The following is a 48569-nucleotide window of genomic DNA, read 5'->3' on the forward strand; positions in this document are numbered from 1 at the left end:
GTCCTCGAAGGACCGCGCCGGGGCTCCTCGGCGTCGAACGGGTCGCAGCGCCTCGCGGGCTGCCGGGCTCGGCTCAGCGCGGCTCGGCAGGGGTCGCAGGGATCAGGGGTTGATGCCGCGCTGCTCGAACCAGCTCTCCGGGTCGACCGGGGCGCCGCCGCCGGGCCGGACCTCCAGGTGCAGGTGCGGGCCGGTGACGTTGCCGGTGGCGCCGACCTTGCCGATCTGCTGGCCGGGGACGACCTTGCCCGAGCCCTTGATGATCGAGGAGAGGTGGCAGTACCAGATCTCGGTGCCGTCGGGCAGGGTCTCGACGATCCGGTAGCCGTAGGACCCGGCCCAGCCGGCCGAGGTGATGGTGCCCTGGCCGACCGCGTAGACGGCGGTGCCCGTGTCGGCGGCGAAGTCCAGGCCGGTGTGCAGGTGGGCCCAGTAGCGGGCGCTCTGGCCGTAGTGGGCGGAGAGGCTGTAGTCGCGCACCGGCAGGTTGATGGCGGCGAGCTTGGCCTTCTCGGCCTCCTCGGCGGCGCGCTTGGCCTGCGCCTGCTGGGCGACCTGGGCGGCGCGCTTGGCCTCGGCCTCCTGGGCGGCCTGCACCCGGGCGGTCTCGTCGGCGGCGGTGCGCTGGCTGTCGGCCTGCTGCTGGATCCTGGCGGCGAGGGCGAGCCCGGGGTCGGCCGAGAGGGCGACCGGGGTCTCGTCCGGCACCTCGACGGCGGGCGCGGCGGCCGGCGTCGCGGAGGCGAAGCCGGTGGCGCCCAGGGTGGCCGCGACGGCGGTGACGCCGAGCAGCGGAGCGGTGCCGCGGGTCTGACGGGGCATCCGGTGCCGGTTGATCTCGGCGGTCTGCGGAGCGGTCTCGTCCGCCGGGCCGCCGAACAGGCCCGGGTGGGCCGCAGGGCGGGGGTGGTCGAGCAGCTGGGTACCGGCGGAGAAGCCGGACGGGTGTGCCGGGGTGTGCGTCGACGCCACGGAGGCGCGCTCCTTTCCTTCCTTCGCGCCTACCGGGTTAGCTGACGGGTTCGGAGCAGGAAGGTCTCCTACGGCTGGGCCTGGGCCCGGCCGATTCACCCCAAGGAACATGGTTCCCCGGCTCCCTGGCCTGCCCGAAGGCCGGCCGGCGGGATTAGGCGACGGCGCACGGTGCCGTCTGGTTACGGCGTTAGGGACCGCGCTGCGTTATCAAACGTTAATCCGAGAGGCCCCCGATTCCAAGCCATCTGTTGAGGAGGACGGGATACGGGCCGGACACGCGCGGTCCGATGGGCGTTTTGGGACGATTGACGACAACTGACACTACCGAACGTGATAGGACGTCAACGAACGGCCCCCCATCTGAGTACCTCTACTCATGTGCGACCGGAGTCCGCGCGGCCATCCTGGCGCCATGAGCACACCGATGCAGTCACGCACCACGGCCGCGTACTACGTCCAGGCCGTCCTGTCCTTCTTCCTGTCCGCCGTCGCCCTCGCGATCGGCATCGCCTACCTCCCGGTCGGGGCCTGGACCCGGGCCTTCCTCGGCCTCGGCCTGCTCTACACCATCACCTCCGCGTTCACGCTGGCCAAGGTGGTCCGGGACCGGCAGGAGTCCACCGAGCTGGTCACCCGGGTCGACCAGGCCCGGCTGGACAAGCTGCTGGCCGAGCACGACCCGTTCAAGGTGGAGGGGGTCTGAGGCGGAGGGCGCCCCGGCGCCTCCGCCGGGAGCGGCCACCGGGCCGGCCGCCGGACCGGCCGTCACGCCCGCCCCCCTCGGAAGCGGGTCGTAGCTTGACGGCTAAGGCTATTAGCCTTAGCTTTATGGCTATCGGCGCAGTCGCCGACGACCCGAACCCGCGCGGCAAGCCCGCCCGCGGCGGACCGAGGAGGCCCACCATGACCGGCACCGCCCCCGTCACCCGCTACCTCGACCTCCCCGGCGGCCGACTCGCCTTCGACGACTCCGGCCACGGCGACGGCGTCCCCGTCGTCCTGCTCCCCGGCATGCTCGACAGCCGGGCCGCCTACCGGCACCTGCGCCCGCTGCTGGCCGCCGCCGGCCGCCGGGTGATCACCATGGACCTGCGGGGCTTCGGCGAGTCCTCGATCACCTGGGACGACTACTCGCCCGCCGCGATCGCCCGCGACGTCCTCGCCCTGCTCGACCACCTCGGCATCGAGCGCGCCGCCCTGGCGGGCAGCTCGTACACCGGCGCCACCGTGGTCCGGGCCGCCGGGGACGCGCCGGAGCGGGTCGCCGGGATCGTCCTGCTGGACGCCTTCGTCGAGAACCCGCCGCCGAACGCCCTGCAGCGCGCGGTGGTCGGCGCGATGGGCGCCCTCCTCGTCCACTCGCCGGCCTTCTGGGGCCTGTACCAGCGGAGGTTCGCCTACCCGACCGCCAAGCCGGCCGACCACGACGCCTACGTCGACGGGCTGGTCGCCGCGATGCGCACCCCCGGCCGGAAGACCGCCACCCGCGGCTACGTCCGCGGGGACTCCGCGCCCACCGGCTGGACCTCAGCCGTGCGGTGCCCGGCCCTGGTCGTAATGGGCTCCAAGGACCCCGACTTCTCGAAGCCGGAACTGGTCGCCGACCGGCAGGCCGCCGCGCTCGACGCGCGGAAGGTGATGATCGAGGGCGCCGGGCACTACCCGATGGCCGACCACCCGCAGGCCACCGCCGACGCCCTGCTGCCCTTCCTCGCCGCCCTGGCCTGAGCCGCCCACGGGGCCCGGCTCCCCCCGGGCCCGAAACCGCGCAGTCCGGCCCTGAGCGGCTCCGCGCGGCCCTGAGCGGCCGTACGCGCCCCTCGCAGCCCCAGCCACCACCGAAGCACCCTGGAGAACCGCCGTGCCCCGAGTCGGTCTGACCCCCGAGCAGGTCGTCGACCACGCCCTCGCCCTCGTCGACGAGCAGGGCCCCGAAGCCCTCACCCTGGCCGCCGTCGCCGGGCGCGCCGGCGTCGCCACCCCCTCGCTGTACAAGCACGTCAGCGGCGGCCTCGCCGAGCTGCGCCGGCTGGTCGCGGTCCGGGTGACCGGAGAACTGGCCGACCGGCTGGCCGAGGCCGCCGTCGGACGCGGCGGGGACGACGCCGTCGCCGCCGTCCTGCGCGCCTACCACGCGTACGCCACCGAGCACCCGCACCGGTACGGCGCCCTGCCGCAGGCGCCGCAGCCGGACGAGGACCTCGCTGCGGCGGCGGCCCGGCTGGTCGGAGTGATCGTCGCGGTGCTGCGCGCGTACGGGCTGGAGGGCTCCGAGGCGATCCACGCGGCCCGGACCTTCCGCTCGCTGGCCCACGGCTTCGCGGCGCTCTCGATCGGCGGCGGCTTCCGGCTCGCCGAGGACCTGGAGGACACCCAGGACCGGATGATCACCGTGCTGACGGCCGGACTGCACGGCTGGCCCCGGCCCTGAGGGCCCCCGGGCCCGGGGGCGTCCCGGCGCCCGGGCCCCGGCCCACGAGCCCCGCGCCCGGCGCCGTGCGGGAGGGACGACCTGCGGCGGCGAGAAGGGGCGGGGGCCGCGGTCCGCGGACGGAGAACGACGAAGGGCCCGGAGCGGGGGACGCTCCGGGCCCTTCGGTGCTGTGGGGCTAACAGGACTTGAACCTGTGGCCTCTTCCTTATCAGGGAAGCGCTCTAACCGTCTGAGCTATAGCCCCGTGCTGCACGGAGAAGGGTACCGGACCGGAAGGGGGTGCCACGCCACCGGCCGCCCCGCGGGCGGTTCCGAACGGACAAACGGGATCAATCGACCATCAGGGGTTAGATTGGCCCGGCCGGCGGACGGCCGTCCGGAAGGGCCGTCCACCGGCGACGCAGGGCGGGCACCACCGACGGCCGGACCCCGACTCCGGTACGCCGTCCGGGCTACCGCTCGCCAGCACTGGAAATAAGGTATTAAGAATTGACTGGCTCATAAGGAACCGGAAAGGCCGGAAATCCCGTGGACCCGCGCAGCAGCCCCACCGCGCGCAGTGCCATGCGCTGTGTGCGCTTATTGCTCGGCTGCACCAGCGCCGCCGAACTGCTCGGAACCGTCCTCGCCGAGGGGCCGGCCTGGATCACCGGCGAGGGTTCCGCGCTCTACCTGCTGGACTCCACCGGAATGCTCCGGCTCACCGCCTCCCACGGCCTCCCCGACTGGGCCCACGAGCGCTACGGCGTCGTCGATCCGGCCGGTGACCTCCCCGCCGCGACGGCGCTCCGGCTGCGCCGGCCGTACCTCCTCAGCCCCGAGCGCACCAGCGTCGACTACCCCAATCGGAACGCCGGGATGGGCACCGGAATGGTCGCCGTCATCGCCCTGCCGATGGTCGTCGACGAACAACCGGTGGGCGTGCTCGCCCTCGCCCTCGCCCACCGGGGCACCGTCCCCCGACGCGACCTGGACGTGCTGGAGACCCTCGGCGACGCCTGCGCCCACCGGCTCGCCCACCTGCTCGACCACGCACACCCCGAACGCCGGGCCCGGACCGACCGGGGCGCACCCGCCGCGCCGGGCGGGTCGGCCGCGCCGGGCGGGTCGGCCGCGCCGGGCGGGTCGGCCGGACGGCGCGGGCCGGGCGGTGTGCGCCCCGGGCCGGATCCCGACGGCACCGGTCCGGCCTCCGCACCGGGCCACCCGATGCTCTCGCTCGCCCTCCGGGCCGCCGGACACGGCGCCTTCGAGCGCGACCTGGTCACCGGCGAGACCTACTGGGACGCCCACGCCCACCGGCTGGTCGGCCGACCCGCACCGGACGGGAGCGGGCCGGCCCCCGCGCCGGACCTCGACCTGCTCGTCCACCCCGAGGACCTGCCCGACGTCCAGGCCGCGCTCGCCGAGGCGCTCGCCACCGGCGGTCCGTACCGGATCCGCTACCGGGTGCCGCGCCGGGGCGGCAGCGGAGTGATCCGGATCGAGGAGACCGGGGAGGTGATGCTGGACGTGCACCGCCGGCCGGTCCGGATCGCCGGACTGCTCGCCGACCGCGACCACGGCCGCGCGCCCGAGGAGCGCCCGGCCGCCCCGGAGAGCGGCACCCCGGCCGTCGGAGCCCGCTCCGCCCTGCTGCTGGCCCTGACCCGGGCCCTCTCCCGGGCGGTCACCGTCCGGGACGTGACCACGACGGTCACCGATGTCGCCCGGCCAGCCTTCGGCGCCGCCGGCATCGTGCTCGACCTGGTCGACGAGGGCCGGCTGCTGCCCGTCTCGCACACCGTCTACGGCGGTGCGCGGCGTACCGAGCTGACCCGGCTGGCCGACCTCTCGGAGGGGGTGATGCAGCGCGCCCTGGCCCGCTCCGCACCCCTGTTCAGCGAGCCCGGCCGGACCGCGCGGGGCCCGGGCGGGCCCGGGCGGGGGGCGTCGGCGGAGGCGGGGAACGGGGACGGGCAGGGCGGGGACGGCCAGGTCACGGACGGGCAGGACCCGGACGGGCAGGGCGGGGACGGCAGCACCGGGGACGGGCCGCTCGCCCCGGCGGCCTGGGCGGTGCTGCCGCTGATCGCCTCCGGCCGGCAGGTCGGCTCCTGCCTGATCACCTTCGCCACCGAACGCGCCTTCGGCCGCGAGGACCGCACCCTCTACTCGGCGTTCGCCGGCATCCTCGCCCAGTCGCTGGAACGCGCCCGGCTCTACGACACCCACCACCACCGGGCCACCGAGCTGCAACGCGCGATGCTGCCGCGTTCGCTGCCCCGGCTGCCCGGGATCGCCAGCGCCGCCCGCTACCTGCCGAGCACCGAGGGCATGCAGATCGGCGGCGACTGGTACGACCTGCTGCGGCTGCCGGAGGGCCGGATCGGCCTGGTGATCGGTGACGTCCAGGGCCACAACGCCGAGGCGACGGCCGTGATGGGGCAGCTGCGCAGCGGTCTCCGCGCGTACGCCACGGACGGGCACGACCCGGCCGCCACGCTGTCCCGGACCAGCCGGCTGCTCACCGAGCTGGACACCGACCTGTTCGCCACCTGCCTCTACCTCACGCTCGATCCGGCGGACGGCACCCTGCGGGCGGCCCGCGCCGGGCACCCGGCCCCGGTCCGGATCGCCGAGAACGCCCGGGCGGTGGAGCTGGAACTGCCCGGCGGGCCGCCCCTGGGCGTCGACCCGGACGCGCCCTACCCGCTGGTGGTGGAGCACCTGGCGCCCGGCGAGACGCTGCTCGCCTACACCGACGGCCTGGTGGAGGACCGGGAGGAGGACTACGACGAGTCGGTGCACCGGATGCTCGGCGGGCTGGAGCTGTGGGCGCGCAACACCGGTCCGGTCCGGGTCGGGCCGGGGCCGGCGCTGGAGCGGCTGGCCGATCTGCTCACGTTGAACGTGACCGAACGCCGCTCCCGTCCGGACGACGTCGCCCTCCTGTTGCTGCACCGCTTGTCATCAGGGCAATAAGGCCCTTGCACGGGCGCGGACGAAGTGTTCGGCGACCGTCCGGTCGGGCCCGAAGAACGGTCGATCGGCGTGCTATTGACGGGATATCGACGAGTTCTGGTCACTTGGCGAGATCCGTTCACACCTTCGTAGGATCATCACCCTAGAATTCGCGGCGTGACGATGACTCAGTGGTGCGCAACGGCAACCGGCGTACTCGCCGCCCTCGCCCTCGTGGCCGCCGCCCGCTACCGCGCGGTCTCCGCCACCCAGCGCCGTCGGGTCACCCAGCAGCAGCGCGAGATCGACCGCCTCAAGGAACAGCTCACCGGCGAACTGAGCCGCCGCGGCGCCGAACTGGCCGCCGTCCAGCAGGAACAGGAGCTCAACGCCTCCACCCAGCGGGCGTTCCTCAGCGTGGCCCGCCGGATCCTCGTGATGGCGCACGACCAGCAGGCCCTGCTGGACGAGATGGAGCGCACCCACGACGATCCGGCCCTGCTGGAGGGCCTGCTCAAGGCGGACCACGCCGCCGCCCAACAGGCACGACTGGCCCAGACCCTGGCCGTGCTCTGCGGCGCCCGGGCCGGTCGGCACTGGCCCGAGCCGGTCACGCTGGAGGACGTGGTGCGCGGTGCGCAGTCGCGGATCCTGCCCTTCCAGCGGGTGGTGGTCCGCAGCCGGATCGAGACCGCCGTGGTCGGGGCCGCCGCCGAGGCGCTGATCCACGCCGTCGCCGAGCTGCTGGACAACGCCACCCGCTACTCCCCGCCCAGCACCCAGGTGTTCGTCACCCTGATGCCCGTGCACAACGGCGCCGTGATCGAGATCGACGACGGCGGCGTCGGCATGCCCGAGCAGGCCGTCTCCAAGGCGGCCGCCGCGCTGGGCGGCGGGCCCGCGATCGAGGTCTCCCGCCTCGGCGAGGTCCCGCAGCTCGGGCTGGCGGCGGTCGGCCGGCTCTCCGAGCAGTACGGGTTCCGGGTCACCCTCAGCTCCGCGCCCTCGCCGTACGGCGGAGTGCGGGTCGTCGTGCTGCTGCCGAACGCGCTGCTCACCGAACCGCTGCCGTCGACCGTGCCCGGCCTCGGCACGGACGACGCCGTGTTCGGCCACGGTCCGCGCCGGTCCGCCGCTCCCCGGTCGGGCTCCCCCGCGCCCGGCCGGTCCCCGGCACACGGCCCCCAGGGCACGCACGGGCCGCAGGGTCCGTACGGATCGCCCGACGCGCACGGCGCGCACGGGTCCCCGGGCGTTCACGGATCACCCGGCGCGTACGGGCAGCCGGACGGGTACGGGCAGCAGGGCGCGTTCGGAGCACCGGGCGCCTACGGGCAGCAGGGCCCGACCGGGCCGCAGTCCGCGCAGGACCCGTACGGGTACCCGGCACCCTCCGAGTACCCGCCGCTGTACCCCCCGGCGACCGGCTACCCGCCGGTGACCGGCACGCCGGGAGCACCCGGCATCCCCTCGGCCGACACCCCGTCGGCCGACCGGCCCGCCGAGGCCGGCGCCACGCCGCCGCCGCTGCCCCGCCGGAGCCACCGGCGCGACCGGGCCAACCGGCACGCCGCGTCCGCCGCTCCGACCCCGCCGGCCGCTCCGCCGTACCGCTCGGCCCAGCAGGCGCAGACGTTCATGGCGATGTTCCAGGCCGGCACGGCCAGCGGCCGCTCGGCCGTCCAGGCCCAGGCCCACTCCCCGGGCCACCCCCAGGGCCACCCCCAGGGCGACGATCGGGCCCACTCCCCGGGCCACGGCCAGAACCCCGGCCGGTCGCACGCCCCGCACGACCCTTCCCTTCCCGCTTCCCCCCAGCTTCCCCAGCGCTCCGGAGAGTTCCATGACCACCACCCCTGACCTCGGCTGGCTCCTCGCCGACATCGTCTCCGTCCCCGAGGTCCAGCACGCCGTCGTGGTGTCCAACGACGGCCTGGAGATCGGACGCAGCGAGGGCATCGTGCGCGAGGACGCCGAACGACTCGCCGCCGCCTGCTCCGGCCTCCAGTCACTGGCCCGCGGCGTCGCCCAGGGGTTCGGCGGCCACGGCAGCGCGACCCGCCAGATCATCATCGAGTACGGCGGCGGCTACCTCTTCATCGTCGCCGCCGGCGCCGGTGCCCACCTGGCCGTGGTGACCGCCGAGGCGGTGGACGCCGGGCTGGTCGCCTACCAGATGCAGGTCCTGGTCGAGCGGATCGGCTCCCACCTCACGAGTCCGCCGCGCGCCGACCTCGCGGCGGAGGGGCTGCGGTGAACGGGCCGGTCCGGCCCTACGTCATCACCGGCGGCCGCAGCCGTCCCACCAGGACCGCGCTGGCCGTCGAGAGCCTGGTCACCGCCTTACCCGACCGGCCCGCACTGCCCGAGGACGCGCTGCTCAACCGCGAGCACCAACGGATCCTGGACCTCTGCCGCAGCCTGCTCTCGATCGCCGAGGTGGCCGCCTACCTGGGCCTGCCGCTCGGTGTCGTCAAGGTCCTGGTCGGCGACCTCTGGGACCTCGGCGCCGTCCAGGTGCTCCCGCCCGTCCCGCAGGCCGAACGCCTGCCCACAACCCTCCTGGAAGAGGTACTCGTTGGCCTCCGCCAACTCCGCTGACGCCCTCGCCGGCGCTCCCGCCGGCGCGTCCGCCGACCGCCCCGCCGAACCCCGGTACCTGCCGCCGTCCGTCCAGGGCGCCGTCAAGATCCTCGTCACCGGCCCGTTCGGGGTGGGCAAGACCACCCTGGTCGGCTCGCTCAGCGAGATCACCCCGCTGCGCACCGAGGAGACCATGACCGCCGCCAGCAGCGGGGTCGACGACCTCACCGGGCGCAGCGAGAAGACCACCACCACGGTCGCGCTGGACTTCGGCCGGATCACGCTCAACGCCCGGCTCGCCCTCTACCTCTTCGGCACGCCGGGCCAGCAGCGGTTCTGGCCGCTCTGGGACGACCTGTCGCGCGGCGCGCTCGGCGCCATCGCCATGGTGGACCTGCGCCGGCCGGACGAGAGCTTCGAGGTGCTCGGCCGGCTGGAGGAACAACGGATCCCGTTCGCGGTGGCCGTCAACACCTTCCCGGACACCCCGAGCTACCCGGAGGAGGAGCTGCGGTCGGCACTGGACCTGCTGCCCGAGGCGCCGATCCTGTACTGCGACGCACGGGACCGGCGGGCCTCGTACGACCTGCTGATCGACTTCGTCGACCACCTGCACTCCACGGCCGTACTGGAGCTCCAGCGATGACGACACCCGAGCCCGGTACCGCGCTTCCGCCGCCCGGCTGCCCCGCGCACGCGGGCGGCCCACCGTCCGGCGGGCTCCCCGGCGGGCTGCCGGTCGGAGTGCCGCTCACCCCGCTGTACGGCACGGCCGTCGCCGACGACCCGCACGGTCTGTACGCCCGGCTGCGCGCCCAGTACGGCCCGGTCGCGCCGATCGAGCTGGAGCCCGGCGTCGAGGCCTGGCTGGTCGTCGGCTACCCCGAGCTGCTCGAACTCACCCGCAACGAGGCGCTGTTCTCCAAGGACTCGCGCCGCTGGCGGGTCCCCGCCGAGGGCCGGCTGGCCCCCGACTCCCGGCTCCAGCCGATGACCGCCTGGCGCCCTACCCTGCTCAACCTGGACGGCGCCGAGCACCAGCGGCTGCGCGCCGCCGTCGCCGACACGCTCGCCCAGATCGACCACCGGCAGCTGCGCGAGACCACCGAGACCGCCGCCGACGCGCTGATCGACAGCTGGGGCCCGGACGGCACCGCCGACCTGGTCGCCCAGTACGCGCGCCGGCTGCCGCTGCTCGTCTTCACCCAACTGCTCGGGCTGGCCGCCGAGACCGGCCAGCACCTGATCCAGCTGATCAGCCACATCGCCGACAGCGGCGCCGAGTCGGTGCGCGCCAACGCCGAGTTCCAGGCGATCCTGGTCGACCTGGTCCGCCTCCGCCGGACCACGCCCAGTGCCGACCTCACCTCCTGGCTGCTGGCCCACCCGGCCGGGCTGACCGACGAGGAGGCGGTGCACCACCTGGTCGTGATGATGGTCGCCGGCAACGAGACCACCATCTGCTGGACCGGCAACACGCTGCGGCTGCTGCTGACCGACCGCCGGTTCCGGGCCACCCTCACCGGTGGGCGGCTGACCGTCGCCGACGCGCTGGAGGAGGTGCTCTGGCGCGACCCGCCGACGCAGAACTTCCCCGGCCGGTGGGCCACCGGCGACACCGTCCTCGGCGGCCAGTACATCAGCCGCGGCGACATGCTCGTCCTGGGGCTGGCCGCCGCCAACGCCGACCCGGCCGCCCAGGGCACCGGCACGCCCGGGCACGGCGCGCTGGGCGGCAACCGGGCCCACCTGGCCTGGGGCGCCGGCAAGCACGTCTGCCCGGCCCAGCAGCCGGCCCGGATCATCGTCGAGACCGCCGTCGAGACCCTGCTCCACCGCCTTCCGGACCTCCAACTGGCCGTACCGCCGAGCGAGCTGGCCTGGCGTCCGTCGCCCTGGTCGCGCGCCCTGGTCAGCCTGCCGGTGCTCTACAGCGCCTTCACCCCGCCCCGACCGCAAGCCCCCGAGAGGCCCGCCGCATGGACACCGCCGCAGCCGCCGAGCACGACCGACCCGGCCACGGAGCCGTCCCCCTCCGAGGGGGGTCCGACGCCGGGGCAGGCGCGCCCGTCCGGCCCGACCCCGTCCGGCTCGACCCCTTCGGACGGGACCAGCACGGGGAGAACCTCCGGCTCCGGGAAGCCGGCCCGGCGGTCCTGGTGGAGCTCCCTGGCGGGGTGGTGGTCTGGGCAGTGACCCATCACGACACCCTCCAGGAGCTGCTCGCCGACCCGCGCGTCGGCAAGAACCCGCAGCTGTGGACGGTGTTCCGGGAGGGCCGGCTGCCCGAGGGGTGGCCGCTGATCAACTTCGTCACCGTCCCCGGCATGATCACCACGGACGGCGACGACCACCGGCGGCTGCGCGGCCTGGTCACCCAGGCGTTCACCCCGCGCCGGGTCGCCGCGCTGCAACCCGCCATCGAGGCCCGGACCGTCGCCCTGCTCGACCGGATAGCCGGTCTGGAGGGCGAGTTCGACCTGCGCGAGCACTTCGCCTACCCGCTGCCCATGCAGGTGATCGGCGAGCTGCTCGGCCTGCCGCCCAAGCAGCAGGACGAGCTGCACGAGCTCTCCGACACCCTGGTCTCCAGCTCGGCCACCCCCGAGGCCGCGGTCGCCGCCCAGCGGGCGCTGTTCGCCCTGCTCGCCTCCGTGGTCGCCGCCAAGCGGGCCGAACCGGGCGACGACCTCACCACCGACCTGATCGCCGCGCGCGAGGACACCGACCGGCTCAGCGAACAGGAGCTGGTCGGCACCCTGCTGCTGATGCTGGTGGCCGGCCACGAGACGACGCTCAACCTGATCACCAACGCCGTCCGGGCGCTGCTCGCCCACCCCGACCAGCTGGAGCTGGTGCTGAACGGCACCGCGTCCTGGTCCGCGGTGGTGGAGGAGACGCTGCGCTACGACTCGCCGGTCGGCCAGTTCCCGCTCCGGTACGCGGTCGAGGACATCCCGGTCGGGGACGCCGTGATCCGGCGCGGGGACGCTCTGCTCGCCTCGTACGCCGCCGCCGGACGGGACTCCGGGCACTACGAGGAGGCCGACCGCTTCGACCTCACCCGCAAGCCGAACCGGCACCTGTCGTTCGGCCACGGCCCGCACTTCTGCCTCGGCTCCGGGCTCGCCCGGATGGAGGCGGAGACGGCGCTGCGGTCCCTGTTCGCGCGGTACCCCGGGCTGGCGCTCGCGCAGGGCCCGGCGCCGGAGCCGATCGGGTCCTTCGTCAGCAACAGCGTGCGGACGCTGCGGGTGACCGTCTGACCCTGCGGAAGTGACCGCGGGGCGGCCGGGTCGTTGGGGGTTCCATGAAGAAACTCGCCACCCTGGCCGCCCTCACCATGGCCGGTCTCGCCGCCGCCGTCCCGGCCGCCTCCGCCGCCACCTCCACCGCGGCCTCCCCGGACGCCCTCGGCGGACTCTCCAACGGGCTCACCCTCTCCCCCGCCGACCTCCTCCTCCACGAGGCGAAGGACCTGCCGCTGGTCGGCCACGCCGCCGGCGAGGTCGAGGCCATCGGCACCAACCAGATGACCCACCCCGGCCTCAGCGGCCAGATCGGCCACGGTCTGTGAGACCGGCCGGCGGACGGCCCGCGGGCCGTCCGCCGAACCGGCCGGCCGGTGCGACGGACCGGTTCCGCACGGTCGCACCGGCCGGTCCTGGGCCGGCTCACTCGGCGGGGGCGCTCAGCTCCTGCAACTCCTGGTAGCCCAGCCCGCCGTCGAGCGCGGTGTACGTGCCCTGCGCGTACACCTCCTCGGCGGCGCGGCGCACCGCCGCGTACGCCGCCCGGGCCAGACCCGGGCCCAGGCTGACCCGGGCCACCCCCAGCCGCGCCAGCTCCGGCACGGACGGCGAGCCCGGCCCGGCCAGCACGTTGAGCGGCGCCGGGACGGCCTTCACCAGCGCGGCGATCACCTCCGGGTCGGCCACGCCGGGCACGAACACCCCGTCGGCGCCCGCCTCGACGTACGCGCGCAGCCGGGCGACCGCCTCGTCGAACCGCCCCTCCGGTTCTCCGAGGCCGAGCAGGAAGACGTCGGTCCGGCCGTTGACGAAGAGGTCCACGCCGGCCGCGACCGCCGCCTCGCGGGCCGCCGCGATCCGCTCGGCCGCCTCGGCCACGGGCCGCCGGCCGTCCTCCAGGTTCACCCCCACCGCCCCGGTGGCGAGGAGCCCCGCGACCGTCCCGCCCACCCCGGCGGCCGTCTCCGCGAACCCGCTCTCCAGGTCGGCGGTGACCGGCAGGCCGACCGCGCGGACGATCAGCGCCGTCTGGGCCAGCACCTCGTCCCGGTCGGCGGCGTCGCCGTCCGCGCTGCCGAGCGTCCAGCTGACGCTCGCACTGGCCGTCGCCACGGCGCGCGCCCCGGCGGCGGCGACCAGTCGGGCGCTCGCCGCGTCCCAGACGTTGGCGAGCACCAACGGGTCACCGGGGCGGTGGAGTTCGCGGAGGATCCGGGCCTTGGCCTGCTGCTGTGCCGTCATGGTCGGGAACCCTACTTCGCGGCCGGGCTGAGCCGGGAGGTGACACCGATCCGGTTCCAGGAGTTGATGGTGATGATCAGTGCGATCAGCTGCGCCAGCTCGGCCGGCTCGAACTGCGCGGCGGCCTCCTGGTACACGGCGTCCGGCACGTGGCCCTGGGTGAGCAGCGTGACCGACTCGGTCAGCGCGAGCGCGGCCCGCTCCCGGGCGGTGAACCACGGCGTCTCGCGCCAGGCGGGGAGGGAGAGCAGGCGGTGGTCCCGCTCGCCGTTCTTCAGGGCGTCGGTGGAGTGCATGTCGATGCAGAACGCACACCCGTTGATCATCGAGGCGTGCACCTTGACCAACTCGGCGAGGACCGGGTCCACGCCCTGCCGGGCGGCGCGCTCCACCGCGAACATCGCCCTGTAGAAGTCGGGCGCCAGGTCGGGAAGGGAGATCCGCTGCTCGGGGGCGGGGACGGGGGTGTCGGCCGAGGTCTCGTTCGTCGTCATGCCTGCCAGCCTAGGGGCCGGGTGGCCTGCCCTACTGGTGCGTTCGGGCCCGGGAATCGTGGGCCACTTCGGGGGTGCGCCGGGCCCCGGCCGGCCCGCCGCGGCCGTGGTGCGCGGAGTCTGGCACGACCGGGCTTCCGGCGGAAGTCCCCGGACGCCCGGTCGGTGGCCGTGGCCGTGCGCCCGGGGCGCCCCTCCGGTGCCTCGTCGGTGCGCCTCCGGCGTCTCGTCGGTGCGCCTCCGCTCGCCTCCGGTGTGGCTCCGGTCGCCTCTCCGGGCGCGAACGGGCGTGCGAGGATCGCAGGGTGGGGCGGTACCGGTGGGATCCCGGCGCCGCCCGGTGCGGACGAGGTCAGGGGGACAGGACGTGTGTACGGCGTTCGTGAGCATCGAGCCGTCGTCGGCGGTACCGGTGCTGGTGCTGGCGGTGCGGGACGAGTACGCCGGCCGGCGGTGGGCGCCGCCCGGCCGCCACTGGCCCGCACAGCCCTCCGCGGTCGGCGGTCTCGACCTCGTCGCGGGCGGCACCTGGCTGGCGGTCGGCTCCGCCGGGGCGGGCGGGGAGGCCGGGGCGGTCGGTGAAGCCGTCGCGGCCTGCCTGCTGAACGGCTTCGGCACCCTGGCCCCCGCGCAGGCCCGGCAGTCGCGCGGCGAACTGCCGCTGCTCGCCGTCCGGGGCGGCCGGATCGACCGGCTGGACCTCGACCGGTACGACCCCTTCCACCTGGTGGTGGCACGGGCCAGCGGCGTGCGCGTCCTGAGCTGGGGCGGCAGCGGCAGCCGGCTCGCGGAGCTGGACCTGCCCACCGGCCTGAGCGTCGTGCTCAACGACGGCCCCGAGGGGATGGCGGAGAACCGGACCGCCTCCGAGCGGATCCGCTCGCTGATGGGTGCCCGGGCCGCCCGCTTCCGCGCACGCTTCGAGACGGCCGCCCGCCCGGAGCCGCTCCCCGACGCCGTGTCGACCGGCGAGGCGTGGGGCGCGTGGCTGCCGATCGTCGCCGGGGACGGACTGCCGCTGGACGACCCGGCTGCGCTGGTCCAGCGCCGCGAGTTCGGCGACGGCCGGATCTGGGGCTCGTCGTCGATATCCCTGCTGGCCTTCGGCCCGGCGGGCGTCCGCTACGACTTCGGCCCGGCACCGGTGGAGGGCGACGGCGACTGGCGCCGGGTGGAGGCGGCCTGACGGTCTGCCTCCACCCCGCCGGGAAAGCCGGCGACCGGCGCCGAGCGGCGTTCACGTGCTGTACCGGGCGCTCACCCCTCGGCGCGGGCCTGGAGCCAGCGCTTCGCGACGGTCTCGCTGACGTAGTACCAGTACTCCGTCGCGCGGTCCTCGTCCTCGCTCGCGATCTCCGTCCACCACATCGGCCAGAACTCCCGCTCATAGTGGGCCTTCAGGACCCGGCTGAAGCCCGACAGCGACCCGCGGAGCCGGGTGCGGTCGAGGCCGAGCGCGGCGACCAGCGCCCCGTAGCTCACCTTCACGCCCGGCTGCTCCGCGAGGATGTCGAGGATCGCGACGACCACCTGAACGGAGTCGCGACGGTCGCTGATCAGGGCGCGGAGGTCTTCCACGGCCCACTCGTCGCGGCGCCGCTGGTGCTCGCCCTGAGGGTCCCTCGACGTGGGCCCCGTCCCGCCGGCCGGGGCTGCGGCCGGGGCCGCGGTCGCCCCGCTGCGCTCGGCGATGAAGGCGTAGACGGCCGGCACGAGATGGGCCGGCACCGGCACCGACACGTACGCCGGGTTCTCCTGGGTCATGACGTTCCTCCCCTTGCTACTGCCGCTCCGTGCGGCGACATGTCTGATCATGGCATGCCGTCAGCACCGGTGTCCAGCCACTAACGCCCCTTAATAAGCATGAGCACCCTTCAAGGGGCTTGGAGAGGTATCAGGGGACGCGGAACTCCTGGGACTTGTTGCCCGGGGTGCAGACCGTCATGGTGAGCTGCGCACCGGCGCCGTTGTCGGTCAGGCAGTTCTGGCCCATGTAGTCCTTCAGGTAGAAGGCGCCGGAGGTGGTCGCGGGGGTGACCGTCCAGTTGGTCATGAAGCTGAAGCCGTTGGAGAGGACCACCTTGCCGTCCATGTCCTGCACGAGCGGCGGGGCGCTCAGCTTGCACGGGTTGAACTGGTGCCAGCTGCTCGGCACGGTGTGCACCCAGCCGTAGGCGCTCGCGCCTCCCATCACCACGGCCTGGCCGCCCGCCAGGCCGTCCTGGGAGAGACCGACGCGCAGGCCGTCCCCGACATTGGTGAGGTAGCCCCAGTTGGTGCCGCCGCATCCGGCGGGGACGGCGGCCGGAGGCTGGGCCGACGGGGAGGCGGCGGGGGCCGACGGCCGCGGAAGAGCCGGGGGCGCGGCGGTGGCGCCCGAGGGCACGGGCGGAGCGGTGACGGCCGACGGCAGGGGCGGTGCGGCGGGCCCCGTGCCGCCCGGCGCGGTGGCGGCGGGCGGCTGCTGCGGCGCGGTGGTCCGGGCGGGCCCGGTGGCGGACTTCGACGGGCCGGTGGCGGGCGGCAGCGCCGTCTCCGTCCCCGACGGGGTGCCGGACGGCGCCGCGGTGGGCTGCACGGTGGCGGGCAGCGGCGCGGCCGGGACGGTCGCGGTGACGGTCACCGCCACCGGCGGGGCGGAGCCCGGCGTCTGCGCCTCCGAGGTGAACGGCGCCTTGTCGATGAGCAACACGGTGGCCGTCCCCACCGAGATCACCAGCGGGAGCACGATCGGCACCAGGAAGCCGCGCCGCCGGCTGCGGGGAACGGGTTCGGTGGCCGCGCGGGACACGACCTCGCCGACCACGGCGGGGGGCACGGCGGGGGGCGCGGCGGGGGGCGCGGCGGGTACGGCCGGGGGCGTGACCGGCGACGCGACCGCCCCCGGAGCCACCGCCGCGCGGGCGGCCTCCGCCATGGCCGCCGCGTCGGCGAAACGGTCCCCCGGTTGCTTGGCCAGCGCCGTCGTGACGATCGCCCGCACCGCCGCCGGTATCGACTCCGGCAGCGCCGGCACCGGCTCGCGCAGGTGCTTGAGCGCCACCTCCAGCACGCTCTCGCCCGTGAACGGCGGCCTGCCGGTGAGCAGTTCGTAGCAGACCACGCCGACCGCGTAGAGGTCCGCAGCGGGTGTGATCTCCTTGCCCTCGGCCTGCTCGGGAGCCATGTAGAGGGCGGTGCCGATCACCGCGTGCGAGGCCGTGAGCCTGGTCCCGGCGGTGGCGCGGGCGATGCCGAAGTCGGTGACCGTCACCCGGTCGTCGTCCCGGACCATCAGGTTGGACGGCTTCACGTCGCGGTGCACGATGTCCCGCCGGTGCGCGGCGTGCAGGGCGTCCAGCGCGGCGGCCAGCAGACCGAGCGCGCGGTCCGGCGGGAGCACCCCGTCCTCGGCGAGCACCTTGTCCAGCGGACGGCCGTCGATCAGCTCCATGACGATGTAGGCGGCGCGCTCGCCGTCCTCGTCGGGGCCTTCCTCGCCGTAGTCGTGCACGTCCACGACGCCGGGGTGGCTCAGGGCGGCGAGCAGCTGGGCCTCACGGCGGAAGCGCCGGGCGAAGGTGCCGTCCTCCAGCAGCGCCGCGTGGAGGATCTTCACCGCGACCTGCCGCCCCAGCACCGCGTCGTCGGCCTGCCAGACGGACCCCATCCCGCCGCCGCCTATCCGCGCGGTCAGCGTGTAGCGCCCCCCGAGCACGGTCCCCCGACCACTCATCCCCAGCCCCTCCGTCGGACGCGACCGAACGCGTCGGCAGGCGAACAGTCTGCCACGCCCCCTCGCACCCACTGTCGAGCCTCCCGCCCCGTCGCCACAAGGGGGTTGAGCAGCGACGGAGCCCGCCGCGACCCGACTCGTCCGGCCCGCAGCCACGGATCCCCCCGGCGGCGGAGCGGCGGGCTCAACCTCGCGTCCAGGTCCGCCCGTTGCGGCATCCCGCCGTGCCGCCTGCCGCCGGGCGGACCCAGGGGCGGCGACACGGCCCCAGGGGGCGCGGAAATCCGTTTCGGGCACGGCGCCGGCGCCTCTACGGTGGCGCGGTGATGACTCAGGTGATCGTTCTCAACGGTGGTTCCAGCTCGGGGAAGTCCGGGATCATCAGGTGTCTCCAGGCAGTCCTGCCGGACCCGTGGCTGGCCCTCGGGACGGACACGCTGGTCGAGGCGATGCCGATGTCGATGCAGACGGCGGACGGCGGGGTCGAGTTCGCTGCGGACGGGGCCGTGATCGTCGGGCCGGGGTTCCGGACGCTGGAAGCGGCCTGGATCGAGGGGATCGCCGCCATGGCCCGCGCGGGTGCCCGGGTCGTCGTCGACGAGGTCTTCCTCGGCGGAGCTGACTCGCAGCAGCGGTGGCGGACGGCCCTGAGCGGGTTGCGGGTGCTGTGGGTCGGCGTCCGGTGTGACGGCGCGGTCGCCGCGGGGCGGGAGGTCGCACGGGGCGATCGGACCATCGGCATGGCCGTGTCCCAGGCGGAGGTGGTCCACCAGGGCGTGACCTACGACCTGGAGGTGGACACCACCCGGGCCGAGTCGATGGAGTGCGCACGGACCATCGCCGCACGCGTGGAGTGACCGAAGGCCCTGCTGTCCGACGCGGTGACGCAGCGGGCGAACGAGCCGGGCCGGAAGGCGCCCTGCACAGGAAGTCGGAGGGGCCGAAGTCCCGTGCGGGGAGGGTCAGCGTCGGCGGGTGGCCCAGTGGCGCTCGATCGCACGGCCGAGGGTGGAGTTGACGAGGAGGGTGCCTGCGCAGAGGACGAGGAGGAAGAACAGGTTGGCCGCGCCGGGACCGTGGCGGCGGACGGGGTGGCTGGCGAGTACGGCGAGCACCGTGCCGGCCGCCACGGAGGCGGCCGAGGCGGCGATCAGCAGCATGCGGGGCGGGCGGCTCATCCGGGAAGCGGCCTCGCGGCCGACGGTGCCGGGTCGGTGGGCGCGGGGAGGCCGACGTGCTCGGGCCGGGCGGTCCACTCGACGCCCCCGCCGACCGGGCGGAGGTAGAGACGGCCGCCGATGGTGTCCATGTAGACGCCGGTACGGCGGGTGCGGCGGTCGAGGACGAGTTGGCCGGGCACGGGGGAGGGTTCGGTGTTCATGGGGTGCGGGTCGCTTCCGGGATCACTGGGCGGCGAGGCGGACGGTCACCAACCGGCCCGTGGAGACGACGACTTCGGCGGCGAGCGGGGTGCCGCCGACCGCACCGAGGGTGACGGGCCGGCCGGCCGAGGGCCGCCAGGGGTGCCGCTCGCCCTGCTCGCGGCGGGCCCGGACACCGTCGCGGATCACGTCGACGAGCTTGAGCACGACGGACGTCGGCGCGGCCCCGAGGTCGATGAGGACCACGCCGGTGACGGAGGCGCAGTTCCAGTCGATGCCGGTGGAGGGCAGGGCCGTCCCGGCGGCGGCGAGGGTCGCCGTGAGGTCACCGAGGGCTTCGGCCGCCTCCGAGCGGTCCTCGGCGGTGATCCTTCTGAGCATGGAGGCCATGGGATTCGAGCCTTTCGGTGAATTCTGCGATTTCCTCTCCAGGAAAACAGGGCGACGACTACGCTGGGAAGCAGGAATGCGGCTACCTGTGGTTTGTTGGCGAAGGGGGCTCGATGGCAAAGGAGAAGATCCTGCCACCGGGGAAGTCTCCGAGGGAGTTCTACGGATCCGAGCTGAAGAGGCTGCGTGAATCCGCCACCCCGAGGATGTCCCAGGAGAAGTTGGGGGCCATGACCTTTGTCTCCGGTGCTTATATCGGACTATTGGAGACGGCCGTCAGAGTTCCGCAGATCGACCTGTCACTCCGGATCGACGAGGCACTCTCAACAGGCGGCGTGTTGGAGCGACTGCACGACCTGCTCGAATTCTCGCGTTTCGCCGATTACTTCAAGGAAGCGGCCGAGTTCGAGAGCCAGGCCGTCACGATCGGCGAGTTCGCGGCACTGGTGGTACCGGGCCTGCTGCAGACGCCCGAGTACGCGAGGGCGATCTTTCTGAGCGCTCAACCCTTGCTGACAGAGGACGAGCTGAACAACCGGATCGCCGCCCGGATGGAACGAACCAACCTCGTGGCCGACCCCGACGGCCCCAAGCTGTGGTACATCCTGGACGAGGCGGTGATCCGCCGAACGATCGGCAGCCAAAAGATCATGGCTGCGCAGCTCCACCACGTCGCAGAACTGATCAAACGGCGCCGGGTCATCGTGCAGATCGCTCCCTTCGACCGGGCCCATGCGCTACTTGAGGGAATTCTGTCGCTGATGACCTTTCTCGACGCGCCGCCGCTCGCTTATATCGAAGGTCCACACGCAGGTCAACTGATCGACGATTACCAGTTGTTCGCCCGCTGCCAGGAGTCCTACGATCTGGCACGGGCCGCCGCGTTGTCGCCGGAGGCGTCCCTGGCCCTGCTCCTGTCGGCGGCGGAGGAACACGAAAATGCGCGAGACTGATCAGCAGTTGGCCCGCTGGCGGAAGAGTAGTCACAGCGGCGGCAACAACGGCACCTGTGTTGAGGTGGACGACGCTGCTCCGGGGCGGGTCCGGGACTCCAAGGACCCCGACGGGCCCGACCTCACCTTCAGCCCGGCCGCCTGGCAGGCCTTCGTCACCGCCGCCCGGGGCGGGGAGTTCGGCGACGTCTGACCGGTCGGGCCGGCCGTCCGGGGTGCCTCCGGGCGGCGGGCGCGCTCGGTGCGGTGGTGGCGGCGTTCCGGAGCGGCCGGCCGCCCGGCGGGAGGGCTCCCGCCGGGCGGCACCCGTCAGGCCGACAGGCCGAGCCGAGCCAGGCGCTCCGGGTCGGTGAAGATGTCCATCGCGACGACCTTGCCGCCGCGGACGGTGAACGCCGCGAGCGAGACAGGGCGTCCGTCGGCGAACACGGCGACGGCGGGCTCGCCGTTGACCAGCACCAGCCGGGTCTCCCCCGCGAACCGGGCCGCGAACACGCTCGCCCCGGACGCCACCTCGGTCGCGCCGCGCCGGACCAGGCCGGGCCGCAGGACACCGCCGTCGTTGCGGGCGACCACCTCGGGGTCGAGGATCGCGAGCAGCGCGTCGAAGTCCCCGCCGCGAGCCGCGGCCAGGAAGGCCGCCACGACCTCGCGCCGCAGGGCCAGGTCGGCGTCCGGCGCGGGCGCGGCGCCCTGGACGCGGCGGCGGGCACGGCTGGCGAGCTGGCGGGTGGAGGCGGCGGTGCGGCCGAGGACGGGCGCGATCTCGTCGAAGGGCACCGAGAACAGGTCGTGCAGCACGAACGCGAGCCGCTCCGCAGGGGAGAGCGTCTCCAGCACGATCATCAGCGCGATGCCGACCGAGTCGGCCATCAGGATCTCGTGCTCCGGGTCGACGGCCTGCGCCCCGCCGATGACCGGGTCGGGCAGCCGGACCTCCCGGCCGTCCCGGTCCTGCATCGGGTCCTCGCGCCGGGCGGCCCGCGAGCGCAGCAGGTCCAGGCAGACCCGGCCGACCACCGTGGTCAGCCAGCCGCCCAGGTTGGTGACCGCGCTCGTGTCGGCCCGCTCCAGCTTGAACCAGGCCTCCTGCACCGCGTCCTCGGCCTCGCTGAGCGAGCCGAGCATCCGGTAGGCCACGGCCCGCAGATGGGGTCGGTGCTCCTCGAACCGCGCGGCCGGAAAATCTTCCCCGTTCACCTGTCACATCCTCGCGTCGGGATCCGTCAGTGCTTCGACGGACGTTAACCGGTCCGCGCGACACCCGCGCCGGGCCCCCTGAGCTGGAGGACCATCAGATGACCACCCACACCGCCCGGATGAAGAACCCCGCCATGGTCCTGCCGGACGCCATGAAGGGCATCCAGAACATCTACAAGGCGATGTACCAGGGCGGCGTGCCCCACCGGACCATGGAGCTGGTCCACCTGCGGGCCAGCCAGATCAACGGGTGCAGCGCCTGCGTCGTCGCGGGCGTCACCGGGGCCAAGAAGGCCGGCGAGACGGACGAGCGGCTGCACGCCGTCGCCGCCTGGCGGGAGGCGCCGTACTTCACCGACGAGGAGCGCGCGGCCCTGGCGCTGACCGAGGCCGCGACCCGGATCGCCGACCGCTCCGGGCAGGCCGTGCCGGACGACGTCTGGGACGCGGCGGCGGACCACTTCGGCGAGGAGCAGCTCTCCGCGATCATCCTGATGATCGGGCTGACCAACTTCTTCAACCGGATCAACGCGACGATCCAGGAGCCGGCCGGTGCGACCTGGAACTGAGCGGGCGGCGGCCCGGCTCAGGACTGGCGCCCGCGCCCCGCGTTCGGCGGGCGGCGCCGGCCGGGGCCCGAGGAGCCACCGGCCGGACCGCCCGACGGGCCGCCGGAGGAACCGCCGACCGGGCGCTGCCGGGGCGGACGGCCGGGGCCGAGGGCGGACTGACGGCGCTGGATCTCACGCCAGATCCGCGGCGGGCAGGGCCCCTGCGGGTGGTCGGAGAGGAAGCTCCCGTAGGGCACCCGGCGCGGCACCATCCCGACCTCGACCCAGGACGGCTTGCCGGTGCGGTCCCAGCCCTCGTTCTCCATCCGGATGTAGTCGTCGCGGTGGTCCTTGTCCTTGCTGGTGATCTGCAGGACCTCCGCGTACCCCTGCTGGGCCTGGAGGATCACGCAGTAGTGCCGGGCCGCCTCCGCCCGGTCGCGGAACGGCACCATCGCCACCCACACCTCCCCGGCGGCCGGGCGGGCGACGGTCCTGGTCCGGGAGTCGGTGCGGCGCGGCGGGGTCCAGGACCGCTCCGGCGGGCCGCCGGCCCAGGACCGGACGCGGAGCCGCCAGGCCCAGGCGATCGCGCCGACCACGACGCACTGGAGGGCCGAGGCGTTGGCCCCGGCCTGGTCCCGCACCCCGAAGACCTGCGGGGCGAGGTACGCGCCGACCAGGTGGGCGACCAGCGCGGCGAGTCCGGTGAGGGCGGCCGCCCGGACCGGGACCACCCAGGGTTCGACCCGGCGGCGGCGACCGGCCTGCCAGTCCAGCAGCAGGGCGACCGCGTAGGAGATGCCGGCCAGGATCGCCACCTGGGCCGGGGTGGCGTGCAGCGGCGGCGTCTGGCCCTTCATGACGGCGGGTATCAGGACGGGCAGGGCGAGCAGGTAGCCCAGCACCGTGAAGAAGATCAGCATGAAGAAGGCGTTCAGGCAGCCCCCGCCACCGGACCGCCGCCCGCCGCCTCTCGGGCCGTCGCCCGAACTGCCGTACCGCCGCGCCATGTTCGCCACCCCCACCGTGGTCGTCCCGGTCGGGCGCAATGTATCGGAGATCCCGGGGTGACGGGAGTGCCGCGATAATCCGGACATGACCGCCCGCCGACCGCCCTCCCGGACCGCCCGCCGCCCCTCTCCCCGGGCCGCTTCCTGGACCGCCTTCGGCGGCGATCTGCACCTCGACCTCACCGGGCGGCGGGCCGCCGGGACCGGGCTGCGGGCGGCCCTGGAGGACGCGCTGCGCGAGGCCGTGCAGGACGGACGGCTGGCGCCCGGTACCCGGCTGCCGTCCTCCCGGGCGCTCGGCGAGGACCTCGGGATCGCCCGGAACACCGTCGTGGAGGCGTACGGGCAGCTCACCGCCGAGGGGTGGCTCAGTTCGCGGCAGGGGTCCGGCACCACGGTGGCCGAACGCGCCACGCCGCGCCCCGCCGAGCGCCCCGCGACCCTGCCGCCGGGGATCCGGCCCACCGGGCGGCACGACCTGCTGCCCGGCCGGCCGGACCTCTCGCTGTTCCCGCGCACCGCCTGGCTGGCCGCCGCCCGGCGGGCGCTGGCCACCGCACCGCACGACGTGTTCGACTACGGCTCCCCGCTGGGCCGGATCGAGCTGCGGCGGGCGCTCACCGACTACCTGGCCCGGGTCCGCGGGGTGCGCACCGACCCGGAACGCCTGCTGATCTGCGCCGGGTTCAGCCAGGGCCTCGGTCTGCTCGCCGCAGCCCTGCGCGAGCGGCTCCGTCGTGGCGAGGACGGCGGTTCCCGCGCCGCCCGCGGCGCCCGCGCCGTGGCCGTCGAGGCGTACGGACTGCCGCCGCAGCGGGACGTCCTGCGGGCGGCCGGGCTCGCCCTCGTACCGCTGCCGATGGACGGGTACGGCGCGCGCACCGACCTGCTGACCGGGCCGGGCGCCCCGGCGGCCGGCGCCGTGCTGCTCGCCCCCGCGCACCAGTTCCCGACCGGCGTGGCCCTGGCCGCCGACCGCCGGTCGGCGGCGGTCCGCTGGGCGCGCGAGCACGACGGCTACGTGATCGAGGACGACTACGACGGCGAGTTCCGGTACGACCGGCAGCCGCTCGGCGCCATGCAGGCGCTCGACCCGGACCGCGTGGTCTACGGGGGGACGGCCGCCAAGAGCCTGGCCCCGGGCCTGCGGCTGGCCTGGCTGGCGCTGCCCGACGCGCTGGTCGAACCGGTCGCCCGGTTCAAGCGGCTGGCGGACACCATGTCCCCGGTGATCGACCAGCTGACCCTCGCCGAGCTGATCACCTCCGGCCGGTACGACCGGCACGTCCGCCGCTCCCGGCTGCACTACCGGCGCCGCCGGGACCGTCTGGTCGCGGCGCTCGCCGAGCGGGCCCCGCACGTCCGGGTCACCGGGATCGCCGCCGGGCTGCACGCCGTCCTGCAACTGCCGCCCGGCGCGGGCCCGGAGGCGGAACTGGTCGCCCGTGCGCGGGCGGCGGGCCTGGTCGTCTCCGGTCTCGGCCCGCACCTCCTCGACCCGTCGCTCGCCCCGGACGCCCCGCCCGCCCTGGTGGTCGGCTACGGCACCCCGCCCGAGCACGCCTTCCCGGCCGCCCTGGACGCTCTCTGCGCGCTGCTGGCCGAAGCGGGCGGCTAACGGCACCGAGGCGGCGGTGCCGCAGCGCGAGCGGGGGGCGGCAGCACGGACAGGGGCGACAGCACGGGGCCCCGGATCAGGAATACCCGCGCCGCCCAAGGGAGTTCACTCCGGAAGCCGTCCACGCCCCGAGGGGGAACCGCCATGCGCATCGCCGTCATCGGAGCCGGCAAGGTCGGCCGCGGCCTGGCCCTGGCCCTGGCCTTCCACACCGCCGGGCTCGACGTCGCCCTCGGCACCCGGGACCCGGCCGCCGCCCCGGACGGGCCGGTGGAGGCGGTGGGGATCGGCGACGCGCTGGCGGGCGCCGACACCGTCGTCCTGGCCGTCACCGGCACGGCCGTGGACGGGCTGCTCGCCGAGCACGGCGCGGCCCTGGACGGCCTGCTGGTCGTCGACGCCACCAACCGGGCCGGGCGGCCGGACGGCGTCCTGCACAACGCCGGGGCCGTGGCCCGGCACGCGCCGGGGGCCCGGTACGCCCGGGCGTTCAACAGCGCCGGGGTGGAGCTGTTCGGCCGGCCGGACCCCGACGGGGCCGCCGCCGACCTGCTGTTCTCCGCCGATGAGGCGGACCGGGCCGCGGTCGAGCGGCTGATCGGCGCGGCCGGCCTGCGCCCGGCCTACCTGGGGCCGGCGTCGTACGCCGACCTCGACGCCGCGCTGCGCCTGCTGGTCCGGCTCACCGCGGTGAGCGGCAGGCGCCACCTGGGGTGGCGGGTGGTCACCGAGTGACCGGCGCCGGTGCTACTTGTTCCGGTTGCCGAGCTCGAAGAGGAGCAGGATGAAACCGGCGAAGGCGTGGGTGGCGACCGTGTAGATCACCAGCCGGATGCCGACGCGACGGTTGGCCCACTTGCCCGCGTCGATGGTCTTCGGGGCCGAGGCCGGGGCGGGCGCGACGGGCGCGGCGGCCGGGGCGGGGGTGGCGGGATCAGCCATGGGAGATCTCCTCCGAGTGTTCCGATGTTCCGACGTCGGGTCAGTGGTGCGGGGCAGGGCCGCCGCCGAGGCAGAGTTCGCCGCCGGGGCTCTGCAGCAGGGTGTGCATGAAGAGCAGCTCGACCCCGGCCGCCGAGTCGGCGGCGATGCAGTGCGGGGTGAGCGAGTCGAAGTGGGCGGAGTCGCCCTCGGCCAGCAGGTGGACGCGGTCGCCGAGGGTCAGCCTGAGCCGGCCCTGGAGGACGTAGAGCCATTCCTCGCCGGGGTGGACGCGGACCACCGTGTCCTGGACCCCCGGGGGGACGTGCACGCGCAGCGCCTGCATCGCGCGGCCGGGGGCCCCGGCCCGCCGGTAGCCCCAGCCGCCGGCCCGGCCGGGTTCGATGGCGCCGCCGCGCACCACCGGGTCCGGTTCGACGAGGCTCTCGCCGAGCAGGCCGGAGACGGAGGTGCCGTAGGCGCGGGCGAGGCCGAGCAGGACGGGCAGCGAGGGCTGCCGGCGCCCGGTCTCCAGTCGGGACAAGTACGCTTGGGAGAGCCCGACCCGGGCGGCGGCGACCTCCAGCGTGAGGCGGCTGCCGAGCCGGTGCTCGCGCAGCCTCGCGGCGAGGCCGGCCACGTCGTGGTCGTCGAACTGGTCGCCGGGGTCGGCGGGCGGACCGGCTGGGCTGGTGCTCATGTGTCCAGTGGACACCTCACATGCCGCAGGGGCAAGAAACTTGCCTCAGAGGCAAGACGGCTCCGCGTGCCCGCGCCCGGACGGCCGACCCTCCCGGCGGCGGCCCCGGCACCTCCGGCCTCCCCCGACTCCCCCGGGGGTCGCGGCGCGCCCTACGGCCTGGGGATGTTCCGCAGGTTGGACCGGGCCAGGTCGATCATCCGCCCCACCCCGCCCGAGAGCACCGTCCGGCCGGCCGCCAGCGCGAAGCCCTTCAGCTGGGCGGCGGTGATGTGCGGCGGGATGGAGAGCGCGTTCGGATCGGTCACCACGTCCACCAGTGCCGGACCGGGCCGCTCCAGCGCCTCCTCCAGCACCTCGCGGACCCGGGCCGGTTCGGTGACCCGCTTGGCCGGGATGCCCATCGCCCGGGCGATGCCGGCGTAGTCGACGTCGCCGTTGTCGATCTCCGACTCGGGGTAGCCGGAGACCAGCATCTCCAGCTTGATCATGCCGAGCGCGCCGTTGTTGAACACCACCGTCTTCACCGGCAGCCGGTGCTTGGCGACCGTGAGCAGCTCGCCCAGCAGCATCCCGATCCCGCCGTCACCGGCCATCGCCACCACCTGCCGCCCGGGACAGGCCAGTTGGGCGCCGATCGCGTGCGGCAGCGCGTTGGCCATCGAGCCGTGCAGGAAGGAGCCGATCACCCGGCGGCGCCCGTTGGGCTGCAGGTAGCGGGCGGCCCAGACGTTGTTCATGCCCGTGTCGACGGTGAACACCGCGTCGTCGGCGGCCACCTCGTCCAGGACCGAGGCCACGTACTCGGGGTGGATCGGCAGGTGCTTCCCGATGTCCCGGGTGTAGGCGCCGATCACGCCCTCCAGGGCGCGGCAGTGCTTGTCCAGCATGGCGTCCAGGAACGCCCGGTCGGTCTTCTGCTCCAGCAGCGGCAGCACGGCCCGCAGGGTGGACGGGACGTCGCCGTGCACGGCCAGTTCCAGCGGGGTGCGGCGGCCGAGCCGGGTGGCGTCGTGGTCCACCTGGACGGTGTGGGCCTGCGGCAGGAAGGAGTCGTACGGGAAGTCGGTGCCGAGGAGGACGACGAGGTCGGCCGAGTGGAGCGCCTCGTGGCAGGCACCGTAGCCGAGCAGACCGCTCATACCGACGTCGTACGGATTGTCGTACTGGATCCACTCCTTGCCGCGCAGGGAGTGTCCGACCGGCGCGTGCAGGGCGTCCGCGACCGCCATCACCTCGGCGTGCGCGCCGCGTACGCCCGCGCCGCAGAAGAGGGCCACCCGGCGGGCGGCGTTGAGCGCCTGGGCGAGGGCCTGCACCTGGGACCAGGGCGGGGCGGCGACGGCCTGCTCGGTCAGGAAGCTGCCGGTGCCGGTCGGTCCGGCGGCGGGCAGCGCGGCCACGTCGCCGGGGAAGGCCAGGACGGAGACACCGCGCGCGCCCAGCGCGTGCTGGATCGCGATCCGCAGCAGCCGGGGCAGCTGCGCGGGCGTGGAGACCGTCTCGCACCAGCTGCTGCAGTCGGTGAACACGCGATCGGGGTGGGTCTCCTGGAAGAAGCCGGTGCCGATCTGCGCGGACGGGATGTGCGAGGCCAGCGCGAGCACCGGCAGGCCGCTGCGCTGGGCGTCGTAGAGGCCCTGGATGAGGTGGGTGTTGCCGGGCCCGCAGGAGCCCGCGCAGACCGCCAGGCGCCCGCTCAGCTCGGCCTCGGCGGCGGCCGCGAAGGCGCCGGCCTCCTCGTTGCGCACGTGCACCCAGCTGATGCCCTCGGCTCGGCGGATCGCGTCCACCACCGGGTTGAGGCTGTCGCCGACCACCCCGTAGACCCGCTCCACCCCGGCCTGCCGGAGCACCTCCACCATCTGCTCGGCCACACTCACCACGGGGCTCTCCTCCACCGGCCGACGGTTGCCGCACGACACCGCCACCGTCCGGCGTACGGGCCCGCCCCGCAGCCGGAGCGGGCCCGTACGGGTGAACGGAGGGCCGGGGCGGGCCCTTCGCGTCCTCCTACTCCGCCGCGAGGTGGTCCGCCGCCGCGCCGACCCGCCCGCCCGCCACGCCCGCCTGCGGCTGGCGGCGGGCCGGTTCCCGGCCGGGCGGCTGGCTGCACCGCTCCTGGGCGGGCGGGGCGGTGGTCGGCAGCGAGACCGGCTCACCGGCCTTCACCTGGACGGCCTCGCCGTCGTGCCGCAGGTGGATCACCTCGCCGCGGCGCAGCGTGTAGGTGGTCTCGTCGTGGCCGATCCGGACGCCCAGCAGCTGGCCGCGGACCAGCAGGGAGAAGCTGAGCCGCATCAGCCCGCTGGGCAGCCGCGGCCGGAAGGAGAGCGTCTCGCCGTGGTCGCGCAGACCGCCGAAGCCCGCCACCAGGGCGACGCACGCCCCGGCCAGCGAGGCCATGTGCAGGCCGTCCCGGGTGTTGCCGCCGAGGTCGTGCAGGTCCATCAGGGCGGCTTCGGCGGTGTAGTCGTACGCGAGGTCGAGCTGGCCGACCTCGGAGGCGATCACCGCCTGGGTGCAGGCGGAGAGCGAGGAGTCGCGGACGGTCAGCCGCTCGTAGTAGGCGAAGTTGCGGGCCTTCTGCTCGTCGGTGAAGGCGTCGCCGCGGACCTGCATGGCGAGCACCAGGTCGGCCTGCTTGACCACCTGCTTCCGGTACAGGTCGAAGTACGGGTAGTGCAGCAGCAGCGGGTAGTTCTCGGCCGGGGTGTTCTCGAAGTCCCAGAGCTGGTGGTCGGTGAAGCCGTCGGCCTGCGGGTGGACGCCGAGGTTCTCGTCGTACGGGACGAACATCGCGGCGGCGGCGTCCCGCCAGGCGGCGGTCTCCTCGGTGTCGACGCCGAGCGCGGAGGCCTCGCGCGGGTGCCGGGCGGCGGCCTCGGCGGCGGCGCGCAGGTTGGTCTGCGCCATCAGGTTGGTGAAGACGTTGTTGTCGGCGACGGCGCTGTACTCGTCCGGCCCGGTGACGCCCTCGATGCGGAAGTTGCCGGCCGCGTCGTGGTGGCCGAGCGAGCGCCACATCCGGGCCGTCTCGACCAGCAGCTCCAGCCCGTACTCGCGCTCGAACTCGACGTCCCCGGTGGCCCGGGCGTACCGGGCGACGGCGGCCGCGATGTCCGCGCCGATGTGGAAGGCGGCGGTGCCGGCCGGCCAGTAGCCCGAGCACTCCTCACCGCGGATCGTCCGCCACGGGAACACCGCGCCGGCCAGGCCGAGTTGCGCCGCCCGCTCGCGGGCCAGCGGCAGCGTGGTGTGCCGCCAGCGCAGCGCCTGGTTGACCGCGGAGGGCAGGCAGTAGGTGAGGACCGGGAGGACGAAGGTCTCGGTGTCCCAGAAGCTGTGCCCGTCGTAGCCCGGTCCGGTCAGCCCCTTGGCGGGGATGGCCCGTTCCTCGCTCCGGGCACCGGCCTGGAGGACGTGGAAGACGGCGAACCGCACGGCCTGCTGGAGTTCGACGTCACCCTCGATCTCGATGTCGCTGGTGTCCCAGAACTCCTCCAGGAACCGGGCCTGTTCGGCGACCAGGCCGTCCCAGCCGGTGTACCGGGCGGCGGTCAGCGCGGCCTCCACCTGGTCCCGGACGGCCGGCTGCGAACGGGTCGCCGACCAGCCGTAGGACATGAACTTCACCAGTCGCAGCCGCTCCCCGGGCCGGAGCACGGTGGTGACGCTGATCCGGCAGTGGTCGTCCTCGGACTCGGCCACCGTGTCCAGCCGGTCCGGGCCCTCGATGACGTGGTCCATCCCGGCCGCGACCCGGATGCCGCTGTACCGGGTGCGGTGCACCAGCACGGCCTTCGTGCCGCCCGCGTGGCTCACCTCGGCGAGCAGCGGAGCCTCCAGGACGGCGGCGGCCCGCGGGTCGCCGTCGGCACCGCCGGGCAGCTGCTCGTTGGCGACCAGCTCGGACTGGAGCACGATCCGCACCGGGCCGTCCACCGCCTCGACGGTGTACTCGACGGCGGCGATGGCCCGCTGGGTGAGCGAGACCAGCCGGGTGGACTCGACCCTGATGGTCCGCCCGGCCGGGGAGGTCCACTCGGCGGAGCGCCGCAGCAGCCCCTCCCGGAAGTCCAGCCACCGCCGGTGGCTGAGCAGTTCGCCGTACCTGAGGTCGAACGGCTCGTCGTCCACCAGCAGGCGGATGATCTTGCCGTTGGTCACGTTGATGACGCTCTGGCTGGACTCCGGGTAGCCGTAGCCGCCCTCCCCGTACGGCAGCGGGCGCAGCTCGAAGACGCCGTTCAGGTAGGTGCCGGGCAGGCCGTGCGGCTCGCCCTCGTCCAGGTTCGCCCGCAGGCCGATGTGGCCGTTGGAGAGGGCGAAGACGGACTCGGCGCGGGCCATGGCGGCCAGGTCGAGGCCCTGCTCGGCGATCTGCCACGGGTCGACGACGAAGGGCTGCTCCTGGCCGGTCATGCCGTCTCCTCGGGGATCAGTTCGGCGAGGTCCCGGACCACCACGGTGGCGCCGTCGCGGCGCAGTTCGTCGGCCTGGCCGGCGCGGTCCACCCCGACGACCGCGCCGAAGCCGCCGGCCCGGCCGGAGGCGACCCCGGCCAGCGCGTCCTCGAAGACGGCGGCGTGCGCGGGCTCCACGCCCAACGACCGGGCGGCGGCCAGGTAGGTGTCCGGCGCGGGCTTGCCCGGCAGTCCCTCCCGCTTGGCGACGACGCCGTCCACGACGACGTCGAAGAACGCCTCGATGCCGGCGGCGCGCAGCACGTCCCGGCAGTTGGCGCTCGACGAGACGACCGCGGTGGGCAGGCCGAGGGCGCGCAGCCGGCGCACGTACGCGACCGAGCCGTCGTACGGGCGGACGCCCTGCTCGCGGATCATCCGCAGCACGGTGTCGTTCTTGGCGCGGCTGACGCCGTGCACCGTGCGGGCCCCGGGCGGGTCGGCGTCGGTGCCCTCGGGCAGGTCGATGCCCCGGCTGTGCAGGAACGCCCGGGTGCCGTCGAGTCTCGGCCGGCCGTCCACGTGGGCGTCGTAGTCGGCGACGGCGTCGAAGGGAACGAACGGCCCGCCGGTGCGGGCCGCTTCGGCGCGCAGGAGGGCGTCGAAGGTGTCCTTCCAGGCCGCGGCGTGCACCGTGGCGGTCTGGGTGAGCACCCCGTCGAGGTCGAAAAGGAAAGCGCGGATGTCGTCCGGTAGCCCCAGCATGGGTGCAGTCTTACCCGCGAACGCGAACCTAGCCGCCCATTCCCGGCGGCGCGTCGCGGGAACGGGCGGCCGGGGGCCGCGCCGGGGTCGGTCAGGGCGAGTCGGGGGTGGCGGTCACGGCGAAGACGGCGCCCTGCGGGTCCTGGACCACCGCCATCCGCCCGGCCTGCATGTCGAACGGCGGCTGGATCACCGCGCCGCCCGCCTTGACCAGGGCGTCCACCGTGGAGTCGGTGTCGTCGACGGAGAAGTACGTCATCCAGTGCGGGGGCGTGCCCGGCGGCAGGTACCCGGCGACCGGCTGCATCCCGCCCACGGTGTGGTCGCCGACGTTGAGGGAGTAGAACCCCTCCATGCCCTGGATGGTGCCCGGGCGCAGGCCGAGCGCCTGCTGGTAGAACCGGCCGGACGCCTCGGTGTCGGTGGTGTTGAGCTCGTTCCAGACCAGTGCGCCGGGCTCGTTGACGACGCCCGCGCCGATGAACTCCAGCTTCTGCCAGACCCCGAAGACCGCGCCGGTCGGGTCGCCGGCGACCAGCATCCGGCCGGTGTCGCCGACCTCCATCGTCGGGTACACGATGGTGCCGCCCGCCTCGGTGATCGCCCGGCCGGTCGCCTCCACGTCGTCCGAGGCCAGGTAGGTGGTCCAGCCGACCGGCGGCAGCGGCTGGCCCTCGGGGGCCGACCGGCCCATGATCCCGGCGACCGGCCTGCCGTTCAGCGAGCACACGGAGTAGCCGCCGAACTCGGGCGGCCCGACCTCGCCCTGCCAGCCGAACAGGTCACGGTAGAAGTCGAGTGCGGCCTGCTGGTCGCTCGCCATCAGGTCCACCCAACACGGGGTGCCGGGCTTGTACGGTGCGGTGACTACGGGCATTCCTGGGCCTCCCAAGCGATGGTCCTCCGCCGCGGCCGGTCCGGGACGCCGCGGCCGACCGGCCGCGCGACCGAACGGCCGTACACCGCCCACGATCGCCTCGCGCCCGCGATCCCGCCACCGGACGGCGCCCCGGCGGGCGACCGCTCGCCGGGGCGGCCGGGGCGGTCACTCCTCGTGGCGGGCCCTTCGGGCCGCGGCGGCGCGGGCGGGTCGGCCGCGCGCCGGCCGGGGGCAACGCGCACCGACTCGGGCCAACGCACGCCGGTCCGGGGCAACGCACGCCGGTCGGCCGGTCAGCCGCCGGAACCGTAGGTCGTGCCCTCGCAGAGGTTGTCGTCCGCCGAGCGGGTGTCGTTGATGACGCTGGTGGGCAGCGGGGCCGGCTCGGCCGGGGTGGCCGGCGCGGCCGAGGCACCGGGGGCGGTGGCGGTGGCGTCAGCCGTCCCGCCGTTGGCCGCCGCGAAGTCCTTGCCGACGATCACCGTGATCCCGGCCGTCTTCCCGGCCGCGACGGAGGCCCCCGGGAACAGCTCGGCGACCTTCTCCGCGTTCGCCCGCTGCCCCGTGCCGTACTCGATCATCGTGGTCGCGTACTTGGTGTTCATCGCCGCGCCCATCCTGGTGGCGGCGAACTTGGCCGTCTTCAGCAGCTCGGCCGCCTTGCCGTCCATCCCGCGGGAGACGGTGCCGTTGTAGACGCCCACCTTGATGCTCTGGTTGGCGGTGTCCGCGGCCGTGGTGGCGGCGGCGGGGGTGGTCGGCGCGACGGGCGCCACCGCCGGGGTCGTGGCCTCCGCGGGCTGCTCGCCGGTGGCGTTCTGGCCGTCGATGGTGCGGTCGGCCTTGATGGTCGCCCAGAGCTTGTCCGCGTCGGCCTTCACGAGTTCGAGGGCCTCGTCGGTGCGGATGCGCCACGGTGCGGTGACGAACTTGAGGTCGTGCATGTCGATGTCCTTCAGCGAGAGACCGAAGGACATCAGTTTGTCGACCGAGCCGAGGCCCTCGTCGACCGTCAGCGACTTGGTGGCCGCGTCGGCGAGCGGCAACAGGTTGGTGGGGGTGAGTCCCTGTTTCTTGATCTTCGAGGCGAGCGAGCTGAGGAAGGCCTGCTGGCGTTTCATCCGGCCGATGTCGGAGCCGTCGCCGATGCCGTGACGCAGCCGCACGTAGTCGAGCGCCTGCTGGCCCTGCACCTTCTGCGGACCCCTCTTCAGGACCACGTCGCCCTTCTTGGGCAGCTTCTGGTTGAGGTCCTTCTCGTAGATGTCCTCCGGCAGGCATATGTCGACGCCGTCCACCGCCTTGGTCATCGCGGCGAAGCCCTGGAAGTCCACCACGATGGTGTGGTTGACGAAGATGCCGGTGATCTTCTCCACCGCGTTCTGGGTGCAGGCCGGGTTCCCCGTCTCCGACCCTCCGGTCGAGAAGGCCTCGTTGAACTTCCCGACGTGCTCCTTCGTCCACTGCCCGTTCGCCTGCTTGCACTTGGGCAGGGTGACCAGGGTGTCGCGCGGGAACGAGATCCCGACCGCGTGTTTGTGGTCGGCGTAGACGTGCAGCAGGATCGTGGTGTCCGAGCGGGCGCCGCCGTCCTCGCCGCCCCCGAGGTCCGCGTTGCCCTTGCCGCGGCTGTCCGAGCCGATCAGCAGGATGTTGACCGGTTTGTTGCCGTTGGCGTCCGCCGCCGCCTCCGGCGGGCGCTCGGCGGCGACGCCGTCCTTGCCGAAGGACTTGATGTTGCCGTTGAGCTTCCAGTAGATCGCGCCACCGGTCCCGGCGATCAGCACCAGCGCGCCGGCGGCCGACCAGGCCGCGATCTTCTTGACGTTCCGCTTCGGCTTCCGGCTCGCCCGGGCCGCCGCGCGTCCGCCCGCCGGGGACGCGCCCGCCGGGGACGCACCCGCCGGAGACGTGGCCGGTGCCGCGGTGCCGCCCCTGTGCGGCCCGGCCTTGGCGGGCCCGCCGTTGCCCGGCCCGCCCCTGCCCTGCGCGGCCCGCCGGGCCTCGGCCCGTCCACCGGTCCGCGGCGGCGGCACCGCACCGCCGGCCGCGCCGCCGTCCGTCAGCGCACCGGGCGCGTCGTCGCCACGAGCCGGGCTCTCGCCCCACTGACCTGACATGCGTGCACCTTTCACTGCCGGACGCCGCGCCCCCCTGCGACCGGACGCACTGCACACAGAGAAGACGGTCGAGACCGCCTCCGGGTTGCACATACGACGGTCGCAATAACGGACGGGCTCCCCGGCACCACCCCCGGGCGCCCGTTCCGCCCCACCGGTCCGCCGGCTCCCCGGGAGATTCACCCGGAGCGTACAAATCGCCCATACGAACAACCTGGCCTCGTCACAGGCCCCGCCCCGCACGCCGCCGGGGGTGTCCAGTGACGGGTGCATGCTTTATGTTGCACAGGCAGCACACGGGGGAGACGGCAGGCGGCGAATGGCACGGGACTACGACAGTCAGCTCCTGGAGTCGGTGGCGGTACGCCGCCGCAGGATGCGGGACTCGCTGCTCTTCGGCGCGGAGCGGGTGCGCCGGGCGGCGGACGAACGGCTCGGGAAGGTGTTCGCGGGGATCGCCATCGCGGCCGTCCTCTGCGCGGGCTGCGTCGGCTGGTCGTTCCTCCAGGCCACGCTCGCGAAGCAGAAGGCGGAGCAGCAGAAGCAGCAGCAACGCCAGGTGCAGCCGTACGGCGGGCCGACCGGATCGCCGGGTCCGGCGCCGACGGCGAGCCCCTCGCCGTCGTCCGGCCCGACCGGGCCATAGCACCCCGGACGTGGCAGCGACGTGGAAGCACTGGTCCGAGAGGTCGAAGAGGGCGCGATGATAGGTTCCCACAAGTGGTGAGCACAGCAACGACTTCCCCGGCACGGCAGAGCAGGGTGACCCTGATCGGGGAGCGACGCCAGGCCGACGTGGTCCTGCCCGCCGACACCCCGATCGGGGTGCTGCTCCCGGACATCCTGCAGCTGCTCGACGACCGGACCGCGTCCCGGCCCATGGCGCGTCAGCTGATGACGCCGGACGGCTCCGCGCTGCCGCACGACAGCACCCTGGAATCGGCGGGGGTGGCCGACGGCGCCGTCCTGCGCCTCGTGCGGACCCACTCCGCGCCGCCCGCCCCGGTCGTGCACGACGTCATCGACCTGGTGGCCGACGACCTCAACCTCCAGGCCTGGCGCTGGCGCCCGGCCGCCCGACGGGGCAGCGCCGGCGTGGCGACCGTCGCCTTCGCGGTGACCGCCGCCCTCCTCGCCCGGCGCGAGTTCGCGCTCGACGCGCTGGCCGGCGTCCTGCTCGGCCTCGCCGCCGCGCTGGCGGTCGTCGGGGCACTCGTCGCCCGGATCGGGAAGGGCAACCGGGGCCTGGCCACCGCGCTCCTGCTCGCCTCGGGCGGACTCGGCGTCCTCGGCGCGTGGAGCGCCGCCGACGCCTTCGACTGGTCCGCGAGCGTACGGCTGGCCGCCGTCGCGGGCGCGCTGACCGTGACGGTCGCACTCCTCGGCGTCCTCTCCCCGCTCGGCCGCGGCGGTCTGATCGGCGCCGTCTCCGTCGCCGCGATCACCGCCGTGTGGGAGGCCGTCGCCGCCACCGGGGCCGACCCGGCCCGGATCGGCGCCGTGATGGCGGTGTTCTCCGTGGTGCTGCTCGGACTGCTGCCACGCCTCGCGCTGATGGGATCGGGGCTCACCGCGCTCGACGACCGCCGCTCCGGCGGAGCGTCCGTCAGCCGCCACGAGGTGGGCACCGCCCTGGCCGCCACCCACCGCGGGCTGGCGCTCGCGACCATCGCGACCGCGGTCTCGGCCGCCGGCGCGGGCTGGCTGCTCACCCTGACCGCCGAGCCGGACGTCTGGACCGTGGCGCTGCCGTCACTGGTCGCCGTGGTGCTGCTCTCCCGGGCCCGGGCCTTCCCCCTGGTCGCCGAGGTCGTGGCGCTGTTCACCGCCTCGGGGGTCCTCGTGGTGCGCCTGGCGCTGCTGTGGATGCGGCACGGCGGGGGTGCCGGGGCGCTGGCCGTCCTGTGCGCCGCCGCGCTGCTGCCGCTGCTCGTCCTGGCGGTCCAGCCGCCCGAGCACACCCAGGTCCGGCTGCGGCGGCTGGCCGACCTCGTCGAGTCCGTCGGGATGGTGGGGCTGTTCCCGCTGGCCGTAGGGGTGTTCGGGGTGTACGGGCAACTGCTCGACAAGTTCTGAACCGACGTCGAAGTCGGTTTCCGAGTCAACGCACAGGAGCTCCGGGCGGGGCGGTACGTGGAGTGGAAGGGGCGGTTGCAGGCATGCCGAACGGAGAGAACTGGCAGGGCGACGTCCTGCGCGATCTGAGGGCCCCGGCGCCCGGCCCGACGCCGGACCAGGCGCAGGCCCGGGCCCAGGCGCAGACCCAGCTGCAGGCCCTGGACCAGGCCCAGGCCACCGCCGCGCAGACCTTCGCCCAGGCCCTCACCGCTCCCGAACAGGGGTCGGCACCGGGATACGAGCAGGGATACGGACAGGCGTACGGGCAGGGGTACGAGCAGGCCCCCGCCGGACAGCCGCAGGGCGCCGCCCCCGGCCGGCAGGCCGTCGCGCCCCGGTCCCCCGACTCCCGGCCCACCGTCGACCGGAACCTCGCCGCCGTCGCCCGCAAGCCCCGCAGCGGCGAGGCCCTCGCGACCCGCGTCGCCCGCGCCGTCTGGAAGAACGTCTCCAAGTCCGCCGCCCGCGAGGTCGCCGAGGCCACCCGCACCGCCGAGATCCTCCAGCAGCCGGTCACGACCGGCCGCCAGATCGCCGTCACCTCCATCCGCGGCGGCGCCGGCAAGTCCACCGTCGCGGCGCTGCTCGGCACCACCTACGCGCACTACCGCAAGGACCCGGTCCTCTTCGTCGAGGCCGATCCGGCACTCGGCTCGCTGCCCGTCAAGCTCGGCGCCGAGACCGTGCGGTGGACCACCAGCGACGTCGCCGACATCGTCAAGCCGCAGATGTCGCTGCTCGACGTCACCGGCTACCTCGTCCAGCTCCGCAACAACTCCTGGCTGCTGCCGGGAAGCCAGGGCCAGATCGGCACGATGCTGGACGCCCGCGGCTACCAGCGCGTCATGGTCGCCCTGCGCCGCTACTTCGGCATCACCGTCGTCGACTGCCAGACCCTGCCCGCCGAGGTCGCCCGCGTCGCGCTCTCCGCCTCCCAGGCCCGCGTGCTGACCACCCCCGCCACCCTCGACGGCGTCGCCAGCACCCACGAGGTCCTCCAGTGGATGCGCGGCCTGCCGCCGCACGTGATCGCCGGCACGGTCGTCGTCGTCACCGAGCAGACCCCGCACTCCGGCGTCGACCTCGACGCCGCGGTGCGCACCCTCCGCTCCACCGGCACGAGCGTCCACCTCCTGCGGTACGACCGCCACCTCGCGGCCGGCGGCACCATCCGCACCGACCTGCTCACCCGGGCCACCCGGACGACCGCCACCCGGCTCGCCGCGGACGTCTTCGAGCTCTCCCAGAAGCGCCACTGACGATGAGCACCCGACTGATCCACCGCCCGGCCAGGACCGTCAGGCCCCCGGCCGTCCCCGAGGCCCGCACCATCGAGGCACCGCCCAACCTCCCCGAGGGGAAGGCCGGCAACATCGCGATGTCGCTGCTGCCGGTGGCCGGCGTGATGTCCTCGGTCGTGATGATGACGGTCGTCCGCAACAGCCAGTTCGCCGCCCTCGGCGCGCTGGTCCTGGTCGTCACCGTCATCGGCTCCCTCGGCCTGGTCTTCTCCCAGCGCGGCAAGGCCCAGCGCACCCGCCGCACCCAGCGCGAGGCCTACCTCTCCTACCTGGAGGACCTCCGCGAGGAACTCGCCGGCGAGGAGCGCGAACGGGGCGAGCACGCCGGCGTCCTCAACCCGCCGCCGCCCGCCCTGTACGACATCGTCCGCGACCCGGCCCGGCTGTGGGAGCGCCGCCGCGTCGACGGCGACTTCCTGCGGGTCCGCGTCGGCACCGGCGAGATGCCCGTCCGGGACCTGCGGATCGGTCAGCAGAGCTCGTCCGTCCTCACCCCGCCGGACCGCTTCATGCTCAACGAGGCCTCGGCGCTCACCACCCGCTTCCGCACCGGCACCGAACTCCCGCTCACCGTCCCGCTCGACCGCGTCGGCGACATCAGCGTCGTCGGCCCCCGCGAGGACTGCCTGCGCGTCGCCCGCGCCCTGCTCGTCCAGACCGCCGCCCTGCACGCACCCGACGACGTGACCGTCGCGCTCGCCGTGCCCGGCGACCGGCTCACCGACTGGGAGTGGGCCAAGTGGATGCCGCACCTGCTCGACACCGAGCAGCTCGACGGTCCCGTCGCCGCCCGCCGGATCGCCCCCTCCGTGGCCCAGCTCGCCCAGCAGCTCGGCCCCGAACTGCGCCGCCGAGCCTCCTACGCGGCCGAGGTGCGCCGGGGCCTGTCCGGCCAGGACGCCCTCTCCATGACCTCCCGACTGCTGGTGATCGCCGACGGGCACGGCGACGACGCCGTCGACCTGCCGCTCCCCGACGAGGCCGTCGGGCTGCGGGAGATGGGCGTCACCGTGCTGCACCTGCTCGAACAGCGGATCCAGGAACCCGGACAGATCGGTCTGCGGATCACCGTCGACAACGACCGGGTGGTCATCGAGGACCTGCGCGAGGAGCAGCCGATCAGCGCCCACGGCACCGTGGACGAGGTCGGCGTCCCCTTCGCCGAGGGCCTGGCCCGGATGCTCGCCCCGCTGCGGCTGTCCGCCGAGTCGCTCGTCGACGCCCCGCTGTCCGGCCCGGTCGACTTCGCCGACCTGCTCGGCATCGACGACGTCGCCCGCCTCGACCTCGGCCGGCTCTGGGCGCCCCGCGGCGAACGCGCCTTCCTCCGCGTCCCCATCGGCATCAGCGACTCCCGCGAGCCCGTGCTGCTCGACCTGAAGGAGTCCTCCGAACTGGGCATGGGGCCGCACGGCCTCTGCGTCGGCGCCACCGGCTCCGGCAAGTCCGAACTGCTGCGCACCCTGGTGCTCGCCCTCGTCGCCACGCACCCGCCGGAGGACCTCGCACTGGTCCTGGTCGACTACAAGGGCGGGGCGACCTTCGCCCCCTTCGCGGAACTGCCGCACGTCGCCGGCGTCATCACCAACCTGGAGAACCAGGCCGGCCTGGTCGAGCGCGTGCACGCCTCGCTCGCGGGCGAGGTCAAGCGCCGCCAGCAGGTCCTCAAGGACGCGGGCAACGTCGCCGACATCGGCGCTTACGCCGCCCTGCGCGCCGAACGACGGCCCGACCTGGACCCACTGCCGCACCTGTTCGTCGTCATCGACGAGTTCGGCGAACTCCTCACCGCCAAGCCCGACTTCATCGACCTCTTCCTGTCGATCGGCCGGATCGGCCGCTCCATCGGCGTGCACCTGCTGCTGTCCAGCCAGCGCATCGAGGGCGGCAACCTGAAGGGCCTGGACACCTACCTGTCCTACCGGCTGGGCCTGCGGACCTTCTCCGCCGACGAGTCCCGCACCGTCCTGGACACCACCGACGCCTTCCACCTCCCGCCGCTGCCCGGCTTCGGCTACCTCAAGGTCGACACCAGCCACTACGAGCGCTTCAAGGCCAGCTACGTCTCCGGCGGCTACCGGGGCCCCGTCCAGCGCAGCGAACAGGAACAGAGCGGACCGCTCGCCCTGGAGTACCCGGCGTTCAACAGCATGTCCCGGCCCGAGGGCCGGGAGCAGCGGGAGCCGGCCACCCGGCGCCGCGAGACCGGCCCGACCGAACTCGGCGTCATCGTCGGACAGCTGGAGCACGCCGCCGACCCCGCCCGCCAGATCTGGCTGCCGCCGCTGCCCGGCGCCGTCCCGCTCGACGCGATCGCGGGCCCGCTGGACGTCGGTCCGCGCGGGCTGCAGCTCGCCCGGCGGCGCGGACGGCTCCAGGTGCCGCTCGGTCTCCTCGACGACCCGGCGAAGCAGTGGCAGGGCGAGTGGTTCCTGGACCTCACGGTCGCGGGCGGCCACGCCGCCGTCATCGGCGGCCCGCAGTCCGGCAAGACCACGCTGCTGCGCACCCTCGTCCTCTCGCTCGCGCTGACCCACACCCCGCAGGAAGTCGGCGTCTACGGCCTCGACCTGGTCGGCGGCGGCCTCCAGGCCCTGTCGGGGCTGCCGCACGTCGGCGGCATCGCCGGCCGCGCCGACCGCGAACGGGCGGCCCGCACGGTCGAGGAGGTGCGGACCATGCTCACCACCCGCGAGAACGTCTTCCGCGACCACAACATCGACTCCGTCGAGCAGCTGCGCACCCTGCACGCGGCGGGCCGGCTGCCCCGGCTGGCGTCCGCCGAGATCGTCCTCGTCATCGACGGCTTCGGCGCGCTGCGCGACGACTTCGAGGACCTCGACGACGCCGTCGTCGACATCCTCAAGCGCGGTGGCGGCTACGGCATCCACGTGGTGGCCGGCATGCTCCGCTGGAACGACGTCCGCATCGCCACCCAGTCGAACTTCGGCACCCGCGTGGAGCTGCGGCTCAACGACCCCACCGAGACCAGCATCGAGCGCAAGCTCGCCGCGACCCTCGCCGCCGACGAGCCCGGCCGCGTCCTGACCGACGGCCGGCTCTTCGCCCAGGTCGCCCTGCCCCGGACCGACGGGCTCGCCGACACCGCGGAGCTGGGCACCGTCCTGGAGCAGACGGCCCGCACCGTGCGCGCCACCTGGAGCGGCGAGGTCGCCCAACCCGTCCGGGTCCTGCCGCACGTCCTGGAGCCGCACCTGCTCCCGGGGCCGGTCGCCGAGCCGAAGCGGGTCCCGCTCGGCCTGGACCAGGCGGCGCTGGAACCCGTCCTGCTGGACCTCTTCCGGCACGACCAGCACCTGTTGGTGATGGGCGACAGCGAGTGCGGCAAGACCAACCTGCTGAAGACCCTCGCCGCCGGCCTGATCGAGCGGCACGGTGCGGACGAACTGGTCTTCGCCGTCATGGACCCGCGGCGCAGCCTGCGCGGCGTGATCCCGGAGGAGTACAGCGGCGGCTACGCGTACAACGCCCGGATGTGCGCGGGCCTGGCGGCCGGCGTCTCCACCGAGCTGGAACGCCGGCTGCCCGACGAGAACGCGCCGCTGGACGCGCTGGAAGCCGGCAGCTGGGGCGGCGGCCCGCGGATCGTGGTGCTCGTCGACGACTACGACGTGCTCACCACCGCCGGCCAGAGCCCGCTCGAACCGTTCCTGCCCTACCTCCCCTCGGCCGCGGACATCGGTCTGCACTTCGTGCTGACCCGCCGGGTGGCGGGCGCCTCGCGCGGCATGTACGAGCCGCTGGTGCAGGCCCTGCGCGAGTCGGGGGCGACCGCGGTGGTGATGGCGGGCGACCGCGGCGAGGGCCAGCTGTTCCCCGGGGTCTACGCCTCCCAGCAGCCCGCGGGGCGGGGGGTCCTGGTCCGCCGGGGGCAGGAGAACCGCCTGATCCAGACCGTCTACACGGCCGACTGACCGCACCGCCCGTCCCTCCCGCGCGTTCCCCCGCGTCCCGGACACCCCGGACGCCCCGCACAGCCGAACGCGTGCCCGCCCGACCGCTCGCGCGCCCGCCACCCGTACGACCGCCACCCCCGCCACCCCGAAGGACCTCACGACCCCATGACCAAGGACGTCATCACCCTCACCCCGCGGATGCCCGACCCCTGGAGCGTGCTCGCCGGCCTGCTCGCCGGCGGGCCCGACAAGCTGGTGAACACGGCGGGCGAGGACGCGGTCATCCAGCTCTGCGACGAGCAGGGCCGGCCGCTGCTCTCCGTCGAGGCGCCGCTGCTGGTGCAGGTCCGGGGCGAGGCCGAGCGACTGCTCGGCGCGAACCCGCCGCGGGTCCCGTTCTGGTGGACGGAGGCCCGGGCCACCACCGGCGTCCCGGACGCGGAGCGGCTCGCGGGCGCCTTCGCGGCCCGGCTGGCCTCCCTGTCCGGGGGCAGCGCGTGGCCGCCGCAGGCCGCGCGGTCGACGGCCGTGGTGGAGACGGCGGGCCTGACCGCGGCGCCGGCGCCCGCCGCCGCCCAGCCCGCCGTCGACGTACTGACCGACAAGGTCGCCGTGGTCATCATGGACCGCCCGGTGGTCGCCATGACCGCCTGGCTCTCCGACGCCTTCCGGGCCGCCGCCGCCAGCAGCCGGGGCCTGCAGATCGTCACCCCCGCCGGGACGACGCTCTCCCCCGCCGTCCTCGCGAACCTGCCGGGCTGGCCGTCGCGCTGGGTCGTCCAGGACGATCGCGACGGCTACTACGACGGGCACACGGGCGCGGTGCTGCGCTGGCAGGAGGGCATGTTCGCCACCGTGGTACCGGCGGACGCCACCGCCGACGATCCGCGCACCCCGGTGGCGGCCGCGTACCAGGAGGTCCGGGCCTGCGCCGAACGGCAGTTGGCGATCACGTTCCGGACGGTCCACCCGGCGGACGACCGGCTGGTCCTCGGCGGCGCCCTGGAGACGGTCTGGCGCGAGCTCACCGGGGAGCCCCCGGCCGGCTGGGGCACGGCCGAACCCGCCAACCTGCCCTGGTCCCTCGGGCGGCTGACCGACCTCGCGCACTCGCGGGCGCCCGAGCCGACCTGGTTCGTGGTGGTCGGCAGCCCGGAGCGGCCGGGTCTGGCCACGCTGAAGGTCACCCGGACCAAGGCGGGGGTCGAGGAGGACGTGACCCTGGCGTTCGGCTACGGGGCCGACGAGGAGCCGCCGTTGGACGCGCTGCCGGGGGTCGCGGAGACGCTGGTCACCCGGCACCGGCTCCAGTCGATGCTCCTCCAGCTGCGCAGGGCCCGCCGCGACCTGGCGGTGCCGCCCCGCTTCGAGGGCCCGGGCGTGCCGCTGGCCTTCGTCCTCGGCGCGGAGGAGGTCCGGGCGCTGCCGGACGACCGCGCCCGGCGCACGCCGCTGTCGCAGCAGCCGGTGGCGCTCGGTCCGAAGACCCGGCCCGCCTACTACTACCCGCTGCCAGGGGACCCGTCCGACCTCTCCGGGTGGGCCGACTTCGAGCGGCTGGTGCGGCATTTGAAGGGCGCGTGAAGTCACCTTCACCTTGTCATATGTTCGTCACGGTCCCCCCCGACAGCTTGCGTTGTCGGGGTGAGTTGATAGAACGTTGGTAGCAAGTTGGATAGACATTCATTCGGTCGAGCGGACGGGGGAGCGGTATGAAGTTCGACATGGGGACGCAGGCGCTGACCAAGCTGATGTCCGGGTCCCGGACGTCGAGTGCGGACCTGGGCACGCTGATCAAGCAGCTGGTGCAGGCCGCCCAGCCGCTGGAGGGCAAGTTCAACGGCCAGGGCAAGGTCGCCTTCGACTCGTTCAAGTCGCGGTCGGACGAGATCACCCAGGCGCTGAACTCCTCGCTGTCGGCCATCCTGGGCGGCCAGTCGGGCATGGAGCAGGCCTTCGGCTCCGGCGACCAGGAGCAGGGCCAGAACGCGAAGCAGCAGATGGCGTCGGCGAACTTCGACGCGGCCCGGTTCTCGGGCAGCCGCTGACGAACAGCCCCGGAGCCTTCGTCAGAACCTTGGAACCACAACGGGGAGTGATGTGTGATGGCCGGTGGAACGGACCGCCGTTCGTACGACTCGGGCGCCTCGACCGAGGCGCAGCGCAACCTCCAGCTGGTCATCGGCCAGCTGGAGCAGGTGATCGCGGCGCGTGACGCGCAGGTGAAGGCCGCGATCGCGGACTTCACCGCCGACGGTGTGGCGGACGACTACCACGCCAAGGAACTGCGCTGGAAGAACGCCTCGCAGGAGGTGCGGAACATCGTCCAGCTGCTGAAGACGACGCTGGAGCAGAACGACGGCACGGCCCAGCAGACGCTGGCACGGGCGAAGGCCGCCGTCGCCAACATCGGCTGAACACGGCCGAACGGGTTTTGCCGGACGGTCTGACAACGGGGGTTGTTGATGGTTGCTTGGGACATCAAGCCACAGGGCGTACAGGGGCAGTTGAAGACTGTCGGCGGGCATGCGGGTGATCTGGAGACAGCTCTGAACACCCTGATGACGAACCTGTCCCAGGCGGCCCAGAACGCGGGCACCGCCGTGCCCGGTTCGCAGTCGGAGACCCGCCTGCAGGGGCCGGTGCCGGTCGGCGCGCCCCCGTTGTCGCAGAAGGCGATGGGCCCGGTCGCGGCCGCGCTGAGCCAGTACCTGGAGGGCCGGAAGGCCGAGCTGAAGTCGATGTCGGAGCGGATCGAGGCGTGCCTGCGCGGCGCGGTGAAGGCCACCAACGAGTACCTCGAAGGTGACCTGACGGCGGCGAAGCAGGCCCAGGACGCGGCGCGGGCCATCAACCTGGAAGCCCTGCGCGACCAGCCGGGGGGCAAGAAGTGACCGACAACAAGCCGGTCAACCCGTCCGAGGTCCCGGTGTTCACCGGGAACCTCGCGCTCCTCGACGCCAACGTCAAGGCCATCTCGACCAGTGGCCCCGCCATCTCCACCGCCACCGGCAACGTCCACACCAGCTTCGGCGGCCTGCGCGCCTTCTACCAGGCGCCCGAGGCCGAGCAACTCTTCGCGACCACCAAACCCGTCCAGGACCTCGGCCTCAAACTCAGCACCGACCTGTGCACCATCGCCGGCGCACTCGGCACCTACAGCCGCGACGCCGCCCCCATCGTCAAGAAGCTGCAGGACCTCAAGCACGAGGCCGAGACCTTCCGCAACAAGGCCAACAGCGACGACAAGTGGCGCGAGGACGGCGACCTCGTCGACGAGAACAACGACCGCCGCAACGAGATCGCCGAGGTCTGGACCCAGTTCCAGGCCGTCGAACGCGCCGCCCACGCCAAGATCGTCGCGCTCGTCGGCGGCTCCCCGCTCAAGGTCAACGACGGCTCCAACGGCAAGGACATGTACGGCTACGACGCCGAGGCGTTGAAGCAGTCCAAGACCCTCCCCTGGGGCGAGGCCGTCGAGGAGTCCATCCCCTGGTGGCAGGTCTGGGAACACGCCTGGGAGTTCGGCAAGGGCGTCATCGTCGACGGCGTCTGGGGCACCCTCGTCGGCCTCGGCACCCTCGTCGGCTTCCAGGGCTGGGACGCCGCCGGCCAGGCCTGGACCGGCCTCGCCAAACTCGCCACCGGCCTCGCCATCACCGCGATCCCCGGCGTCGGACCGCTCTTCCTCGCCGTCCCCGACGACAAGCTCCCCTCCTGGCTCCGCGACTCCCGCACCGCCATGAAGGAGACCGGCAAGGCCCTCCTCGCCTGGGACCAATGGGGCTCCAACCCCTCCCGTGCCGCCGGAGCCGTCACCTTCAACGTCCTCACCACCGTCTTCACCGGCGGCGCGGGCGGCGCCGCCGCCGGCGCAGGCAAGGCAGGCGCCGCCGCCAAGGCCATCTCCCTCGCGGGCAAGGCCGGCAGGGTCATCGACCCGATGACCTACCTCTTCAAGGGCGCCGGCGCCGGTTTCACCAAAATCGGCGACGTGATGACCAGCCTCAAGGGCCTCGGGAAGTTCGAAGTCCCCACCATCAACATCGACAAGGCCGTCGCCCTCCCCGAAGGCGCCCTCAAACTCCCCGACGGCACCATCCGCATCCCCAAGAACGTCGCCGTCCCCGACGGCGCGTTCAAGGTCGGCGACGACACCGTCAAATTCCCCAAGAACACCACCACCCTGCCCACCGGCACCGTCAAACTCCCCGTCGACGGCCCACCGCGGTTCATGGACCCCAAGGGCAACATCTACGACGCCGGCGGCAACATCACCCAACACGTCGACGAGGCCAAGCCCGACATCGTCGACAGGCCCGCCAAGGACCACGCGCCCCTCAAGACGGAGACCCCCGTCAAGGTCGACACCCGCGAACTGGTCGGCGCCGGCGCCCGCGGCGGGAACGACGGCATCCGCCTCACCTCCGACGTGTCCGGCCCCGTCAACGTCGCCGACCACGTCCCCACCGGACGCGTCAACCCCGACAACTTCCCCACGGGGCGGGTCAACCCGGCGGACAACTTCCCCACGGGACGCGTCAACGCGGGCGACAGCCTCCCCGGCGGCCACGCGGGCCACGGCCCCAGCAACGACCTCAACGCCCCGCGCGGCGGAAGCGGCGACAGTCCGGTCACCCCCGGCACCCACGGCACCCACGGCGGGGACGGCCCGACCACGGGCGGCTCCCACGGCAACGACGGTCCGGGCGGCGGCGGCACCCACGGCAACGACGGTCCGGGCGGCGGCGGCGGGTCCCACGGCAACAACACCCCGGGCACCGGCCCGGCCGGCACGGCCGACAACGCGGCCGGCGCCGGCGACAACGCCGCGACCCCGCGCCAGCCCGTGCCCCGTCCCGCGACCATGCTCGACGGCCCGAACCCGTACGGGGAGCGCGGCCGGCTCGACAAGGGCCAGATCGAGGAGATCCAGGTCTACCGGGCCAACGAGGAGCCCGGCTACTTCGAGGACCACTACAACATCCTCGGCCGCCGCCTGAGCGGGAAGCCGATCGACGAGAGCGGATTCCCCCCGCCGCAGCTCACCAAGCTGTCGGAGGACGGTCCGTGGATCCGCGCCAAGGACTCCCCCGAGGCGCCGGACCCGCACTACCTCGACATCGACGAGGTCCCGCTGGGCGCGGACAAGGTCACGGATCCCGTCCGCCTCAAGATCCTCGACGACCTCGCGCTGAAGCAGCAGAACGCCATCAAGTGGGACAACCTCGTCACGGACTGGATGAACCGCACCGGTCATCCGGACGCCCAGGGCGTCTACCGGGCGTCCCACACCGAGATGGGGACCGCCGCCGAGGCCTTCGGCGAAGGCGCCGCCAAGTACCACTTCGTCGCCGAGCACTACAAGGGGTTCGAGAGCGAGACCCTCCTCGGCCCGAAGAGCGGCAGCGACCAGTTCGACCAGGTGTGGGTGCACGAGGACGGCCGCGTCCTGGTCATCGAGGCCAAGAGCGGCCCCAAGACGGAGCTCGGCAAGCGCGACCTCCCCTCGCCCTCCGGCATGCCCGGCGTCAAGGGCCAGGCCGTTTCCCAGGGAAGCCGGGAATACTTCCTCGACATCCTGCGGGAAATGACCAAGCGCGGTGAAACGGACCTCGTCGAGAAAATCGAAAAGGCGCTCGACACCCCCGGCAAGCTCGACTATGTCGTCGTCAAGGGCGACTACAACACCGGTAGCTACAATGGCCTTCTGTACCAGAGGTTCGACATCAGCAAGGGGACTCTTCCGTGACCGTGACCGTCGAACGCCATCTGGTGCCCCGCCCCGATGCGGAGGCGTTCGCCGACCGGCAGAGCCAGGCGGTCTCCGGTCGGGTCGACCGGCTCGAACGGTCCGCCGAATCGATCGACTTCGCCTTCAGCACCGCCGTCCTCGCGTTCCAGTCCCACATCGCGGCCGACCCGGAAGGCAGCCGGCTGGAGACCTGGCAGGCCGCGGTCGTCGCGATGCAGCTGGGCGACGCCCTGTTCGCCGTGACCGGGACGGACGAGGGGACGGTCGAGTGCTTCATCGAGGACAAGCAGCGGACCGTCCAGGCGATCGGCCTGCGGAAGTTCGCCAACGCCGGGAACTGGTTCAGCGCGTTCTGGCTGGCCGTCATCTGCCGTGACCGGCAGCGGATGACCCGGCTCGCCGAGATCCCGCTGGAGCGGCTGCGCGCGGCCGAGGGCGCCTACGACGAGTTCGTCTTCCACTGGGTCGACGTCCAGCAGACCTACTGGCTCCGCCGGCCCGAACTGGTCGAGAAGCTCACGGCGGCGTTCGCGACCGCGACCCCCGAGGCCTCGCCGAACACCCCGGTCGACGCGCTGCAGGGGATCATGTATCCCCCGCTCAACCTCTTCTACCACTTCGTGCGCGGGCGCAAGGAGGAGTTCGGCCCCGCCCTCGCCGAGGCCCTCAACCTCCACAAGGCCTACTGGACCCTGGACGAGGACCGTGCCACCGACGTCGACGGCGCCCTCCCCCTCGGCCCGTTCGCCATGGCCTGCCTCGCCTACGACGGCAAGTTCCCCGTCGGCGTCGAGTCCGGGTACCTCCCCAAGTACATCCTCGAACGCTTCTGGTACGGCGAGTTCCCCACGTGATCCGGCGCCACCTCCCCCGCGCGGACGGCGCGGCCGGAGCCGTGGCGCACGGGCGGCGGACGTGAGGAGGCCCGGGCCGGACATCGTC

General features: G+C 74.0%; 46 protein-coding genes, 1 tRNA gene and 1 riboswitch. Of the genes, 29 read left to right on the forward strand and 18 right to left on the reverse strand.

Translation table 11 applies throughout. The features are described from left to right. Positions 1–102: 102 nt before the first annotated feature. Complete coding sequence (locus ACFWOG_RS09680) at positions 103–972, reverse strand: M23 family metallopeptidase (RefSeq protein ID WP_329878545.1); 870 nt, start codon at positions 970–972, stop codon at positions 103–105. 12 nt (positions 973–984) lie between these two features. Then, a riboswitch (cyclic di-AMP (ydaO/yuaA leader) is annotated at positions 985–1143 on the reverse strand. A gap of 244 nt (positions 1144–1387) precedes the next feature. Here ACFWOG_RS09680 and ACFWOG_RS09685 point away from each other — a divergent pair. From ACFWOG_RS09685 to ACFWOG_RS09695, 3 genes are all read left to right on the forward strand, one after another. After that, a complete protein-coding gene (locus tag ACFWOG_RS09685) occupies positions 1388–1678 on the forward strand; it encodes a YiaA/YiaB family inner membrane protein (RefSeq protein ID WP_329878547.1) in 291 nt (96 codons plus the stop codon). A 125-nt stretch (positions 1679–1803) separates the two neighbouring features. Continuing rightward, a complete protein-coding gene (locus tag ACFWOG_RS09690) occupies positions 1804–2703 on the forward strand; it encodes an alpha/beta fold hydrolase (RefSeq protein ID WP_380356479.1) in 900 nt (299 codons plus the stop codon). 133 nt (positions 2704–2836) lie between these two features. After that, positions 2837–3406: a TetR-like C-terminal domain-containing protein gene (locus tag ACFWOG_RS09695; RefSeq protein WP_329947887.1), complete on the forward strand. Its 570-nt coding sequence runs from the start codon at positions 2837–2839 to the stop codon at positions 3404–3406. A gap of 173 nt (positions 3407–3579) precedes the next feature. On the opposite strand, the gene ACFWOG_RS09700 is transcribed toward ACFWOG_RS09695, so the two are convergent. Then, positions 3580–3653: transfer RNA gene (locus tag ACFWOG_RS09700), tRNA-Ile, on the reverse strand. Between the two features lie 329 nt (positions 3654–3982). Between ACFWOG_RS09700 and ACFWOG_RS09705 the strand changes: the two genes are divergently transcribed. The 8 genes from ACFWOG_RS09705 (at position 3983) to ACFWOG_RS09740 (ending at position 12512) form a co-directional block, all read left to right on the forward strand. Beyond that, positions 3983–6373 carry a SpoIIE family protein phosphatase gene (locus tag ACFWOG_RS09705; protein ID WP_380356484.1) on the forward strand — a complete coding sequence of 797 codons (2391 nt, stop codon included), beginning with the start codon at positions 3983–3985 and terminating at the stop codon, positions 6371–6373. Positions 6374–6535: 162 nt separating this feature from the next. Further along, positions 6536–8212 carry an ATP-binding protein gene (locus ACFWOG_RS09710; protein WP_329947908.1) on the forward strand — a complete coding sequence of 559 codons (1677 nt, stop codon included), beginning with the start codon at positions 6536–6538 and terminating at the stop codon, positions 8210–8212. Further along, positions 8196–8609 (forward strand): roadblock/LC7 domain-containing protein, encoded by a 414-nt coding sequence (locus ACFWOG_RS09715; protein ID WP_329878555.1) that lies wholly within the window; start codon positions 8196–8198, stop codon positions 8607–8609. Before ACFWOG_RS09710 ends, ACFWOG_RS09715 begins: the two co-directional genes overlap by 17 nt. Further along, positions 8606–8953: a DUF742 domain-containing protein gene (locus ACFWOG_RS09720; protein ID WP_329878558.1), complete on the forward strand. Its 348-nt coding sequence runs from the start codon at positions 8606–8608 to the stop codon at positions 8951–8953. Before ACFWOG_RS09715 ends, ACFWOG_RS09720 begins: the two co-directional genes overlap by 4 nt. A 58-nt stretch (positions 8954–9011) precedes the next feature. Next, positions 9012–9581, forward strand: a complete 570-nt coding sequence (locus ACFWOG_RS09725; RefSeq protein WP_329878645.1) for an ATP/GTP-binding protein — start codon at positions 9012–9014, stop codon at positions 9579–9581. Next, a complete protein-coding gene (locus ACFWOG_RS09730) occupies positions 9578–11131 on the forward strand; it encodes a cytochrome P450 (RefSeq protein WP_380356488.1) in 1554 nt (517 codons plus the stop codon). The genes ACFWOG_RS09725 and ACFWOG_RS09730 overlap by 4 nt, the downstream gene beginning before the upstream one ends. Continuing rightward, entirely contained in the window at positions 11128–12201 is a 1074-nt protein-coding gene (locus ACFWOG_RS09735; RefSeq protein WP_329947884.1) for a cytochrome P450, read from the forward strand. The genes ACFWOG_RS09730 and ACFWOG_RS09735 overlap by 4 nt, the downstream gene beginning before the upstream one ends. Before the next feature lie 44 nt (positions 12202–12245). Next, positions 12246–12512: a hypothetical protein gene (locus tag ACFWOG_RS09740; protein WP_329878564.1), complete on the forward strand. Its 267-nt coding sequence runs from the start codon at positions 12246–12248 to the stop codon at positions 12510–12512. A 97-nt stretch (positions 12513–12609) separates the two neighbouring features. Here the strand turns inward: ACFWOG_RS09740 and ACFWOG_RS09745 are convergent, their stop codons facing one another. Both ACFWOG_RS09745 and ACFWOG_RS09750 read right to left on the reverse strand, forming a co-directional pair. After that, a complete protein-coding gene (locus ACFWOG_RS09745; protein ID WP_380356492.1) occupies positions 12610–13428 on the reverse strand; it encodes an isocitrate lyase/phosphoenolpyruvate mutase family protein in 819 nt (272 codons plus the stop codon). A gap of 11 nt (positions 13429–13439) precedes the next feature. Then, a complete protein-coding gene (locus tag ACFWOG_RS09750) occupies positions 13440–13922 on the reverse strand; it encodes a carboxymuconolactone decarboxylase family protein (protein WP_329947882.1) in 483 nt (160 codons plus the stop codon). A gap of 382 nt (positions 13923–14304) precedes the next feature. Between ACFWOG_RS09750 and ACFWOG_RS09755 the strand changes: the two genes are divergently transcribed. Then, positions 14305–15108, forward strand: coding sequence for an NRDE family protein (locus ACFWOG_RS09755; RefSeq protein WP_380356495.1), 804 nt, complete (start codon positions 14305–14307; stop codon positions 15106–15108). Positions 15109–15179: 71 nt separating this feature from the next. On the opposite strand, the gene ACFWOG_RS09760 is transcribed toward ACFWOG_RS09755, so the two are convergent. Both ACFWOG_RS09760 and ACFWOG_RS09765 read right to left on the reverse strand, forming a co-directional pair. After that, entirely contained in the window at positions 15180–15686 is a 507-nt protein-coding gene (locus ACFWOG_RS09760; RefSeq protein WP_355403770.1) for a hypothetical protein, read from the reverse strand. 130 nt (positions 15687–15816) lie between these two features. Then, on the reverse strand, positions 15817–17637 hold the full coding sequence (locus ACFWOG_RS09765) for a protein kinase (RefSeq protein ID WP_380356498.1): 1821 nt from the start codon (positions 17635–17637) through the stop codon (positions 15817–15819). Between the two features lie 326 nt (positions 17638–17963). On the opposite strand from ACFWOG_RS09765, the gene cpt reads away from it, so the two are divergent. After that, positions 17964–18494 (forward strand): chloramphenicol phosphotransferase CPT, encoded by a 531-nt coding sequence (gene cpt, locus ACFWOG_RS09770; protein ID WP_380356542.1) that lies wholly within the window; start codon positions 17964–17966, stop codon positions 18492–18494. A gap of 105 nt (positions 18495–18599) precedes the next feature. On the opposite strand, the gene ACFWOG_RS09775 is transcribed toward cpt, so the two are convergent. From ACFWOG_RS09775 to ACFWOG_RS09785, 3 genes are read right to left on the reverse strand one after another with little or no spacing between them, the layout of a single operon-like run. Beyond that, the gene (locus tag ACFWOG_RS09775) at positions 18600–18815 is read right to left on the reverse strand and encodes a hypothetical protein (RefSeq protein WP_329878575.1); all 216 of its coding nucleotides are present in this window, start codon (positions 18813–18815) and stop codon (positions 18600–18602) included. Beyond that, positions 18812–19018, reverse strand: coding sequence for a hypothetical protein (locus tag ACFWOG_RS09780; protein WP_329878577.1), 207 nt, complete (start codon positions 19016–19018; stop codon positions 18812–18814). Before ACFWOG_RS09780 ends, ACFWOG_RS09775 begins: the two co-directional genes overlap by 4 nt. A 22-nt stretch (positions 19019–19040) precedes the next feature. After that, positions 19041–19400 (reverse strand): hypothetical protein, encoded by a 360-nt coding sequence (locus ACFWOG_RS09785; RefSeq protein WP_355403762.1) that lies wholly within the window; start codon positions 19398–19400, stop codon positions 19041–19043. A gap of 122 nt (positions 19401–19522) precedes the next feature. On the opposite strand from ACFWOG_RS09785, the gene ACFWOG_RS09790 reads away from it, so the two are divergent. Together ACFWOG_RS09790 and ACFWOG_RS09795 are read left to right on the forward strand one after the other, a co-directional pair. Then, positions 19523–20362 (forward strand): Scr1 family TA system antitoxin-like transcriptional regulator, encoded by an 840-nt coding sequence (locus ACFWOG_RS09790; protein WP_380356503.1) that lies wholly within the window; start codon positions 19523–19525, stop codon positions 20360–20362. After that, on the forward strand, positions 20349–20555 hold the full coding sequence (locus ACFWOG_RS09795) for a DUF397 domain-containing protein (RefSeq protein WP_355403758.1): 207 nt from the start codon (positions 20349–20351) through the stop codon (positions 20553–20555). The genes ACFWOG_RS09790 and ACFWOG_RS09795 overlap by 14 nt, the downstream gene beginning before the upstream one ends. A 116-nt stretch (positions 20556–20671) precedes the next feature. On the opposite strand, the gene ACFWOG_RS09800 is transcribed toward ACFWOG_RS09795, so the two are convergent. Beyond that, a complete protein-coding gene (locus tag ACFWOG_RS09800) occupies positions 20672–21562 on the reverse strand; it encodes a sigma-70 family RNA polymerase sigma factor (RefSeq protein ID WP_380356507.1) in 891 nt (296 codons plus the stop codon). A 98-nt stretch (positions 21563–21660) separates the two neighbouring features. Here ACFWOG_RS09800 and ACFWOG_RS09805 point away from each other — a divergent pair, with 98 nt between their 5' ends. After that, a complete protein-coding gene (locus ACFWOG_RS09805) occupies positions 21661–22131 on the forward strand; it encodes a carboxymuconolactone decarboxylase family protein (protein ID WP_329947874.1) in 471 nt (156 codons plus the stop codon). 17 nt (positions 22132–22148) lie between these two features. Here ACFWOG_RS09805 and ACFWOG_RS09810 read toward each other — a convergent pair whose 3' ends face one another. Continuing rightward, complete coding sequence (locus ACFWOG_RS09810) at positions 22149–23039, reverse strand: hypothetical protein (protein ID WP_380356510.1); 891 nt, start codon at positions 23037–23039, stop codon at positions 22149–22151. Between ACFWOG_RS09810 and ACFWOG_RS09815 the strand changes: the two genes are divergently transcribed. From ACFWOG_RS09815 to ACFWOG_RS09825, 3 genes are all read left to right on the forward strand, one after another. Beyond that, on the forward strand, positions 23038–23187 hold the full coding sequence (locus ACFWOG_RS09815) for a hypothetical protein (protein WP_380356513.1): 150 nt from the start codon (positions 23038–23040) through the stop codon (positions 23185–23187). The genes ACFWOG_RS09810 and ACFWOG_RS09815 overlap by 2 nt on opposite strands. Positions 23188–23211: 24 nt before the next feature. After that, positions 23212–24744, forward strand: a complete 1533-nt coding sequence (locus tag ACFWOG_RS09820) for a PLP-dependent aminotransferase family protein (RefSeq protein WP_329947872.1) — start codon at positions 23212–23214, stop codon at positions 24742–24744. Positions 24745–24888: 144 nt separating this feature from the next. Continuing rightward, positions 24889–25479 (forward strand): NADPH-dependent F420 reductase, encoded by a 591-nt coding sequence (locus ACFWOG_RS09825; protein ID WP_380356516.1) that lies wholly within the window; start codon positions 24889–24891, stop codon positions 25477–25479. 12 nt (positions 25480–25491) lie between these two features. Here ACFWOG_RS09825 and ACFWOG_RS09830 read toward each other — a convergent pair whose 3' ends face one another. From ACFWOG_RS09830 to ACFWOG_RS09860, 7 genes are all read right to left on the reverse strand, one after another. Next, positions 25492–25686 carry a DUF6126 family protein gene (locus tag ACFWOG_RS09830; protein ID WP_329878594.1) on the reverse strand — a complete coding sequence of 65 codons (195 nt, stop codon included), beginning with the start codon at positions 25684–25686 and terminating at the stop codon, positions 25492–25494. A 40-nt stretch (positions 25687–25726) separates the two neighbouring features. Then, positions 25727–26365 carry an XRE family transcriptional regulator gene (locus tag ACFWOG_RS09835; protein WP_329878596.1) on the reverse strand — a complete coding sequence of 213 codons (639 nt, stop codon included), beginning with the start codon at positions 26363–26365 and terminating at the stop codon, positions 25727–25729. A gap of 152 nt (positions 26366–26517) precedes the next feature. Then, positions 26518–28230, reverse strand: a complete 1713-nt coding sequence (locus ACFWOG_RS09840; protein WP_380356545.1) for a pyruvate dehydrogenase — start codon at positions 28228–28230, stop codon at positions 26518–26520. 148 nt (positions 28231–28378) lie between these two features. Continuing rightward, positions 28379–30790, reverse strand: coding sequence for a glycosyl hydrolase family 65 protein (locus ACFWOG_RS09845; protein WP_355403739.1), 2412 nt, complete (start codon positions 30788–30790; stop codon positions 28379–28381). After that, positions 30787–31536: a beta-phosphoglucomutase family hydrolase gene (locus tag ACFWOG_RS09850; RefSeq protein ID WP_329878602.1), complete on the reverse strand. Its 750-nt coding sequence runs from the start codon at positions 31534–31536 to the stop codon at positions 30787–30789. The genes ACFWOG_RS09845 and ACFWOG_RS09850 overlap by 4 nt, the downstream gene beginning before the upstream one ends. Before the next feature lie 91 nt (positions 31537–31627). Beyond that, on the reverse strand, positions 31628–32413 hold the full coding sequence (locus ACFWOG_RS09855) for a VOC family protein (RefSeq protein ID WP_329878604.1): 786 nt from the start codon (positions 32411–32413) through the stop codon (positions 31628–31630). Between the two features lie 296 nt (positions 32414–32709). Beyond that, positions 32710–34536, reverse strand: a complete 1827-nt coding sequence (locus ACFWOG_RS09860; RefSeq protein WP_380356522.1) for an LCP family protein — start codon at positions 34534–34536, stop codon at positions 32710–32712. Between the two features lie 319 nt (positions 34537–34855). Between ACFWOG_RS09860 and ACFWOG_RS09865 the strand changes: the two genes are divergently transcribed. The 10 genes from ACFWOG_RS09865 (at position 34856) to ACFWOG_RS09910 (ending at position 48481) form a co-directional block, all read left to right on the forward strand. After that, entirely contained in the window at positions 34856–35182 is a 327-nt protein-coding gene (locus tag ACFWOG_RS09865; RefSeq protein WP_329878608.1) for a hypothetical protein, read from the forward strand. A 74-nt stretch (positions 35183–35256) separates the two neighbouring features. Then, positions 35257–36612, forward strand: coding sequence for a type VII secretion integral membrane protein EccD (eccD, locus tag ACFWOG_RS09870; protein WP_329878610.1), 1356 nt, complete (start codon positions 35257–35259; stop codon positions 36610–36612). Positions 36613–36695: 83 nt separating this feature from the next. Further along, a complete protein-coding gene (locus ACFWOG_RS09875) occupies positions 36696–37913 on the forward strand; it encodes a MinD/ParA family protein (protein ID WP_380356526.1) in 1218 nt (405 codons plus the stop codon). A 2-nt stretch (positions 37914–37915) separates the two neighbouring features. Beyond that, positions 37916–41890 (forward strand): type VII secretion protein EccCa, encoded by a 3975-nt coding sequence (eccCa, locus tag ACFWOG_RS09880; RefSeq protein ID WP_380356529.1) that lies wholly within the window; start codon positions 37916–37918, stop codon positions 41888–41890. 147 nt (positions 41891–42037) lie between these two features. Continuing rightward, on the forward strand, positions 42038–43456 hold the full coding sequence (locus ACFWOG_RS09885) for a DUF6177 family protein (protein ID WP_380356532.1): 1419 nt from the start codon (positions 42038–42040) through the stop codon (positions 43454–43456). Positions 43457–43584: 128 nt separating this feature from the next. Next, the gene (locus tag ACFWOG_RS09890) at positions 43585–43920 is read left to right on the forward strand and encodes a hypothetical protein (RefSeq protein WP_329878615.1); all 336 of its coding nucleotides are present in this window, start codon (positions 43585–43587) and stop codon (positions 43918–43920) included. A 57-nt stretch (positions 43921–43977) separates the two neighbouring features. Beyond that, a complete protein-coding gene (locus ACFWOG_RS09895; protein ID WP_329878617.1) occupies positions 43978–44289 on the forward strand; it encodes a pore-forming ESAT-6 family protein in 312 nt (103 codons plus the stop codon). Positions 44290–44337: 48 nt separating this feature from the next. Further along, complete coding sequence (locus ACFWOG_RS09900) at positions 44338–44766, forward strand: DUF6507 family protein (protein WP_329878619.1); 429 nt, start codon at positions 44338–44340, stop codon at positions 44764–44766. Further along, positions 44763–47624, forward strand: a complete 2862-nt coding sequence (locus ACFWOG_RS09905) for a hypothetical protein (RefSeq protein ID WP_380356537.1) — start codon at positions 44763–44765, stop codon at positions 47622–47624. Before ACFWOG_RS09900 ends, ACFWOG_RS09905 begins: the two co-directional genes overlap by 4 nt. Next, positions 47621–48481 (forward strand): immunity 49 family protein, encoded by an 861-nt coding sequence (locus tag ACFWOG_RS09910; protein WP_329878623.1) that lies wholly within the window; start codon positions 47621–47623, stop codon positions 48479–48481. The genes ACFWOG_RS09905 and ACFWOG_RS09910 overlap by 4 nt, the downstream gene beginning before the upstream one ends. Positions 48482–48569: the final 88 nt, after the last annotated feature.

The sequence above is a fragment of the Kitasatospora sp. NPDC058406 genome (assembly GCF_042722765.1).
Taxonomy (GTDB): domain Bacteria; phylum Actinomycetota; class Actinomycetes; order Streptomycetales; family Streptomycetaceae; genus Kitasatospora.

Bases quoted from the DNA above. Each gene is read 5' to 3' on its own strand.
- ACFWOG_RS09895 (WP_329878617.1), top strand. From the start codon at position 43,978: ATGGCCGGTGGAACGGACCGCCGTTCGTACGACTCGGGCGCCTCGACC.
- ACFWOG_RS09875 (WP_380356526.1), top strand. From the start codon at position 36,696: ATGCCGAACGGAGAGAACTGGCAGGGCGACGTCCTGCGCGATCTGAGG.
- ACFWOG_RS09780 (WP_329878577.1), bottom strand. From the start codon at position 19,018: ATGAACACCGAACCCTCCCCCGTGCCCGGCCAACTCGTCCTCGACCGC.
- ACFWOG_RS09855 (WP_329878604.1), bottom strand. From the start codon at position 32,413: ATGCCCGTAGTCACCGCACCGTACAAGCCCGGCACCCCGTGTTGGGTG.
- ACFWOG_RS09710 (WP_329947908.1), top strand. From the start codon at position 6,536: ATGACTCAGTGGTGCGCAACGGCAACCGGCGTACTCGCCGCCCTCGCC.
- ACFWOG_RS09885 (WP_380356532.1), top strand. From the start codon at position 42,038: ATGACCAAGGACGTCATCACCCTCACCCCGCGGATGCCCGACCCCTGG.
- ACFWOG_RS09835 (WP_329878596.1), bottom strand. From the start codon at position 26,365: ATGAGCACCAGCCCAGCCGGTCCGCCCGCCGACCCCGGCGACCAGTTC.
- ACFWOG_RS09825 (WP_380356516.1), top strand. From the start codon at position 24,889: ATGCGCATCGCCGTCATCGGAGCCGGCAAGGTCGGCCGCGGCCTGGCC.
- ACFWOG_RS09785 (WP_355403762.1), bottom strand. From the start codon at position 19,400: ATGCTCAGAAGGATCACCGCCGAGGACCGCTCGGAGGCGGCCGAAGCC.
- ACFWOG_RS09760 (WP_355403770.1), bottom strand. From the start codon at position 15,686: ATGACCCAGGAGAACCCGGCGTACGTGTCGGTGCCGGTGCCGGCCCAT.
- ACFWOG_RS09815 (WP_380356513.1), top strand. From the start codon at position 23,038: ATGAAGAAGGCGTTCAGGCAGCCCCCGCCACCGGACCGCCGCCCGCCG.
- ACFWOG_RS09860 (WP_380356522.1), bottom strand. From the start codon at position 34,536: ATGTCAGGTCAGTGGGGCGAGAGCCCGGCTCGTGGCGACGACGCGCCC.
- ACFWOG_RS09845 (WP_355403739.1), bottom strand. From the start codon at position 30,790: ATGACCGGCCAGGAGCAGCCCTTCGTCGTCGACCCGTGGCAGATCGCC.
- ACFWOG_RS09890 (WP_329878615.1), top strand. From the start codon at position 43,585: ATGAAGTTCGACATGGGGACGCAGGCGCTGACCAAGCTGATGTCCGGG.
- ACFWOG_RS09750 (WP_329947882.1), bottom strand. From the start codon at position 13,922: ATGACGACGAACGAGACCTCGGCCGACACCCCCGTCCCCGCCCCCGAG.
- eccCa (WP_380356529.1), top strand. From the start codon at position 37,916: ATGAGCACCCGACTGATCCACCGCCCGGCCAGGACCGTCAGGCCCCCG.
- ACFWOG_RS09820 (WP_329947872.1), top strand. From the start codon at position 23,212: ATGACCGCCCGCCGACCGCCCTCCCGGACCGCCCGCCGCCCCTCTCCC.
- ACFWOG_RS09900 (WP_329878619.1), top strand. From the start codon at position 44,338: ATGGTTGCTTGGGACATCAAGCCACAGGGCGTACAGGGGCAGTTGAAG.
- ACFWOG_RS09795 (WP_355403758.1), top strand. From the start codon at position 20,349: ATGCGCGAGACTGATCAGCAGTTGGCCCGCTGGCGGAAGAGTAGTCAC.
- ACFWOG_RS09715 (WP_329878555.1), top strand. From the start codon at position 8,196: ATGACCACCACCCCTGACCTCGGCTGGCTCCTCGCCGACATCGTCTCC.
- ACFWOG_RS09690 (WP_380356479.1), top strand. From the start codon at position 1,804: ATGGCTATCGGCGCAGTCGCCGACGACCCGAACCCGCGCGGCAAGCCC.
- ACFWOG_RS09775 (WP_329878575.1), bottom strand. From the start codon at position 18,815: ATGAGCCGCCCGCCCCGCATGCTGCTGATCGCCGCCTCGGCCGCCTCC.
- ACFWOG_RS09740 (WP_329878564.1), top strand. From the start codon at position 12,246: ATGAAGAAACTCGCCACCCTGGCCGCCCTCACCATGGCCGGTCTCGCC.
- ACFWOG_RS09730 (WP_380356488.1), top strand. From the start codon at position 9,578: ATGACGACACCCGAGCCCGGTACCGCGCTTCCGCCGCCCGGCTGCCCC.
- ACFWOG_RS09745 (WP_380356492.1), bottom strand. From the start codon at position 13,428: ATGACGGCACAGCAGCAGGCCAAGGCCCGGATCCTCCGCGAACTCCAC.
- ACFWOG_RS09830 (WP_329878594.1), bottom strand. From the start codon at position 25,686: ATGGCTGATCCCGCCACCCCCGCCCCGGCCGCCGCGCCCGTCGCGCCC.
- ACFWOG_RS09865 (WP_329878608.1), top strand. From the start codon at position 34,856: ATGGCACGGGACTACGACAGTCAGCTCCTGGAGTCGGTGGCGGTACGC.
- ACFWOG_RS09765 (WP_380356498.1), bottom strand. From the start codon at position 17,637: ATGAGTGGTCGGGGGACCGTGCTCGGGGGGCGCTACACGCTGACCGCG.
- cpt (WP_380356542.1), top strand. From the start codon at position 17,964: ATGACTCAGGTGATCGTTCTCAACGGTGGTTCCAGCTCGGGGAAGTCC.
- ACFWOG_RS09840 (WP_380356545.1), bottom strand. From the start codon at position 28,230: ATGGTGGAGGTGCTCCGGCAGGCCGGGGTGGAGCGGGTCTACGGGGTG.
- ACFWOG_RS09685 (WP_329878547.1), top strand. From the start codon at position 1,388: ATGAGCACACCGATGCAGTCACGCACCACGGCCGCGTACTACGTCCAG.
- ACFWOG_RS09850 (WP_329878602.1), bottom strand. From the start codon at position 31,536: ATGCTGGGGCTACCGGACGACATCCGCGCTTTCCTTTTCGACCTCGAC.
- ACFWOG_RS09805 (WP_329947874.1), top strand. From the start codon at position 21,661: ATGACCACCCACACCGCCCGGATGAAGAACCCCGCCATGGTCCTGCCG.
- ACFWOG_RS09810 (WP_380356510.1), bottom strand. From the start codon at position 23,039: ATGCTGATCTTCTTCACGGTGCTGGGCTACCTGCTCGCCCTGCCCGTC.
- ACFWOG_RS09790 (WP_380356503.1), top strand. From the start codon at position 19,523: ATGGCAAAGGAGAAGATCCTGCCACCGGGGAAGTCTCCGAGGGAGTTC.